The 57,671-nt window shown below is 29.5% G+C and carries 53 protein-coding genes (2 of these 53 cut by a window edge); 32 read left to right on the plus strand and 21 right to left on the minus strand.

What is annotated here, in order from left to right:
- The 4 genes in view from FHS04_RS04170 to FHS04_RS04185 are tightly spaced (at most 5 nt apart) and all read left to right on the plus strand, a layout consistent with a single transcriptional unit that may run on beyond the window.
- Window positions 1-391, plus strand: the 3' portion of a protein-coding gene (locus FHS04_RS04170; RefSeq protein ID WP_106680423.1) for a hypothetical protein. It extends 236 nt beyond the left edge of the window; the window shows 391 of its 627 coding nt (coding positions 237-627); the start codon falls outside the window, past its left edge; its stop codon occupies window positions 389-391.
- A 5-nt stretch (window positions 392-396) separates the two neighbouring features.
- The gene (locus tag FHS04_RS04175; protein WP_146131312.1) at window positions 397-831 is read left to right on the plus strand and encodes a hypothetical protein; all 435 of its coding nucleotides are present in this window, start codon (window positions 397-399) and stop codon (window positions 829-831) included.
- On the plus strand, window positions 828-1,352 hold the full coding sequence (locus tag FHS04_RS04180) for a peroxiredoxin family protein (protein ID WP_106680419.1): 525 nt from the start codon (window positions 828-830) through the stop codon (window positions 1,350-1,352). Before FHS04_RS04175 ends, FHS04_RS04180 begins: the two co-directional genes overlap by 4 nt.
- On the plus strand, window positions 1,345-3,525 hold the full coding sequence (locus FHS04_RS04185) for a peptidase domain-containing ABC transporter (protein WP_106680417.1): 2,181 nt from the start codon (window positions 1,345-1,347) through the stop codon (window positions 3,523-3,525). The genes FHS04_RS04180 and FHS04_RS04185 overlap by 8 nt, the downstream gene beginning before the upstream one ends.
- Window positions 3,526-3,845: 320 nt before the next feature.
- Here the strand turns inward: FHS04_RS04185 and FHS04_RS04190 are convergent, their stop codons facing one another.
- From FHS04_RS04190 to FHS04_RS04200, 3 genes are read right to left on the minus strand one after another with little or no spacing between them, the layout of a single operon-like run.
- The gene (locus FHS04_RS04190) at window positions 3,846-4,655 is read right to left on the minus strand and encodes an ImmA/IrrE family metallo-endopeptidase (protein ID WP_106680415.1); all 810 of its coding nucleotides are present in this window, start codon (window positions 4,653-4,655) and stop codon (window positions 3,846-3,848) included.
- Complete coding sequence (locus FHS04_RS04195; RefSeq protein WP_106680413.1) at window positions 4,642-4,956, minus strand: hypothetical protein; 315 nt, start codon at window positions 4,954-4,956, stop codon at window positions 4,642-4,644. Before FHS04_RS04195 ends, FHS04_RS04190 begins: the two co-directional genes overlap by 14 nt.
- 1 nt (window position 4,957) lies before the next feature.
- The gene (locus tag FHS04_RS04200; protein ID WP_106680411.1) at window positions 4,958-5,602 is read right to left on the minus strand and encodes an RNA polymerase sigma factor; all 645 of its coding nucleotides are present in this window, start codon (window positions 5,600-5,602) and stop codon (window positions 4,958-4,960) included.
- A gap of 124 nt (window positions 5,603-5,726) precedes the next feature.
- Here FHS04_RS04200 and FHS04_RS04205 point away from each other — a divergent pair, with 124 nt between their 5' ends.
- The 20 genes from FHS04_RS04205 to FHS04_RS04300 all read left to right on the plus strand — a co-directional run bounded on the left by FHS04_RS04205 (window position 5,727) and on the right by FHS04_RS04300 (window position 26,469).
- A complete protein-coding gene (locus FHS04_RS04205; RefSeq protein ID WP_181256140.1) occupies window positions 5,727-5,903 on the plus strand; it encodes a hypothetical protein in 177 nt (58 codons plus the stop codon).
- A gap of 11 nt (window positions 5,904-5,914) precedes the next feature.
- Complete coding sequence (locus tag FHS04_RS04210) at window positions 5,915-6,340, plus strand: lecithin retinol acyltransferase family protein (RefSeq protein WP_106680409.1); 426 nt, start codon at window positions 5,915-5,917, stop codon at window positions 6,338-6,340.
- The gene (locus FHS04_RS04215) at window positions 6,327-6,812 is read left to right on the plus strand and encodes a Pycsar system effector family protein (RefSeq protein WP_106680407.1); all 486 of its coding nucleotides are present in this window, start codon (window positions 6,327-6,329) and stop codon (window positions 6,810-6,812) included. Before FHS04_RS04210 ends, FHS04_RS04215 begins: the two co-directional genes overlap by 14 nt.
- A gap of 10 nt (window positions 6,813-6,822) precedes the next feature.
- Window positions 6,823-7,809, plus strand: coding sequence for an adenylate/guanylate cyclase domain-containing protein (locus FHS04_RS04220; protein ID WP_106680405.1), 987 nt, complete (start codon window positions 6,823-6,825; stop codon window positions 7,807-7,809).
- On the plus strand, window positions 7,806-8,480 hold the full coding sequence (locus FHS04_RS04225) for an SEC-C domain-containing protein (protein ID WP_106680402.1): 675 nt from the start codon (window positions 7,806-7,808) through the stop codon (window positions 8,478-8,480). The genes FHS04_RS04220 and FHS04_RS04225 overlap by 4 nt, the downstream gene beginning before the upstream one ends.
- 622 nt (window positions 8,481-9,102) lie before the next feature.
- Window positions 9,103-9,498: a hypothetical protein gene (locus tag FHS04_RS04230; protein ID WP_106680400.1), complete on the plus strand. Its 396-nt coding sequence runs from the start codon at window positions 9,103-9,105 to the stop codon at window positions 9,496-9,498.
- Between the two features lie 908 nt (window positions 9,499-10,406).
- Window positions 10,407-12,419: an ATP-binding protein gene (locus tag FHS04_RS04235; protein ID WP_106680397.1), complete on the plus strand. Its 2,013-nt coding sequence runs from the start codon at window positions 10,407-10,409 to the stop codon at window positions 12,417-12,419.
- A gap of 135 nt (window positions 12,420-12,554) precedes the next feature.
- Entirely contained in the window at window positions 12,555-13,301 is a 747-nt protein-coding gene (locus FHS04_RS04240) for a LytR/AlgR family response regulator transcription factor (RefSeq protein ID WP_106680395.1), read from the plus strand.
- Between the two features lie 1,037 nt (window positions 13,302-14,338).
- The gene (locus tag FHS04_RS04245; protein WP_106680393.1) at window positions 14,339-14,644 is read left to right on the plus strand and encodes a GIY-YIG nuclease family protein; all 306 of its coding nucleotides are present in this window, start codon (window positions 14,339-14,341) and stop codon (window positions 14,642-14,644) included.
- Window positions 14,645-15,811: 1,167 nt separating this feature from the next.
- Window positions 15,812-16,666, plus strand: a complete 855-nt coding sequence (locus FHS04_RS04250) for a T9SS type A sorting domain-containing protein (protein WP_106680391.1) — start codon at window positions 15,812-15,814, stop codon at window positions 16,664-16,666.
- Window positions 16,667-16,807: 141 nt separating this feature from the next.
- Window positions 16,808-17,794 carry a hypothetical protein gene (locus FHS04_RS04255; protein WP_106680389.1) on the plus strand — a complete coding sequence of 329 codons (987 nt, stop codon included), beginning with the start codon at window positions 16,808-16,810 and terminating at the stop codon, window positions 17,792-17,794.
- Window positions 17,795-17,888: 94 nt separating this feature from the next.
- Window positions 17,889-18,191: a transposase gene (locus tag FHS04_RS04260; protein WP_317044638.1), complete on the plus strand. Its 303-nt coding sequence runs from the start codon at window positions 17,889-17,891 to the stop codon at window positions 18,189-18,191.
- A gap of 178 nt (window positions 18,192-18,369) precedes the next feature.
- Window positions 18,370-18,924: an REP-associated tyrosine transposase gene (locus FHS04_RS04265; RefSeq protein ID WP_106680387.1), complete on the plus strand. Its 555-nt coding sequence runs from the start codon at window positions 18,370-18,372 to the stop codon at window positions 18,922-18,924.
- A complete protein-coding gene (locus tag FHS04_RS04270) occupies window positions 18,925-19,092 on the plus strand; it encodes a hypothetical protein (protein WP_181256139.1) in 168 nt (55 codons plus the stop codon).
- Window positions 19,093-19,161: 69 nt separating this feature from the next.
- A complete protein-coding gene (locus tag FHS04_RS04275; RefSeq protein ID WP_106680385.1) occupies window positions 19,162-21,177 on the plus strand; it encodes a tetratricopeptide repeat-containing sensor histidine kinase in 2,016 nt (671 codons plus the stop codon).
- 873 nt (window positions 21,178-22,050) lie between these two features.
- Entirely contained in the window at window positions 22,051-22,800 is a 750-nt protein-coding gene (locus tag FHS04_RS04280; RefSeq protein WP_146131311.1) for a tetratricopeptide repeat protein, read from the plus strand.
- Between the two features lie 151 nt (window positions 22,801-22,951).
- Entirely contained in the window at window positions 22,952-24,169 is a 1,218-nt protein-coding gene (locus FHS04_RS04285; RefSeq protein ID WP_106680381.1) for an OmpA family protein, read from the plus strand.
- 178 nt (window positions 24,170-24,347) lie between these two features.
- Complete coding sequence (locus tag FHS04_RS04290; RefSeq protein WP_146131310.1) at window positions 24,348-25,157, plus strand: hypothetical protein; 810 nt, start codon at window positions 24,348-24,350, stop codon at window positions 25,155-25,157.
- Window positions 25,141-25,911 carry a hypothetical protein gene (locus FHS04_RS04295; RefSeq protein WP_106680377.1) on the plus strand — a complete coding sequence of 257 codons (771 nt, stop codon included), beginning with the start codon at window positions 25,141-25,143 and terminating at the stop codon, window positions 25,909-25,911. Before FHS04_RS04290 ends, FHS04_RS04295 begins: the two co-directional genes overlap by 17 nt.
- A 48-nt stretch (window positions 25,912-25,959) precedes the next feature.
- A complete protein-coding gene (locus FHS04_RS04300; RefSeq protein ID WP_106680375.1) occupies window positions 25,960-26,469 on the plus strand; it encodes a hypothetical protein in 510 nt (169 codons plus the stop codon).
- Between the two features lie 2 nt (window positions 26,470-26,471).
- On the opposite strand, the gene FHS04_RS04305 is transcribed toward FHS04_RS04300, so the two are convergent.
- The 9 genes from FHS04_RS04305 to FHS04_RS04345 form a co-directional block, all read right to left on the minus strand.
- Window positions 26,472-26,969, minus strand: coding sequence for a CAP domain-containing protein (locus tag FHS04_RS04305; RefSeq protein ID WP_106680373.1), 498 nt, complete (start codon window positions 26,967-26,969; stop codon window positions 26,472-26,474).
- Between the two features lie 860 nt (window positions 26,970-27,829).
- Window positions 27,830-28,681: a tetratricopeptide repeat protein gene (locus tag FHS04_RS04310; RefSeq protein WP_106680371.1), complete on the minus strand. Its 852-nt coding sequence runs from the start codon at window positions 28,679-28,681 to the stop codon at window positions 27,830-27,832.
- A complete protein-coding gene (locus tag FHS04_RS04315) occupies window positions 28,672-29,829 on the minus strand; it encodes a hypothetical protein (RefSeq protein WP_146131309.1) in 1,158 nt (385 codons plus the stop codon). The genes FHS04_RS04310 and FHS04_RS04315 overlap by 10 nt, the downstream gene beginning before the upstream one ends.
- Complete coding sequence (locus FHS04_RS04320; RefSeq protein WP_106680368.1) at window positions 29,830-31,122, minus strand: HlyD family secretion protein; 1,293 nt, start codon at window positions 31,120-31,122, stop codon at window positions 29,830-29,832.
- Between the two features lie 2 nt (window positions 31,123-31,124).
- Complete coding sequence (locus tag FHS04_RS04325; protein ID WP_106680366.1) at window positions 31,125-33,317, minus strand: peptidase domain-containing ABC transporter; 2,193 nt, start codon at window positions 33,315-33,317, stop codon at window positions 31,125-31,127.
- Between the two features lie 16 nt (window positions 33,318-33,333).
- Window positions 33,334-34,614, minus strand: coding sequence for an amidohydrolase family protein (locus tag FHS04_RS04330; protein ID WP_106680364.1), 1,281 nt, complete (start codon window positions 34,612-34,614; stop codon window positions 33,334-33,336).
- A 70-nt stretch (window positions 34,615-34,684) separates the two neighbouring features.
- Window positions 34,685-35,809: a hypothetical protein gene (locus tag FHS04_RS04335; protein ID WP_106680362.1), complete on the minus strand. Its 1,125-nt coding sequence runs from the start codon at window positions 35,807-35,809 to the stop codon at window positions 34,685-34,687.
- Window positions 35,802-36,557, minus strand: coding sequence for a CPBP family intramembrane glutamic endopeptidase (locus tag FHS04_RS04340; RefSeq protein WP_106680360.1), 756 nt, complete (start codon window positions 36,555-36,557; stop codon window positions 35,802-35,804). The genes FHS04_RS04335 and FHS04_RS04340 overlap by 8 nt, the downstream gene beginning before the upstream one ends.
- A 43-nt stretch (window positions 36,558-36,600) precedes the next feature.
- Complete coding sequence (locus FHS04_RS04345; RefSeq protein ID WP_183408364.1) at window positions 36,601-36,750, minus strand: hypothetical protein; 150 nt, start codon at window positions 36,748-36,750, stop codon at window positions 36,601-36,603.
- 302 nt (window positions 36,751-37,052) lie between these two features.
- On the opposite strand from FHS04_RS04345, the gene FHS04_RS14400 reads away from it, so the two are divergent.
- The 3 genes from FHS04_RS14400 (at window position 37,053) to FHS04_RS04360 (ending at window position 41,294) form a co-directional block, all read left to right on the plus strand.
- The gene (locus tag FHS04_RS14400; protein ID WP_106680356.1) at window positions 37,053-38,726 is read left to right on the plus strand and encodes a helix-turn-helix transcriptional regulator; all 1,674 of its coding nucleotides are present in this window, start codon (window positions 37,053-37,055) and stop codon (window positions 38,724-38,726) included.
- Between the two features lie 94 nt (window positions 38,727-38,820).
- A complete protein-coding gene (locus FHS04_RS04355; protein ID WP_106680354.1) occupies window positions 38,821-39,006 on the plus strand; it encodes a hypothetical protein in 186 nt (61 codons plus the stop codon).
- Window positions 39,007-39,089: 83 nt separating this feature from the next.
- Complete coding sequence (locus tag FHS04_RS04360) at window positions 39,090-41,294, plus strand: prolyl oligopeptidase family serine peptidase (RefSeq protein ID WP_106680352.1); 2,205 nt, start codon at window positions 39,090-39,092, stop codon at window positions 41,292-41,294.
- 218 nt (window positions 41,295-41,512) lie between these two features.
- On the opposite strand, the gene FHS04_RS04365 is transcribed toward FHS04_RS04360, so the two are convergent.
- Window positions 41,513-42,844 carry a vanadium-dependent haloperoxidase gene (locus FHS04_RS04365; protein ID WP_106680350.1) on the minus strand — a complete coding sequence of 444 codons (1,332 nt, stop codon included), beginning with the start codon at window positions 42,842-42,844 and terminating at the stop codon, window positions 41,513-41,515.
- Window positions 42,845-43,113: 269 nt separating this feature from the next.
- Entirely contained in the window at window positions 43,114-44,070 is a 957-nt protein-coding gene (locus FHS04_RS04370) for an NAD-dependent epimerase/dehydratase family protein (protein WP_106680348.1), read from the minus strand.
- 154 nt (window positions 44,071-44,224) lie between these two features.
- Between FHS04_RS04370 and FHS04_RS04375 the strand changes: the two genes are divergently transcribed.
- The 4 genes from FHS04_RS04375 (at window position 44,225) to FHS04_RS04390 (ending at window position 50,993) form a co-directional block, all read left to right on the plus strand.
- A complete protein-coding gene (locus FHS04_RS04375; protein WP_106680346.1) occupies window positions 44,225-44,746 on the plus strand; it encodes a hypothetical protein in 522 nt (173 codons plus the stop codon).
- Between the two features lie 35 nt (window positions 44,747-44,781).
- On the plus strand, window positions 44,782-45,255 hold the full coding sequence (locus FHS04_RS04380; protein WP_244906297.1) for a nuclear transport factor 2 family protein: 474 nt from the start codon (window positions 44,782-44,784) through the stop codon (window positions 45,253-45,255).
- 90 nt (window positions 45,256-45,345) lie between these two features.
- Window positions 45,346-48,786, plus strand: coding sequence for a T9SS type A sorting domain-containing protein (locus FHS04_RS04385; protein WP_106680342.1), 3,441 nt, complete (start codon window positions 45,346-45,348; stop codon window positions 48,784-48,786).
- Window positions 48,787-48,887: 101 nt separating this feature from the next.
- Window positions 48,888-50,993, plus strand: a complete 2,106-nt coding sequence (locus tag FHS04_RS04390) for a M13 family metallopeptidase (protein WP_106680340.1) — start codon at window positions 48,888-48,890, stop codon at window positions 50,991-50,993.
- Window positions 50,994-51,062: 69 nt separating this feature from the next.
- On the opposite strand, the gene FHS04_RS04395 is transcribed toward FHS04_RS04390, so the two are convergent.
- Together FHS04_RS04395 and FHS04_RS04400 are read right to left on the minus strand one after the other, a co-directional pair.
- On the minus strand, window positions 51,063-51,770 hold the full coding sequence (locus FHS04_RS04395; RefSeq protein WP_106680338.1) for a tetratricopeptide repeat protein: 708 nt from the start codon (window positions 51,768-51,770) through the stop codon (window positions 51,063-51,065).
- A gap of 78 nt (window positions 51,771-51,848) precedes the next feature.
- Window positions 51,849-54,152 (minus strand): M28 family peptidase, encoded by a 2,304-nt coding sequence (locus FHS04_RS04400; protein WP_106680336.1) that lies wholly within the window; start codon window positions 54,150-54,152, stop codon window positions 51,849-51,851.
- A 110-nt stretch (window positions 54,153-54,262) separates the two neighbouring features.
- On the opposite strand from FHS04_RS04400, the gene FHS04_RS04405 reads away from it, so the two are divergent.
- Window positions 54,263-54,730, plus strand: a complete 468-nt coding sequence (locus tag FHS04_RS04405; RefSeq protein ID WP_027879176.1) for a CBS domain-containing protein — start codon at window positions 54,263-54,265, stop codon at window positions 54,728-54,730.
- Here FHS04_RS04405 and FHS04_RS04410 read toward each other — a convergent pair.
- From FHS04_RS04410 to FHS04_RS04430, 5 genes are all read right to left on the minus strand, one after another.
- A complete protein-coding gene (locus FHS04_RS04410) occupies window positions 54,727-55,416 on the minus strand; it encodes a hypothetical protein (protein WP_106680334.1) in 690 nt (229 codons plus the stop codon). The two genes, FHS04_RS04405 and FHS04_RS04410, sit on opposite strands and share 4 nt — an antisense overlap.
- A gap of 62 nt (window positions 55,417-55,478) precedes the next feature.
- Window positions 55,479-56,576 carry a DUF2891 domain-containing protein gene (locus tag FHS04_RS04415; RefSeq protein WP_106680332.1) on the minus strand — a complete coding sequence of 366 codons (1,098 nt, stop codon included), beginning with the start codon at window positions 56,574-56,576 and terminating at the stop codon, window positions 55,479-55,481.
- Between the two features lies 1 nt (window position 56,577).
- Entirely contained in the window at window positions 56,578-56,925 is a 348-nt protein-coding gene (locus FHS04_RS04420; protein WP_027879173.1) for a hypothetical protein, read from the minus strand.
- On the minus strand, window positions 56,922-57,458 hold the full coding sequence (locus FHS04_RS04425) for a GNAT family N-acetyltransferase (protein WP_106680330.1): 537 nt from the start codon (window positions 57,456-57,458) through the stop codon (window positions 56,922-56,924). The genes FHS04_RS04420 and FHS04_RS04425 overlap by 4 nt, the downstream gene beginning before the upstream one ends.
- Before the next feature lie 40 nt (window positions 57,459-57,498).
- Window positions 57,499-57,671, minus strand: partial view of a fused MFS/spermidine synthase gene (locus FHS04_RS04430; RefSeq protein WP_106680328.1) — the 3' portion only. 478 nt of this gene lie beyond the right edge of the window; 173 of the gene's 651 nt are visible here — the last part of the coding sequence; its start codon lies off the right edge, out of view; its stop codon occupies window positions 57,499-57,501.

The following is a 57,671-nucleotide window of genomic DNA, read 5'->3' on the forward strand; positions in this document are numbered from 1 at the left end:
AGGCTGTTTCTTTTTCGGCAAAGAAATTAAATACAAAAAACTATTTAATATAGTGGTTAAGGCAGAGTTTGTCTTTTTATTAGTTATAGTTTTTAAAACTGCTTGGTTTTATTTTTTTCAAACCAGCTATACTTTAGAAGATTTACAATACTTCTATCCATTATCAGCCTTAAACATTATAGGCTATAAGGGTTTACAACCTTGGTTTATCTATCCGTTTCAAGTACTCAATTTATTTGAGCTGGCGTATTGGTTTATACTAGCTTACTTAATTGGTAAAGAGTTAAACGAAAATACAGATAAAGGTTTGTCTATTGTAGCAAGTAGTTATGGTGTTGGTCTTTTAATTTGGGTAGTTGGTGTTATGTTTTTTACTTTAAATATGAGTTAATGTATATGAAAGATTTAATAACACCAAACTTTACGATATACCATAAGAGACAGCAAAAAAGACTTAACTTATTGCAAGGTATTGTGTGGCTTTTACTTGGTGTCATTGGTTTATTTGTAAACAAAGAGCATTATTTTTTTTATGGCTATATAGCTCTAGGCTTTTTTCATCTGTGGGCATTTTTTCAAGATAAATATAAGGGTTACATAAGTGTTTTTAATGGTATACTTAAAACACACTACAACCCTTTTTTTAATAAGCAAATTAATCTAAACGAAGTTAACAAGGTTATAAAATTAAGTGATACTCGTCTACTAAAAACAAATAGTGAGGAAATAAAGATACACACATCATTAATTTCTGAAGAATCAATGCAAAAGCTAAATGAAGTAATAGATGTTATTAACGAAAGAGTTAAAACCCAAAATTTAACCCAATGAAAAGTGTTTTTAAAAAAGCGGTTGCTATTCTATTATTAGTATTGTTGGCTTATTTGGTTTACAGCGTAGTTATTGGCATACAAGAAAAAAATCAAATAGCCAAACAGTTGCAAACCATCCCAGAGTTTGAGTTTTTAACTTTAGAGCAACAGCCATTTACCAAAGCAGACCTAAAACCAGAGAAAAATACCATTTTCATTTACTTTAACACCGAGTGCGATTTTTGCCAACACGAGGCACAAAGCATAAGTGATAATTTAGAAAGCTTTAAAGAGGTACAATTCATGTTTGTATCCACAGAACCTATTAACACTATTAGGCAATTTTCAGAACAGTATAATTTAAACAATAAACAAAACATTACATTTTTATATGATAACCTTAATACTTTTTCTAGTCGATTTGGTGCTGCATCTATTCCTTTTATCCTAATCTACGATAACGAGCAAAAGCTAATTAAAAAGCACAAAGGGCAACTTAATGCCAAAGGCATTTTAAGAGCATTACAATACAATGAGTAAAGCTATCAAACTGTCGCAAAAGCACTTACAACAAACCTTTACACAACAGCACGACCAAAGCGATTGTGGTGTAGCTTGTTTGTTATCACTTATTCAATTTTACGGTGGTACAAACAATTTAGAAAAGCTACGTGAGTTAAGCGGTACAACCAAGCAAGGCACTACACTTTTGGGCTTATACCAAGCGGCAAACAAGTTAGGGTTTATTGCACAAGGTAACGAGGCAGATTTACAAGCTGTAATAGACCACAATGAACCTCTAATACTTCATGTAGTTATTGAAGAACGCTTGCAGCATTACGTTATTTGTTATGGTTACAAAGATGGTGAATTTATCATTGGTGATCCTGCAAAAGGCATTATAAGCTACACCAAAGAAGAGTTAGAAGCCATTTGGAAATCTAAAACCTGCTTAACACTTGCACCAAACGAAAATTTTGTAAAAACAGAAACCCAAAACCAAAACAAAAAACAATGGTTTTTAAAACTGCTTAAAGAAGATTACCGTTTAATTTCTTTTAGTGTATTGTTGGGTATGGGTATTGCTATTCTCGGTATGGCAATGGCAATTTTCTCTCAAAAGTTAATAGATGATATTTTGCCTTCAAAAGACTTTAATAAACTCGTTACAGGTATAGCTTTAGTAGCTTTTTTGTTATTAATTAGAGTGTTGTTCACAGCGTTAAGAGATTATTTCTTAATTCGCCAAACCAAAGACTTTAACAACCGTATAGTCGATAGTTTTTATATGTCTTTACTTAATTTGCCAAAACCCTTTTTCGATACTCGTAAAATTGGCGAGCTTGTTGCAAGATTAAATGATACACAAAGAGTTCAGCGTGTAATTAGCCAGATTGTAAGCAATGTCGTTATCAATGCTTTAGTTACCATCGTATCTATAGGCCTTTTGTTTTACTATTCATGGCAAACAGGTTTAATAGCTTTTGTAAGCCTGCCTTTCTATTTTATGCTTATTTATAGTTTTAATAAAAGGATTATCAATGCACAAAAAGAAGTGATGCAAGGTTATGCCTTTAGTGAGAGTAACTACATAACTTCAATGCAAGGTATAGCCACAATCAAAAACAATAACAGGCAAACCATATTTCAAAAAATCAATCAACTAGTCTATGGTAACTATCAAGAGAAAGTCTTTACTCTTGGTAAAATTAATGTGCGTTTATCTATTTTTTCTGGTGTTTTTAGCGTGTTGTTTTTAATGGGTATTTTAGTTTATACATCTATACAGGTTTATAACGAAACAATGCTGTTAGGTGAGTTAATGGCTGTTTTGGGTGTTGCTGGGAGTTTATTGCCTTCTGTTGCAAGTTTGGCTTTAATAACTATTCCTATTAACGAAGCCAAAGTAGCTTTTAACAGAATGTACGAGTTTGCATCAATGGATAAAGAACAAAAAGGAACGGTTGAAATTTCAGATTTTATTTCATTAGAAATTAAAAACCTTTCTTTTCGCTTTGCTGGTAGAAGTCAATTATTAAAAGACATAAATATTAACGTCACTAAAAATGAGTGTATTGCCATAGTAGGTGAAAGCGGAAGTGGTAAAAGCACATTGGGTCAGATTCTGCAAAAATTTTATACACTAGAAAATGGTTTAATACTGATTAATAATAATTACAATCTTGCTGACATAGAAACTAATTGTTGGCGAACTATTTTAGGCGTTGTACCACAAGAGGTTACAATTTTTGGTGGTAATGTCATTACAAACGTACTTTTAGGACAAGAAGATTCACTCGAAAATATAGTTAAATTTTGTCAAGATTATGGCTTTGAAGATTTCATCAATTCATTACCACAAGGCTATGCCACAATACTTGGTGAAGAAGGTATCAATCTTTCAGGCGGTCAAAAACAAGTTATTGCATTAATGCGAGCCTTATACAAGAAGCCAAAAGTTTTACTATTGGATGAGTTTACTTCTGGGATGGATAGAAAAACAGAACAGTTTGTTTTAGAGTTATTAAAAAAACTAAAGTCTGAATTAACTATAGTTTTCATTTCTCACAGATTACATTCCTTACCAAAAATTGCTGACCGAATTTATGTTTTAGAAAACGGAAATATATCTGACTTTGGAAACCACGAAAGACTTATGGAATCACAGAATTTTTATAGTGATTTTTGGAGAGATTTAGCAATCATTAGTTAGCAGGATTCCATTAAGCAGGATGAAGATCCACTTCCCTTTTGGAGTGCATTAGTCGGTTCGGTTTCAACTGCTGATGGAGAAATTTTACGCTTCATTTTAGAAAATAAAATACCTTTAAATAAGTTCATTAGATACGAACTGGTACTTCGAGGGTTGATAAAAATCATCGTTGGTGTGGTTTTGATAGAGCCAGAGAGATTTGGCTCGAATAATAATTAAAAAATAAAACGCCATTTTATAATGGCGTTTTTCATTTTGCAATAAACGAACGATTCGAAAAGCATTTTTAAGCTAATTAAAAAGAGTTTTTCTAATAAAGACTATGCTTCCCAAATAATACTTAGTGTATGTTTTCCATTTATCAAACAGTGCTCATAAAATGGTTTTTCAGCTTGTGTATCCTTCCAAATATTAAACCAATCCATAGCAAAGACTTGTTGAGTATTATTAAACTTTCTGCCTAAACAGAAATATTCACCTGCTACTGTATCTTCAGGTAACTTGTCCTTACCGTGTTTTAAATATTTAAATGGAAAATCATCTGACGACCAATACCATTTGATTTTGTTATCAAATGCATAAACAACCATGATAGGGTGAGAGCCAATTGAGCAAAATCTTAAAGCAGTAGCAGAAATACTTGTACCAAATTTTTTAGCTAGTTCTTGAATTATTCTGAATTCAAACTTTTTTCTAAAACAGTAGCCACGAAATCTTGTTTCTGGCATTAACAAGCATGAGGCAAAAAAATCAGCCTGTCTTTCAGCTCTATTTTTACTTTTGAAACCTGTAACGGAGCAGTGACTTGGGGAAAGCCCAGAAATTAATGCATTGCGATGATCATCAATGAAGTAGTGACCTAATTCATGCCCAAAAGTAAATCTAGCTCTTTCAGAGTAAGCATGCTCTAATTTGTCAATATTAATGTAAATGTGAAACTTATTATTCTCGCATTCTAATAATCCATCAAATGCATCTAAATAATTACCAAAACTATAAGTGATTTGTTTTTTTTTAGCTATGATTATAGGGTCGATTTGACTGTCTGGGAAATAAAAATCTGAAATATCACTGGCTAAATCATTTAAATTAACTACATCATATTTAGAGAGAAAATCACTTTTGTACATCCTTTTTATCCTTATTCATTCTTTTTCTTATTTCCCCCGTTATCTCTTTTCCTTCTCTTGCAGCCATAGATAATGGTTTAACAGAGCCATTTTCTAAATGATTATCATTCAGGGAGATAATCTTATTTTGATTGATGTTGTCTTTTTCAATGATATTATCAATGGATGACCACTCACTTGGCAACTCATAATTTTTATTAAACTTATTTTCAAAAGCTATGACTTCTTCTTCCGATAATGGCATAGCATATCCATATTTCTTTAATAACTCACCTATATCTTTATTGCTATTTGTTTGCATTTTATTGAATTTTAGTTGTCTTTTTTGTTACTTCTTTAATTTGCTTTTTGACACGAGAAATTATTTGTCGAATATTATCCCAAGTTGTGTTAAACATAGACTCCATTAACTTTATATTCTCACTTCTCATTTTTTTTCCTTCCTCATAAAACTGAAAATAAACCCTTACAATGTCTTGTTTTTTTGGTTCCAGATTAGCTAAAATACCATCCAGAACATTATTCTTTTTTTTCAATTCATTTTCTAAAATTTCATATTCATTAACCTCTAATTTGAATAGCCAATCGTTGTTAATGTCATCAACTTTTGGTGTCTCATTATTTAAATATGATTCATTAGCTTTTAAATACTCCAATGTTTTGTAGTATGCAATTGTAGATAAGTATGCTTTAAAACCGGAGTCAGGTGATTTATGCTTTTTGGGATTGAATTCCCATGCTAAAGGATTGTTCCAAAGATGGAAAAATACTTCATTAAGTATTGTTTTAGCAAATTCTTCTTTATGCGACTTATAATAGATATTTTTTATTATCACATTATACAGAAACTTTCTAAAATGCTCATAAATAATAGAAAAAGAAGTTCTAGCTTCTTTTAAATGTGCCTCCTTTTCGGAAATAATAAGTAAATGAAATTCTATATCCATAATCACTATAATGATATGTGTTTTCTGTGACAAATATTTTTTGTCACACTTTGTTCATATAAATATAACGCCCCAAAAAAGATTGAGGCATTAATAATTTTAAAATATACAAAATTTTATTAAGATGGCAACAAATGGAAAAAGAGGTGATAACCGAAGACATGGAGCAGTTAAAGGACGCTCACAAGTAAAAAATCCAAAAACTAATGTTTGGGTAAAACGTGATACAGAAACAGGACGGTTTATGGATGGTAAAACCTCCAGTAAAACTCCTTTTAAGGGTGTAAGAAAAGAAAAATAAATACTGATAACATGACGAATTATTTACAATTAATAAACAGCTTAAGGCCTATAGATGTGATTGTGGCTAAAAAGAGGAGCGGTATAGGACGCATTTTAGATCACTATGTAGTTCATCTGGGGAACGGGTTTTTTGTTGGTAATCTTAAAGGCTCTGTGAAACAAATTTCTCATTTTGAGTTATTGGAACTTCTTAAGGAATATGAGCCGATTAGAGTAAGACGATTTAATGGTGATCAATTACAAATACAACAAGCTATTATAAGAGCAAGACAGAAACTTGGACATAAATACAGCTTTCTGGGTTTTAACTGTGAACATTTTGCCAACTGGGTGCAATATGGAAAAGAATCCAGTAGTCAAGTTTCTAATGGTTTTTTAATCATTGCGGGATTAGCAACACTAAAATTTATTGCAAGTAACAATGGAGAGAGATAGGTTAAAGTATACCATAGGCAGGTTTGACCATTATTTTGACAGTGTAAACAATAAATCAGCGGTTTACATAGCCATAAATACCTTCATTACAGGAGGAATCATAGTGTTATTAACACAGACCACATTGGTTTGTGAAATGTCAGGGTTTGGAAAATTCTGTATTGGTCTTTTATTACTTATAGGAATTATTAGTTTAATTATTTTATCGCTAGCTAGTATTCCATTTTTTTCAAAAAAGCCAGATTCCCTCTATTATTTTGGTTCAGTTTCACAAATGAAAGAATCTGAATTTAATAAAACATCAGAAGAATACTCCAAAAAAGATGAGTTAAAAGATTTAAGATCACAAACTTATATCCTTTCAAAAGGATTGACTAAGAAGTTCACAAGGTTAAAATTAGCCGGAATACTTCTTGTTGCTCAATTTGCCTTGTTGCTCATTATACTTTTAACAATTTTAATTAATTCATAACACAAATATCATGAACATTTTTGACCCTTATTTAGACGTTATAAAAAAAGCTGTAGATAAAGATCCTAAATACAGTAATAGGTTTTTTAGTGACTCACCAGATGAAGATTATGACTTGGGATATATTCAAGATCTTAGAAGTGAACTTCCTGGTTTAGAGAATCTTAATGAATCCGTACAACTAGTTAAAGGACATGGAACTCCTACCATAACCAACCTACCTAAACTAGGACACCATCCTGACTTTGGTCATTTAAGAGGTACTACTAATACTGAAAAGCATTGGATAATATCAGGATTTATTGATGTGCAAAAAAGTACCCAATTACATAACCGATTTACATTGGCTACAGTTGCTTTAATTACAGAAGGTATAGTAAAAGCATCTATATTCGCTGTTAACCTTTGTGGCGGTTATGTGCATAGAATTCAAGGTGACGGCCTTATGGTTTACTTTGGTGGGAAAAATATCGAAAAAAGTCAAGCCACAAGGGATGCTTTAAAAGCCTTTTCAATGATATCATATTTTGTTAAGAATGACCTTAAAGATTATTTTGAATCTAACGGCGTTAAAGATATTTACACAAGGACTGGAATTGATTTAGGTCATGATAATCAAGTATTATGGATGTATTCTGGGTTAGGTGAATCCGGTGAAGTAACAACCTGTAGTTTACATACTAGTTTAGCCCCTAAAATGCAAGCGACAGCTTTAAGTAATGGTATTGTTGTGGGACAACACATTTTTAATCAACTATCATCTACTGAAAAATATTTTAAACAAAAACCTAAACCAATTTGGGATCATGAAGATGGCAGATTTTATAACCACTATGATTTTAATTGGGAGAGATATTTAGTTGATAATGATTTTGCAAAGCAAAATATAGATGGTGATTTAATTTTAAATATTGGGGATTCAATAAAACCAACACTTAACCCAACATATTTAAGTCCTATTGCTAAAACAAGCAAACCATACTTTAAAACTCAATGAAAAATCAACTAATTAAAGATTTAAATAACTTTTTAGATACGTATTATAATTTTAGTGTCAACATAGATAAAACGGATGATAGCTTTCTAGTTTTAGATGGAGTTATCGATGTAATAGACACTAATGGAGATTTTTGGAATGATTATGATGTAAGAATAGTTATTCCAAAATTAGGATATCCTCATGTTGTTCCTGAGGTCTATGAATATAGTACTAAAATTGAACGTGATGATGATTTTCATATTTCCAAAAAAGGACAATGTTGTTTAGATATACATCATAAATTAATGCTTGAAAAAAGAAGAGGAATTACTTTAATAGGTTTTTATAAAAAATATATATACCCATTTTTTGCAAATCATCAATATAAAATTAAAACTGAATCCTATGCAGGTGAAGAATATAAGCATGATGTTGATGGAGTAATACAGTTTTATGAGGAGGAATTTAATTTAACCGATTTCGAGTTAATTATAAAGTATTTAGAATGTTCTTTAGGCATTCTTAAAACGGAAAGGAACAAACAATGTCCGATTTGTGGCAGTCCGAAATATAAAAAATGCTGTCGCATAATTGTAGAAAAATTAAAACTTTTTGGAAAAGAAATACTTAAAATAGATTTAGAAATTTTTAAAAGTAGGATTTTAAATTCTTCTGAAATCGAACATTAAATTCTTTAATTTTATCTTATTTGTTTTAAAATACGAATTACTAATTCAAAGGAGTAATTTTGATCATTTATAAAGCTTAAGAAATTTGACTCGAAGATTTATAACTTAATAAATATATCTAATACAAACTTTGTTTTATAGATACACTATAATTGAATAATAATAAAAAGAAAAGCACATTTTAATAATGTGCTTTTAAAATTTTTGAAAAAAATATTTTATTCATAGAATTTAGAATAATTACTATCGTTCTAAAAAAGGTATGTTTTTGTAATAATAATTTTGGGTTTGTCTAATTATAGAGATGTATTAGCTGATTTGAAATTTTGTTTACCAATTATCACATTTATTAACCGCTTATTACTTGAGGTATTAGAATTAAGAGTTTGTCTCATAAATTTGAATAGGAATATTTACATTTCAAATTTACACACACATTAGTTGAAGAGAACATTTCTTCACAAAGTTAATAGCACACACATTTACAAAATGTTTTAATCAACTAGTAAAAGAGCACCCAAAAGTGCTCTTTTTTTAATTATTATATTTTCTAGTATTTAAAATTTTTACCGCTTATTACTTAGTTTTTTATTGAAATTAAAGTGCAGTATATCTTTAATTTATGAATAAAATATTTATTGAAGTTGATAATTGGGAATTTTTTTTGTTTTCAATTATTTCATTTTCATTTTTAACTTTAGGAATAACAAATATTGATTCTGATTGGTCATCTACGAATATTTTCATAGGAATTTTGATACCAATAATCATGTTAAGTAAAATATATTGGTTTAAAAACTATGTTTTAGTTATGAAGAGGTTTCTTTATGTAAGAATATCTTACTCTAAAGGAAATCTTATTAAAATTAGTAATATAAAAAAGATTAGTTTTCAATTAAATAAGTTAATTATAACAACTAAAGATAAAAGGGTTTACATTTTTAATGTAGAACAGATAAGTAAAAATGAATTATCAAATCTTAAAATATTTTTTAATCAAAAATTAAATTTTGATTAAATGGTATAACAAGATAATTAAAATAATTATTGCTAAAGTCACCTCGGTAATGCTCATACTAATTCTCCAACAATGCCTGTGTTTGATTCTTTTTATTTTCATACTAATAACTGTTTTAAAGTTGGATTCTTAAACAATTATAAAAAGACAAAAACTTAAAATTAAAAATGAAGTAATAAGTGGGATAAACAGTTTATGTAATTATTTACTGGTAAAACTGATTATCTTTACATATGTTTTTGAAATTTGGTAGTTTTGAATCTTGTTAGATAATATTTTTCTACTTTACCTTTTTTAAAAAGGAGATACAAACAATTCTTTTTGGTTAATATTCTTTTTGGATACAAGTAATACATCCAAACATTACAATGAATGTCATTATAAGAAATGCCAAGTTTTTGAGTAAGCTCATTTTTTGTTAACCCAATTAATTCATTAAAATTACTGATTGGCAAATTGATAGAGTTAAAATCATTTTTTTTTGAATGAAATAGATTAAAAAACATAGTCTAGTTGTTTTTTTAAAAAAAATCAAAAAACCTTTCTTCTCAATATATGAGTTAATAAGTGGTTTTATTTTACAATAAATGTTATTTTAAAAGATGTTTTTTATTTAGTAAACCATAGTTATTATTTATCTAATTAAAACGGAATAGATGTTACTTATTTTAACCACTTATTACTTTAAGTATTAGATTTAAAAAATCAGTTTTTAAATTTGATTATGCCATATATAGTAGGTTATATTCATGGTAGATTTGGGGCAAAAAAGCGAGTTTTATAACTCGCTTTTTTCATTTTAAAACTACAATTACTACGATTATTTTAATAATAAGCACACTTATTACTTCATATAATCATTTATACATATTAAAATATAGATTTGAAAGTGGTATTATAATTCACCTATGTGTTCTAATTTTAATTATTATTACATTTTATTGTTTTGGACTTGTTTTAGTTATGCTCAAAATAACTTAACATATAAAGATTTTAATCAGATAGATTTAGAAGACCTTAATACAGAAGGTCCTGTTGGTGAATTAATGATGAAAGCTCATTTACACACCAATTTAGATTCCACATTATATTTTATTAGCAAAGCTGAGTTACTAGCTTTCGAGTCTAAGGACACACTATTACTTCCCTACATAAATTATCATTATGGCTTTGCTTATTTCAATAAACAAGACTATTTACTTTCTGAAGAATACTTAAACAAATGTATAGAATATGGTTATAACTATAACCTAAATGGTATGCTGTATGAAAGTTATAATTTACTAGCCCTTATAAATAAATACCAAACCTATTACAATACGGCATTAGATTATTTTAAACAATCCCTGGTTTATGCACCTGCTATCCAAGACAGTTTACATCTTAAAATTAATATTGCAGGCATTTATTTAGACACAGATAATAAAGAAATGGCAAAACTCTATTTAGATGAAGTAATAGAGTTTAATGCCAATTATGCTAAGCAGTTAGATTCCTATTGGCTGATATACGCCTATTTAAATTATTCTAAACTACTAATACCCTATACCAATCAATTAAATTATTTGTTAAAAGCTAAGACAACTGCAAAACGTTTAGATGACAAACACTTAATATTACAAACTAATATACAACTTGCGCAATTTTACTTAGAAAACAAGGAATATGCATTAGCACTCAAGGAGAACAAACAAAATATTAAAACAGCTAAAGCATATAAATTTACCGATGTCTTATTAAGAGCACAATTAATAATGGCACAAATTAATAGTGAATTAAATAATTATGATAAAACATTAAAGCACCTCGATACATTAATGCAGTATGAGTATCCAGATTGGATGCAATTTGAAATTAATAAATTAAGATACACCAACTTATATAATTTAAACCATAAAGACCAAGCCTTTAATATTGCAATACAGCAAATTAGCTATCTGGATTCCCTACTAAAGGTTAGTGATAATAAAGCTTATGCTGAATACGCCAAAAAATACCAAACAGAAAAAAAGATTAAAGAAAATGAACTGTTAAAAAAAGACAACCAAATACAAGCACTAACCATATCTAGAGAAAGAACAAAAAGTTATTTGTATGGCTCATTAGCTTTTATTGTCCTAATTTTTAGCTTAGTTCTACTACACAGATATATAAATAAACAAAAAGTAGCACGTATACTTAGTGTCAAGAATAATGTAATTACAAAGCAAAATCAAGCTTTAGAAATTGCCAATAAAACCAAACAAAAGTTTTTTTCTATTATTGCTCATGATCTTATAAATCCATTTAATGCAATTCTTGGTTACACCAACATTTTGCAAAACGATTTTGAAATTCTTAGTAACACAGAAAAACTTCAGATTATTACAATAATCAACAATTCCTCTAACCAAAATTACACTCTAGTTAAGAATCTTCTAGATTGGGCGAGAACACAACAAGATGCTATTGTATTAAATAAAACTGATTTTTCTCTAAAAAAAACTATAATTCATATTGTAGAAAATTATAACATTCTTTCTAGAAATAAAGAGATAAATACAATTATTAAAATAGATGAAAACATTAAAGTATATGCAGATAAAGATGGTTTTAAAACAATAGTATCTAACATATACAGTAATGCAATAAAATACTCAAATAAAAATTCCAGTATTGTTATTTTAGCAAATTGTAATCAGTATGCAACTAAAATTACCATAAAAGATGAAGGTGTAGGTATGTCTCAAGCGCAAATTAATAACCTCTTTTCCATAGCCACAACACATTCAACCAAAGGTACAAGTAATGAAAAAGGAACAGGTCTTGGCCTATTAATTTGTAAAGAGCTTATAGAATTACACTGTGGTAATTTAATTATAAATAGCAAACATGGTAAAGGCACAACACTAACAGTTTCATTTCCAAATAAGCCTCATTAAAACACTTATTTCTTTATTAAGCCATTTATTACGTAAAAACTTCAATTATAGAATATAATTGTTTACATTAACATCTAAAAACTTTGTTTTTAGGTAAGTTTAAGTAGCCTAAGCTTTTTAATAGATATAGTATTTATGCAAAATTATACAGCCTTAATAGTAGATGATGAAATAGAGAACTGCGACTTGTTAAAGTTATACATAAAAAAGTATTGCAAATCTGTAGAAACCCTGTACATAGCTCAAGATATTGAGAGTGCAATAGAACAATACTTAGAGCATTACCCAGATATTTTAATACTTGATATAGAATTAGAAAATAATACTAACAGTTTTCAAATATTAGAACAAATACCCAACACTAATGTAGAAATAATATTTGTAACCTCACATAAAGACTATGCCATACAAGCTATTAATTCTGTAAAAACAGCTGCCTATTTAATAAAACCCATTAAACCAACAGAGCTAATTATTGCTATAGATAAGACCATAAAAAATATAGAAGCAAAACAAAATGCTGATGCCATAAAATCTACAAAGCAAGAACAATATTCAGAGTTTGTGGCAATTCCCTCTTCCAATAAAATAGACATTATTCACCCAGAAGATATTGTGTATATAGAAGCAGATGGCAGGTACACCATTTTTCATTTAACAAGTGGTAGTCACAAAATAGCCAGTCGTAATCTTGGAGAATATGAAAAACTGTTAGACCCACAACTGTTTTTTAGAATACACCATGGTTATATTGTTAATCTTAATATGGTAATAAACATTAATAAATCTGCTGGTAATTATTGTGAGTTATTAAATGGTAAAGCTTTACCAATAGCAAAGCGTAGACAAGAAAAATTACATAGGTTTTTAAGGATAAAATAACGCAAACTTAGATGAATTTTTATAGTTCAATTAACTAGACAGTTTTGTCATTCTGAGCATAGCCGAGGAATCTCAAAACATGCACTAAACTATATAGATGCTTCGTTTCTCTTAGTATGACAACCAAACATAATGATTTGTCATTCTGAACGCTAGTGAAGAAACTAAATAAAAAAATAAAACATGAGATACTTCGGTTCCCTCAGTATGACAACAACACTTTGTCCTTGTGAACACACTTTGTCATTCCGAGCATAGCCGAGGAATCTCAAAACAAGTATAACACCAGAGATACTTCGCTGCACTCAGTATGACAATAATCTTTCGTCTCAATAATCATAACTTGTCTTTCCGAACACTCTTTGTCATTCTGAACACCCTTTGTCATTCTGAGCATCGCGAAGAATCTCAAAACTTGCACTAAACTATATAGATGCTTCGTTTCTCTCAGCAAGACAACCAAACAAAATGATTTGTCATTCTGAACGCTAGTGAAGAAACTAAATAAAAAAATAAAACATGAGATACTTCGGTTCCCTCAGTATGACAACAACACTTTGTCCTTGTGAACATACTTTGTCATTCTGAGCATTACGAAGAATCTCAAAACAAGTATAACACCAGAGATACTTCGCTGCACTCAGTATGACAATAATCTTTCGTCTCAATAATCATAACTTGTCTTTCCGAACACCCTTTGTCATTCTGAGCAACGCGAAGAATCTAATATAAAGGAAAAAATAGATGTTTCGTTTCTCTCAGCATGACAACCAAACAAAATGATTTGTCATTCTGAACGTCAGTGAAGAATCTAATATAAAGGAAGGTGGATACTTCGGTTCCCTCAGTATGACAACAACACTTTGTCCTTGTGAACATACTTTGTCATTCTGAGCATTACGAAGAATCTCAAAACAAGTATAACACCAGAGATACTTCGCTGCACTCAGTATGACAATAATCTTTCGTCTCAATAATCATAGCTTGCCATTCTGAACGCTAGTGAAGAATCTAAAAATATAAATTAACTATCAATTATGAAAACCTTAGGTAATCACAATTACTATGTATATATACTTACTAATAAAAACAAAACAGTATTGTATACAGGAGTAACCAATAATCTACAAGAGCGGTTACATTATCATAATAATCCGTTACCGTTTTCAAAATCTTTCACTTCAAAGTATAAATGCTTTTACCTTGTATATTATGAGCATTTTAATAATGTTGAAATTGCCATCACTAGAGAAAAACAAATAAAAGGTTGGTTAAGAGTTAAAAAAGAAAATTTGATTAATAGTTTTAATCCAAATTGGGAATTTTTGAATAATGATATATAGATGCCTCGTTTCTCTCAGTATGACAACCAAACAAAATGATTTGTCATTCTGAACGCTAGTGAAGAAATTAAATAAAAAAATAAAACATGAGATACTTCGGTTCCCTCAGTATGACAGCAACACTTTGTCATTCTGAACACTCTTTGTCATTCTGAGCATTGCGAAGAATCTCAAAACAAGTATAACACCAGAGATACTTCGCTGCACTCAGTATGACAATAATCTTTCGTCTCAATAATCATAACTTGTCTTTCCGAACACCCTTTGTCATTTTGAGCAACGCGAAGAATCTAATATAAAGGAAGGTGGATACTTCGGTTCCCTCAGTATGACAACAACACTTTGTCCTTGTGAACACACTTTGTCATTCCGAGCATAGCCGAGGAATCTCAAAATAAGCATTAAACTATAAAGATACTTCGCTGCACTCAGTATGACAATAATCTTTCGTCTCAATAATCATAACTTGTCATTCTGAACACTCTTTGTCATTCTGAGCAACGCGAAGAATCTAATATAAAGGAAAAAATAGATACTTCGGTTCCCTCAGTATGACAACAACACTTTGTCCTTGTGAACACACTTTGTCATTCCGAGCATAGCCGAGGAATCTCAAAATAAGCATTAAACTATAAAGATACTTCGGTTCCCTCAGTATGACAACAATACTTTTTCTTATTAAGCAAAACTTGTCATTCTAAACGCTAGTGAAAAAATCTCAAATCCAACAAAACCTAATCATAACACCCTTCATATCAAACCCACTTATACATTTATAACAACACTTATTACTTTACAAGATTGTTAAGTGTCTTATTGTTGTAATCTTGCACAAAGACCAACTAGATAAAAACAATACATGTTTTTAGATAACAATAAAGGTTAATAGCAATTACTTTAATAAAAATGAATGCTAATCAGCATTCATTTTTTGTTATAACAATAAATCCTTTCAGGCTACAAGCAAAAGCTAGTTTATAAAGTTCTTGTAAAATAACTAATGTACAGTAGTGTAAACTACAATTATACAACACTTATTATCTATAGCGCCCACTTGTTACACAGCTACTAAAACATCAAAAAAATACAAACAAATTTGCCTAAACTATACATGTGCCAAAACAGCACAAGTACAGTTAAAGTAAATGTTTAACCTAAATTTTTTTTATGAAAAAAAATGACTTTAAAAATCCACTTCGTGGTGCTTTGTTGTTATTGCTTTCTATGTCTGTGGGTGTTGCTACTGCTCAAGATTCAGATATATATGTAAGTAATGGTGCAACTTTGCATTATGAAGCAGGTAATTTTGCATCCGGAGTTATAGATAATAACAACGGAGGTACATTTTCTGTAGCGTCAGATTTTGTACACAGTGCAGACAATTATGTAGAAGGTCCTGTTACATTTTTAGCAGCCAATACATTTGATGTCTCTTTAGAAACTGCTTCGCCAGACAGAAGTCCAAACTTCTCATCTACTGGTTTAGCAACTATGAGTTACGATGCTACAGCAGTGCCAACAGGAACACCACCTGCAGGTTATGTGTTAGCAAGTGCAGAGGTATATACCTTTACAGGTGATGTGTCTGCAGGTACTGCAACACCACTAGCTAGTACTACATTTGGTGCAGCAACAGGACCTTTAGCCATTGTATTTGCAGACGCAAATGGTGGTACTTGGTCTACAACTGTAACACCAGGTACAACAACTGTAATGTCTTTTGCAAAAGAAGATGTAACACTTGGTTTAGACGAGTTAAATGCAAGTACGTTTGCATTTTACCCAAACCCAGTTACAGCAACAACAACACGTATTAACTTTAACTTACCACAAAGCGTACAACAGTTAGATGTAACAATGTACGATATTACAGGTAAAGTAATAAAGCAATACAATAACGTTGCAGTACAAACAGGTGCTAATAGTATAGACAAGCCACAAGTAGCAAATGGCATGTATTTATTACAGTTTTCGTTTAATAACGGAGCGCAACAAATAACAAAACGATTACTAGTAAAATAATCTTGTCATTCTGAACGCTAGTGAAGAATCTAATAAAAAAAAGGTACTTCGGTTCCCTCAGTATGACAACAACAAACAATTTTAAAAATAACAAAAATGAAATCGAAGATTAACGAATTCATTAAATTAAATAACAAAATCATGAGAAAAAAAATATTTTTAACCGCTGCCCTAATAGCAGCAAGTTTTACAACCTTTGCCCAAGTGGGTGTAGGCACAACAGACCCAAAAGCAGGGTTAGATATTACAAGCGATAAAGGAATGCTATTACCACGTATAGCAGACCACACTTCTTTAACACCAGTAGATGGTACTTTAGATGCCAACGAAGCAGGTTTACAAGTGTACGACACTACAACAAACAAAGTAATGTTATGGGATGGTACTGCTTGGGTGGCTAGCGCAACTGGTACTGCAAAATTTGTAGATGGTACAACACCTGCAGATGCAGTTTTTACAGATGGTAAAGTTGGAATTGGAATTGAAGCACCTTCAGAACAATTTCATATTTATAATGAATCAGGAGCATTTTCATTATTAGAATCAAACACTAGTGTAGCTGGTTTATATATCAGAACAAATAATACAAATTCTACTACACTAATGCAGTTGAACCAAGGAACAGATTACTGGAGAACAAGATTTTATTCTTCATTAGGGCCAAGTGGTAATAGTTATGGTATTGGATTTAACCAGATATTACCTAGCATGTTTTTAATTCAAAGTGATGGAAATATTGCAATTGGACAATCTTCTGCTACCCAAAAACTTGAAATTGCTGGTAATGCGAAATTGGAAGAGCTTTATTATGGGGGTGTTATAAGGGACCATAGATTCTCTAATAAATTAATTTTATTTTCTTCTTCATTAGCTACAGAGCTTCATTCAGCTGGATCAACTGGGATTCTTTTTAAAGACAATGCGAATAATGAATTAGCTAGAATATCTAATGAAGGAAACTTTGGAATCGGTACAACATCGCCAGTAGCAAAACTAGATGTAAATGGAGCCATTAAAGTAGGAGATGCTGTTGCAACACCAGTTGCAGGTATGATTGCTTATGGAGATAAAGGTTCTGGTATTGGTTTTTATGGGTACACAGGTGGTGCTTGGGTAAAGTTACATTAATACCCCGCTACCGCACGATTGTATCGTGTGGGTATATAGCAAATAAAACTAAAAACCGTAGTATTAATTTACTACGGTTTTTTTATATTGTACTATGAGCAGAAAATACAAGTTTTATAACAAACAAGGCTTATATTTTGTATCCTTCGCCACGGTAAATTGGATAGATGTTTTTACAAGGCAGATTTACTTTGATGTATTGGCAGAAAGCATAAACTATTGTAGACAAGAAAAAGGCATGGAGTTGTATGCATATTGCTTTATGCCAAGTCATGTACATTTTATTTTTAGGTCGGCTAAAGACCAACCAATGGAGTTATTGCGAGATTTTAAAAAGTATACAGCAAAAAAAGTGATAGAAGCTATAGAAAACAATCCCGATAGCGCGGACTTGTAGTCCGTGCCAATAATAAAATAGTAAAACCGCAACATTAGTTTGTTGCAGTTTTTGTATAAGGCACAGTACAGTATAAGTATTTTAGTTCACTGAAGCTGACGACCGTAATAACGGTGTTTCAAGAACTTAAGGAGTTTCAATAAAAACGCTATTTTTACTATGCTACAAACAAGTTAAAATGTCAACAAAATACAAAGCTACAGAGCAAGATGCAGTTTACTTTATTACCATAACTGTAGTAGGTTGGGTAGATGTTTTTACAAGGTTAAGACAAAAGGACATAATTATTAATGCACTTCAGTATTGTCAAAAACACAAGGGCTTAGAGGTATATGCATACTGCTTAATGAGTAGCCATATACATTTATTGTGTAAAGTTGAAGACGAAAGTATGCTTTCTGATGTTATTAGAGATTTTAAAACCTATACATCAAAAAAGATTATACAAACTATTAAAGAATATCCTGAGAGCAGAAGAGAATGGATGTTAGATTACTTTAAAAATGCCTGTACACATTTAAAAAGAAAACAAACCTATAAAGTTTGGCAAAATGGATATCATGCAGAAAAGGTGTATTCAAATAAGTTTATAAAACAAAAAACAGACTATATTCATAACAATCCTGTTGCAGAAAAAATAGTAGCTATCCCTGAGGATTATGTTTTTAGTTCTGCACGAAATTATGCAGAATTAGATAGTGAGTTGGAAATAATACCATTAATAATATTTTGATTGCTGTTACGCACGGTTCAAATAGGAGGCAGTAAACTCATAAAAGAGACCAACAATACCCAAAACGAGCTTAGAGACCTAAAAGACTATGCAGGCATGATACGCTATAATGCCACCACTGGTAAAATAGAAGGCTTTAATGGCACTAAATGGGTGCAGTTTCATTAACTAAAATATTTTTCGCTTTTTATAAGAATTTTTTTAACTTTAAGTTTATTAGAACTGTAATAAAAAGAAATGAAAATTGCATTTTTGTATTGTGTTGCTATAATGTTTTTTTTGGTTAGTTTTTGTGTAAATGCACAAAATGAGCCCTTAAAAAAAACAGCTTCATTTTACTTAAATAAAGCTAAAAAATTATCTCAAAACCAAAGAGATTCTGTTTTTTATTATCTAGATAAAAGTTATGCACTAGCAGTACAAAACAATAACGATTCTTTAAAGCTTTTAGCTCTACATAACAAAGTACAAATATATTACCAATATAAAATGTTTAAAGAAGCCTGTAAGTTTAATGGCAGGTTAGATTCTATAGCAAAAAAACTTAATGATACCCTTGCTATGTACAATGCAGAGATTAATTACGGCAGATTAGAAAATGCATTAGACAATAGCCATACATCTACAGAGTATTATAAAAAGGCATTAGCTTTAGCATTGGAAATAAAAAACAATAAAAAAGTATTAATTGCCTACGGCAATATTGGTAATAATTACATGTACGAAGCGCAATATAAACTGGCAGAGACTTTTTTTTTAGATTGCATGAGTATTATTGAAAGTTTAAATAAAAAAGAAACTAATGATAATATTCTAAATGTAGCAATGGTACACGTAAATTTAGTGTTTATATATACAGAGCTTAATAATAAAGAAAAAGCGCTAGAGTATTTAGATAAAACGGACCAAGTATATAATGGTAGGTACTTTAAAGGTAGGTTTGAAATTAACGAACTAAAAGGCTTAACCTATGCTCATTTTAAAGATTACAATAAAGCCATTTACTATTTTAAAAAACAACTAGAAATTAGCAAGGGCAGAAAAGATAAAACAGCTATAGAACATAGTCTTTTAAATTTAGCAGAATTACACGTAAGTGTAGAAGAATACGAAAAAGCTTGTAGTTATTTTAATGCCTATGAAGCATCTCACTCAGCTAATAATAGCGAAGATGAAATTTTAAGCGATAACGCACAAATATATCAAATAGCATTAAATAGTTATAAAGGAGCTAATCAGTATCAGAAAGCATTAAAATATGCAGAGCTATTGAACAAAACCCTAGATACATTACATAAAATAGAAGTAACCAATACATTTGCCGAATATGGTAAAAAGTACCAAACCGAAAAAAAAATACAAGAAAATGAGCTATTAAAAAAAGAAAATGAAATTAAAGTATTAGAGGTACAACAACAAAAAAAAGCACGTAACTATTTAATACTGCTCTCTATTTTAGGTTTAGTTGCGTTAGGTGCAACGTACAGTAGATTTAAAGCCAAGAAAAAAACCGCCAACTTATTGGCAGAGCAAAATACGATTATAAACCAACAAAAAGAAGAGCTAGAAAAAAGCAACGCCAACAAACAAAAATTGTTTGGCATTATTGCCCACGATCTAGTAAACCCGTTTAATGCCATTTTGGGCTATACCAATCTATTAGACGAAGATTACAATAATTTTACAGATACAGAACGAAAAGAGTTTATAAGCACCATAAATAAATATGCTAATAATAATTACAACTTAACTAGAACCTTGCTGGATTGGGCTAAGGTACAGCAAGATAAATTGGTGGTAAATAAAACCCAAGTAAATTGCAAGGATATTGTTGAGAACGCCTTACGACCTTATCTAGTAATGGCCGATAAAAAAGAGATAAAAATTGTTACTAATGTGCCTAATGATATTACTATAAATGCAGACCAAAACATGATGCAAACTGTAATAGGTAACCTGTTTGTAAATGCCATAAAGTTTACACCAGAAGGTGGCACTATTACCTTTAATTTAGAAAAACTAAGCGATGGTACCATAAGCCTAGAGATAGAAGATAATGGCATAGGTATGACCCAAGAGCAACTCAACAATATTTTTGATATTACCAAAGTAGCATCCATAAAAGGCACTAACCAAGAAAAAGGTCACGGCTTAGGGCTAATTTTATGCAAAGAGCTTATGGAACTACAAAAAGGTACTTTGCAAATATTTAGCCAACTTAATAAGGGCTCTAAGGCTGTAGTAACTATTTAATAAAAGTAGATTTTTAATTAACTGCATGCTTGTCATTCCGAGCATTACTGAAACCAAAATATATTTTGGTTGAGAGTACATTGCGTAGCAAGAGGAATCTGATTCTGTCATTCTGAGCAACGCGAAGAATCTCATAGTCACTTCAAGCATTTTGTCATTCTGAACGCTAGTGAAGAATCTCAATAATAGAACAAAGTATGAGATACTTCGGTACCCTCAGTATGACAACAACACTTTGTTCTTTGTTATTTTCTGTAAATCCGAGCACAGCCAAGAAACCTTTAGGTTCAGCGAAGCTAAATTTCTTTGTCATTCTGAATGTCCATTGTCATTCCGAGCACAGCAGAGGAATCTCATTCTGTCATTCTGAATGCTAGTGAAGAATCACTTTGTCATCTCGAGCTTGCCGAGAGATCTATATCTGAAAAAAAAAGATTTCTCGATTACGCTTCACTTCACTCGAAATTGGACCAAACGTTTAAAATCAATCCAGTGGATTGATTTAGTGAAGGTGCCAGATTGCCGCGCAGGAAAACAATTGTCATTCCAATCATTCTGTCATTCTGAGCAACGCGAAGAATCTCATAGTCACTTCAAGCATTTTGTCATTCTGAACGATAGTGAAGAATCTCAAACACAAGCGCAAAAAAAAAGAGATACTTCGTTGCACTCAGTATGACAACAAGACTTTGTTTATTCCTAATTATCTGTCATTCCGAGCATCCATTGTCATTCTGAACGCTAGTGAAGAATCTCAACAACAAGCATGAGCCCATTTATTACCCTATACAACCACTTATTAACCATTTGTTTTAACCCTTTTAAATTTCACTGTTATTTGTGAAAATAATATAACACAAAAAAGAATTTGTAATGAAACACTTAGCCTTAATAATTGCCCTATTGATTTCCCATGGCATGTTTAGTCAAAAACTTACACAAGAAGATTTAACAACTATTGAGTTGTCAAAACATAAAAAAATTGTAAAACAAGCACTCACATACAATGATGCCCAAACGGCTATTAACAGTATGCATAGCATCGTTGCATTAGAAGGTGAAAAAAGCACTTATAAAGATAGTTTGGCAATTACTTATTATAACATAGGTAATTATGTAAGTAGTCATTTATTAGCAAAAGAACTATTAAAAGAGAAAAGTGAGAACATCCAGCTTTTAGAAATTAACGCAGTAAGCTTACAAAATTTAGGAGCTACTAAAGATGCTATAGAGGCTTATGAAATATTGTTTTCTAAAACAAAAAATATGGCTCATGGCTATCAATTGGCTATGCTACAATATGGTATTAAGCGCTTAACTGAAGCACAAAATACTGTTTTACAAGCTTTACAGTGTGATGACATAGAAAATGCCTACATACAGTTTGCTATAGACAAGACTAAAAATCAAAATGTACCACTAAAGGCAGCTGCTTATAATTTACAAGGGTTAATAGCTTTTGAGCTAAAGGATAACACAACAGCAAAACAAGCTTTTGATGAAGCCTTAAAAATTATGCCAGAATTTGCATTAGCTACTCAAAACACTAATGCCGTAACCATAACCATGCAAAACGAAGCACAGTTAAGTAGATCTGCTAATAAATCAGATACAGATAACTAAAATATTAATGTGATAATAATGATTGATAAACGGAAAAACGCTTTTAAGGTTTTCCCGCTTATACTTTATTACAGCCATTTATTACTTCTTTTTTTAATCCAAATATAAGATATAGTCATATTAGCAATTATAAAATGTAATTTAAAACCTCATGAAACAATTTTATTATTTAATAGCATTTTGTGTTTTAGTAAATCTACAAAATGGTTATTCGCAAAGTGAATTAAGCCGTTGGTCTTTTGAGGCAGGAGTTAATTATGTAAACGTATATTCTGTTGGAGAAGATACACCACAGGGTGAGTTTTTTGATGAGTATTTTAATATCAATGATCATTGGAATTTGGGAACTTATTTTGCAGGAACAAGAAGTTTTTCTGATAGACTTTCTCTCACTGCAAAAGTATCATTCAATGAAATCTCTAAATGGGGCGAAGATGGTAACGACGTTAGTGTTTTTGTAGATCATTTAGAGTACTATGGTTTAGATGGTATGGTTAATTTTAAAATACTTACCAAATCAAAATTAAAGCCATATGTAGCAATTGGTGGTGGTTATACCTGGATAGAAGAAGGACCTTACAATACATACTCAACGAAAGAGTCTGATGATGATTTTGTTGGTGCAGGTACAGTAAATGGAGCACTTGGTCTTACGTATGATATTACAGACCGTTTTGGTGTTAACTTACAGTTTGCATATAAACATTCTTTTAAAGAGTATTTAACAAAGCATTTTCAAAATAGCGTAGGTGTTTATTACAACTTAGGTAAATCTACTTCTAAGGAAGAAACAAAGGAAGTTTTAGATACAGATAACGATGGGATAGAAGATGCTTATGATTTGTGTCCAGAAGTAGCAGGTAAAAAGGAGTTTGCAGGTTGCCCTGATACAGATAACGATGGTATACCTGATAGTTTAGATAAATGTCCGAATGAAAAAAATATAGATGGTGGTTGCCCATCATCTAAAAGCAGTATTCAGGAAACACCTTCAAATACTAATAATATTGAAAAAAGCCCTGTAGTAATAGATACTCAAAAAACAGTTTATTTTGAGTATAATAGCGCATCTTTAGATAATAACGCTAAAGGTATATTAGATGCTATTATAGAAATGTCTAAAAATGCAGATACTATAACACTTAAAATTGATGGACATACTGATAATACAGGTGAAGAAACCTTTAATAAGTCTTTGTCAATTAATAGAGCTAATAACGTGAAAGATTACTTGGTAACTCATGGTATTAAGTCTGAAAATATTACTACAAATAGCTTTGGAGAAAGCCAACCAAGTGCAGACAATTCTACAGAAAAAGGAAGAGCTTTAAATAGAAGAGCTAAACTTACAATAAAGATTTTTCACTGATTAATTTAATTACTGTGTTATCAATGAAAAGGGTATTATTAAATTATTGCCCTTTTTTTATATCAAGATTTACCATTTGTTTCTAATCTTTTACGTTTATTACCCAGTGATTTGAATGTTTAAAGGGTTTATAGATTTTAGTTGTAATAAGCATATTCCCTTAAACAATTTAATTAAAATGTCTAAAACTTTTAATCTAAGAAAAACAAATAGTGTTAATAGTAATATTGTTCTTAATCATTTAGAACTATTTTATTTAAGATTGTATACCCATGGTTTAAACAATAAAGAGATAAGTGAGTTCTTAGATTTAGATTTAAGTAAAATTTATAAAATAAGAAAATCTATTTCTGAATTATACAATACAAGTGATTGGATTAAAATTATTTCATCAGCTTTTGAAGATAAAGTACTTTATAAAGTAGACTACATCGATCAGTTAGTTAAAGATGTTGCCTTACAACATACACAGATCCTTTTTAATAAATATGTATCCCCTATTTATTTGAGTTTAACTATAGAAGAGTTAAGACATAGAATAATTGAATTTTATTACGAATGTGAAATAAAGTTAACAGACAATTATTATAATGAAATTGATTATAAGAAACTGAATACAAAGGAACTGCAATATTTGAACTTGAAATATGAAAATATAAACTCAAAGGTAATTTTTGAAAAACTTAAGCTTAGAAAATCTGAAGAAAAATTAAGAGAATTAAAGTTTTTAGTATTTAATAAACTAAGAGTTAATAACTGGTTTAATGCCTTTAAAATTGGACTAAAACTTAATTTATTAGATGTCCCAAAAAACCACTTAGAAAATGTAGAAAAAGAAGTCATAAACTGTACTAATAAAATAATAAGAATTAGAACAATTAAGCGATTATCGTTTACAGAAAAAAAACTATCAATCTACAATGAATTATTGGAGTTATACACAAATATAGAATTTTCGAAATTTATAAACCATGCAAACAGTTTATGATGACTTTAAAGAAAGTCTAAGAGGAATAAGGTTATTAAACACTAAAGAGATTTACTTTATAAGGTTAGTATTACATGGTTACAAAACTTATGATATTGTCAAATATTTAGAGATTGAAATTGAACAATATTATAAAATCATTAATAGTATAAAACTTAAGTTAAATTGTACATCTTGGTATAAGGTAGTAATTAAAAGTTTTGAATTAGAAATAATTAAATTAGAAGACTTTTTAGATAATCTTGTTAAAGAAGAAGCTTTACTTTTTGAAGAAGAAATTATGTCTAAATTAATTAAAGAAAAGGTTTCAAATAAAGAAATTAGGTATTTAGTAAGTGATTTTTACAATAGTTGTACTTCTAAGTTAGAAAACTTATGTACTGACGTCTTCTCGGAAGAAGAAAAGTTTTTTTTAAGACTAAAATTTGAAGGTAATAATGATGAATCTATTGAACGAAAGTTAAAATTAGAACCAGAGGAAGTAAATACTTACCAAGAGAAACTATTTATAAAGTTGCAAGTTAATGATTGGTTTAACGCATTAAAAAAGGCGATTCAGTTTGGGGTATTAAAAATAAAAGATGAATTACATGTAGATTTTGAAATTCATGTTTATGAAGTTTCTGTAAATATGATATCTATTAATTCATTTAAAAATTATTCTTATAAAGAAAAAAAATTATCAATCTATCTTCAATTATTAAGGTTCTATTCTAAGTTAGAATTAGATTATTTGTCCAAAGCTTCAATGTAAATTGATATTGAAAAGTTTTCCATTACTTAAATCAGATTACTCCTAAAATTGAAAATAAAAAACAACCACTCTAAATGGAGTGTCATAATTAAAAAATTAGACTATTCTTCAATAGATTTTTATAACGAATTTATTGAAGCACTTCAACACCATGGATATAAAGATTTGAGTGTTAGTTTAACTTCTTTTAGTAAAAGTAAGATAATGTCTTCTAAACGTTTTTATTTAAAAGTAACTTGGAGAAACTATGATTATTATTTATATGCATCATCTAGGCTTGATGGTTTTTATGTTTCATGGCACTTAGTATTAAAGCATTCTTTTTATCAATTACTTTTATATAAAATTCCAATAACTGGTTACAAATTAGGTAAAAAAGTATTTCCAAAAACTAACAATAAGATTAAAATGGCGCTCATATTCATGAATTGTGCGCATGGTTCTATTTTAAAAATTATTGATACTATTATTTGTAAACAAAGGTTAAACAATTTAACAGAAAAAGATAGAGTCCCTATTGTAGATAAAGTATATAGAAAATTAGATTATGTTTATTAGATTTATTTGTAGTAAATAGTTGTGAAATAGTATTTATTATTTAACTCAGATTTAATAACTCCAAAGCCAATATTAGTAAAATCTCCTTCTATTATTTCTTTATGTTCTTGACTATTTAACCAAGCATTTACAACAGATTGCGCAGAAGTATAGCCATAAGCTACATTTTCACTTACTTTAATAGCTCCTCTGTTTTTTAAACCATTACTTCTTACAAAAAAATTATTATGATTAACAGATTGTGTTTCAATCATATATTTGCTATGACTAACAGCATAAGCAGTTGCATAAGAACTATCTTTAATTAATAGATTTAAATCGTTTTGCAGTCTATAATCATTAATATAATTTAAAATATTATTAGACATTATCCAGTTGTTTTCATTGACTAAAGATAAATCGATGTCAGAACTGTTATTAATTTCATCTGTTGAACACGATACTAACAAGATAAAAACCATTAAAAATAAATTACTGATTTTTTTGTTTATGACTAACATAATTATTGATTTACAATAAATATCAAGTGATAAACTTTAATTTCTAAATGTGGAGTAATAAGTGGGTGTTAGTATTGTAAATAAACGTTAAAAATTGTTTTAACTCTATGAGTAAAATAAAAATACATTTCAAGACCTTTAAAAAATGGTGGGATAAAGATTATCAAATTAAAAATGGTATTACATTCGATAAATTATTTAAATACTTTTTATTCACAATTTGATGTAGATTACTTTATTTATTTTAACTCATTAGATTTCTTTAAAATATTTTATGAGAAAAACAAGATAATGATTACTATTATAGTCTGGCTTTGTATATTATTTATCATCAACCTTTTTTCTTTTAAGAAAAAAAAAGGTAAGTTAAAATGGAATAGTATATTTTTGATAGTGAGCTTAGTTGAATCTATATTGCTATTTTTTATATTATTTTTTTTCAACATAGATTTTAAAATTCTAATTTGTCTTTTCTTTTTAGCATTGTTAGTAAATTACTTAGGTTTTTGTTAATTTAAAACATTTGATTTTTTAATTTTCATCTATTTATGTCTTTTTCTTTTATTTACATTTATTTTTGCTAAAGATGATGCTAAACGAGTTAAAAATCGTAAGTATAGCTTGACATTATACTTAACGATAATAGTTATCTTTTAAGAGAAAAGCAAAGTAATTTTAAAGGTTTTTATATAGGAAATACGATAGATTATTTTTTTATTTATGATAACACTATAAAAAAAATTAGGGCTCTAGAGAAAAGTGAAGTAAAGGAAATAAGATTTAAATCTAATAAAATAAATTACTAACTAAAGAATAGTTAGTAATTTTAGGCTTCTTCACAGAAAAATATCAAAAAAGAATTAAAGATTATTAGTGTTTTTTAATTCTTTTTTAATCATATAAAGAAAAACTTCATCAAAGCGTTCTACATAAGGTTCATTCATTTTATAGTCAATGTATTGCTCTGCCAATTTAAAATTCTCTATAGCTTTCTTTTTATCGCCAAGTGATTTGTATACCAGCCCTAGTTGATAATATGCTTCAGGAAACTTGTCAACCGAAGCAATAGATTTTTTAAAATACTCAATCGCTTTATTATATTTTTTCATTTTGAAATAACATCTGCCTATATAGAAGAAAATCATGTAATTATCATTAATGTTAAAGCCCAGTTTATCTTCTTCAATATTTACAAGGTTAAAAGTTTTTATTGCATCATCAAATTTACCAAGTTTATATAAAGCTTGTCCTTTTTGAAAATCACAAGGTTCTCCCCAACATGTATTGTAAACATTCCCTGTTATTTTTTTTATTAAATCAACATCTCTAACAACACCGTCATAATCCCTGTAATAATAAAGAAGTGTCCAAGCTCTATATTCTAAAACATCTACTTTTCCATTTGCAGTATCAATTTCAACAGCTTTATTCAAAACCTTCATGGCTTTAATATGCTCTCCAACTTTTTTGTATGAATATGAAAGTCTTTGCCTATAATCAACATTGTTTGGTTCAACTAATAGAGCAGAGTCTTTATATTGCCTGTAGAGTTCTGAAGGCTGTAAAAAGTAGTTTGATGATTCATTATAATGCTTAGCTAAAGCTTCACGTTCTTTTGCATCTAAATTGGAAATATCTTTGTTTTGTAAATTAGTACATGATGAAAATATCAACAAGATTAATGTATAAGAGTTTACTTTTTTTAAGGACATAGATCTATAATTTTTCCATTATGAAGTTTAAACATTAGAAAAGCATGAACGTCCTTATAATACAGCCATTCCATTTGAGAGTTTGAAGAAGGAAAATCGTTAAGTGTTCTTACTTTGTTAAGTAAATGTTTTATTAGTGTATTTGAGAAAGCTGTTTTTTTAAACTCTTTATCCATTTGTATTAAACCAAAACGTCCAACATTTCCTTTACAATTAATATTAAAATGAATAATAATATAACCTGATTTAGCATCACTAATAGGAGCATCTTTAGAAAGATAATCCATTAAATATTCATTTCCTTTATTAAAGGTTACATCTTCACCATAATAATACTCTCCTTGATAACCATCAAAGCAGTTTGAATAATATGTAGATTCGTTTATTAATTGATTATAGTCTTCACTGTTTACTTGTGTTTTATTAAAAGAGATGTCTTTAACTTCCCTAGAAGAATAGTCTCTTAAGGTTATAACACTAGAATTATAGTTAACAATTTGATATATAGTTTGGGGGTTGTTGACTTCTTTTTGATAGGATAAGAAATAAACATCATCAATTTTGAAAATATTATATTCTTTTATTTCGCTTTCAGATATGGTTTTGATTCCTTGATAATAATAGTTTGTTAGGATATTTACATTACTATCATTAAATTTAATAGTTTGTTTTAGTTCTAAATCCTTATTAGGATTGCTGTTTTCATCTTCAACAACTTTGTATTCCCAAACAGAATTTTTAAAATCATTTTGAAATGTCCCAATATCTATATTAGATTGAACTTGTATAAATTTAGCACTGTTTTTATGATTTGGAAGACCATTTTTAAATGGTCTAAAATTTAACGAATCCAACAAGTCAAAAGCGTAAAAACTATCATTTTTTTTATTTAGAATTTTGAAATGTTTTTCTTTAAATTCAACGGTTTTATGTTTTTTAATTTTGCTGCTAATAATTTTGTCAACTATAAGACCTTTATGATTATATAAAAATATTGAGTCTTGATTTTGTTTTATGATATAAGGGTATGGAATCAATTGATCTATTATCCTGTAAGACCCAATATAAATTGTTGTTGTATTATTATATTTATTAGTACAACTTGATAGTAAAACGAAAAGAAAAATGGACTTAAGTATTGATTTCATTTATTGTTTGAAAATTTCTTTGAATTTGTAAAATATCCTTTCAATAAGCCTTAAATCTTCGGTGATAATTTCAGCTACTCCTTGCATTTCTTGCTTAAAATCTATCTTTTTACCATGAGTAGTAATTAATTTTTTAGGTAACTCAACATCTATGAGATATAATCCCTCATTATTAGGCACTAATGAAATGTCTTTTATAGAGCCTTTAAGTACTCCAAATTCATTATCAGGATAACTACTTAGTTTAATATTTACAGACTGTCCAACTTTTACTTTTCCTGAATTAAGAACAGGTGCTCGAACCTTACATATATATGACAAATAGTTTTTTGGTATAATTGTAAAAACAAAATCTCCATTATTTATGGTTTGATTCTTATTCCATATTTTCATAAATGACACTTCCCCTTTTATATTTGATTTAAATAAATATCTTAACTCCCATTCTTTAATTGCTCTTTTCAATTGGTCTAAAGATTGAATAACACTTTTAAGTAAATTTACTTCTTGTCTTTTATTGTCTATTAAATTTTGTTTTTTTACGTTTTTAGTATTACTTATATTTTCTTTAATTTGTGAAATTGACACACTCATATTCTTGTAATTTCTTTCTGCTTGAATATATTCGAGTTTCTTGTTCTCTATCTCTTGTGCAGAAATAACCCCTTTTTCAAATAACTTTTCATTTCTTTCTAAATCTTTTTTCTTGAAAATTAGTTCTTCCTTGTTTAAATCTCTTTGATTATATAAGGTGCTAAGTCTATGATTTAGTTGCGATAATGTGTATTTGTTTGCTAAATCACTACTTAAAAAGGATTGAGATTCTTTATTTAATTCATATTGAATATAATTATTCTCAAATAAAGTAAACTCATCTTCTAAATCACCCAAAAAGAGCATTGGTAATTCTTCTAGTGGAAAGTAAAAAGATGATTGGTCTACTTCTAAAGTATCTAAAATTGATTTTAAATAAACAATATCTTTATAATTAGCAGTGTTCTCTATTAAAGCTAGTGGTGTTTCTTTTTTTACTTCTTGAAAATTTTCAACAAAGATAGAATCAATCTTACCTGTAACTCTAGCATATTCTTTTTGAGGAGGTATTTCTGTTGTTAATAATGCTTGAGCTGAAACGGTATCAGGGTATTTTATTAACCATGAAAGAAAGAGTATGATACAAATAAAACCAAATAGCATAGTATTACCCCATCTAAATATAATTTTAGGAGGCTTAGAAAGTACATCTTTAACTTCTTCGCTGTAAATATTTAACTCTTCATTTAACTCTTTCATACTTATTTACCTAACTCTAATTGATTTTTAACTAATTCATAATATTTTCCTTTTTTGGCTGTAAGCTTTTCATGGTTACCTTGTTCAACAATTTCACCGTTTTCAAGAACAATTATATTGTCAGCATTTTTAACTGTACTTAATCGATGTGCAACAATTACTGAAGTTCTGTTTTTGATAAAATCATTTAGTTTCTCCATTATCACCCGTTCGTTATTTGCGTCTAGTGAACTTGTCGCTTCATCAAAAAACACAAAGGACGGGTTTTTGTATACAGCTCTTGCAATCATCAAACGTTGCTCTTGCCCTCCACTTAATCTGATTCCTGAAGTACCTAATTCTGTATTATATTTATTGGGTAATCTGTCAATGAATTCTTCAATATTAGAAATATATGAAGCTCTTTTTAATTTGTCTCTATCAATTATTTCATTTTGTTCAGATTCTGAAATATTTCCGGCAATAGTATCATTAAAAATAAAAGTGTCTTGCATCACTGCTCCACAATTCATACGCCAAAAATCATTATGAATATTGTTTAAATTATCACTTCCAATATGAATGTTTCCTTCTGTTGGTTTATGAAACTTTAATAGTAATTTAAGAAGAGTTGTTTTACCACTTCCACTAGCTCCAACTATAGCTGTTGTTTTTCCTTCGTGTAATGTGCAATTAATATTTTTAAGTACGAATGGAGTAGATTTTCCTCCATAGCGAAAAGATAAATCTTTAATAACAATACTTCTATTACTAGGGAGATCTTTCACTTTGTTATCTTTTAATTCATCTTCGTCTTTTTTTGTGTGAACTTGCATCAATCTTTCTAAACTTATTTTAGCATCTTGCCAAACTTGAATAAATCCAATAAAGCTACTTAATGGAGAATTTAATTGTCCAACAATATATTGAATGGATAACATCATACCAAGTGTTATGTCTCCATTCACTACAGCAGTTGCTGATAGAAAGGTTATTACAATATTTTTTAATTCATTAATAAATCCAGAGCCAATTGATTGATATTGAGCAAGAGCAAGGGAGCTAATAGAAGTCTTGAATAAGCTAATTTGAATCTGTTCCCATTTCCATCTGTTTTTTCTTTGCGAGTTATTTATTTTAATTTCTTTAACTCCATTAATTATTTGTACTAAGGATGTCTGACTTTGTGAGTTTTCATCAAAACGTTTAAAATCTAATTCAGCTCTTTTTTTTAAGAAGAAAAATGTCCAGGCAACATACAAAATGGCACCTATGAAAAAAACTAAAAATATTTTTGAATTATAATAAGCAAGTACAAAACTAAATACTATAAATAACAAAATAGAGTACACCATTCCAAATGTAGAAGATGAAACAAAGTTCTGTATTCTTGCATGATCTTGTATTCTTTGTAGATGTTCTCCAGTATTCCTTGTTTCAAAAAAAGTGATAGGAAGCTTTAACATTTTAAATAAAAAATCCGAAATCATTTTTATGTGTACTCTATTGGTTATATGTATTAATAACCACTCCCTAAAAACTCTAACTAATGTTTGAGAAATAAATAACACTAACTGCGCGATAAGTATTAAATAAATGAATGGAATATTTTGAGTGTTAACTCCAGTATCGACAATTGATTGCATCAAAAAAGGAGTAATAAATTGAATTACTATTCCTACGAGAAGTCCTAAAAAAAGTTGTGAAATTAATTTTTTATAGGGTTTGATGTAAGGTATCAAAAACGAGAAGCCTTTCTTTTTTGACTTGTCTTCTTCTAAATTGTAAAAGTTAGTATTTGGTTCTAATAGCAATGCAAACCCATTTCCATCTGAACTATTAGTCCAAGCTTCATGAAAGTCTTTATGTGTATACTCAACCAAACCATGAGCAGGATCAGCAACAAAGATTTTTGTTTTACTAGTTTTATATACTACAACAAAGTGTTTTTGTCTCCACGAAACTATAAATGGAGTAGGAGCTTCCGATACTAAACTGTCAAGTGAAATTCGTATTCCTAAAGTACGCATTTCTATAATCTCTGCTGCATCAGCAATTCCAGCCATTGTAACACCTTGCCTAGTTATACTTGCTTTGTCTCTTAAAAATTCTCTCGAAAAGCTCTTTCCATGGAATTTTGCAATCATCCTTAAGCATGTAGGACCACAATCACGGTAATCCAGTTGTCTATAAAATGGAAACTTTTTTTTTGACATAAGACTGTATTTATATCTATTTAGGTTGTATTGATTTAGATAAATTGTCTAATTGGACTTTATCTAAATAGTTTGTGTTAAAAAAAAGTCCCTCAATAGATTTTAAGGTGTTAAGGTTGTTTAATGGATTGTCGTTTAAAATTATAAAATCAGCATCTTTACCTTCTTCTATTATTCCATAATCTTCATTAAAGAAATCTGCAAAATTAACTGTAGCAATTCTTAATATGTCATAGTTGCTTAAATTAGCGTTTTTTAATAATTCCATTTCACCAACAAGACCAAAACCAGTAACCATATATTTAGATGAACTATCAGGGCTTAAAAGCATTTTTACGCCTAGTTTATTAAGTTGTTTTATAATTTGATATTTATTCTCCAACTTTTTTAATTCGTTAGCAACTTCTTCTTTATAAGCTTCATTTCCTAACTTTTCTCTGTATTGCTTTGTTTTTTCAATCCATTCATTAATGGTTTCTTTAGAAATATATTGTATGCCTGGTTGATTTCGTAATTCTTCATAGCTGTATCTACCAGAGCCTACACTATACCAACTTAATGTAGGACAAATAAAAATGTTATTCTTTTTAATCTCTCGAATCCTACCTTCTACAGATTCTGATAGTTTAGATAATTTTCCTAAATGTTCAAATGATGTGTAATTTGATTGGAATAAAATGTCATCCGATATGTTACTAGGAAAATGACCTCCTATTGAAATATCATTAATCTTACATAAACTGTCTAATGACTTAAAAAGTGTTTCATCTTTGATACTTAAAACCTTAATAAAGTCAAATTTTTTTGCTTTTTTAATGAAACTCTGTAGTTGTTCTATAGTAAAATCATATTTCCTAGATATTGGTGGAGCAGATAAATAGAGTTTAGGATAAATGGAGGTTTCTGTATTGTATTCCTCACGCCATTTTAAATGATTCCAATCACCTCGCATTGATCGTAATTTAGTTACACCATTAATCAGGTTTAACGTTAAGAACTTTTCTAAATCATTTTTGTCTACAGGTAAATGTATATGAGCATCAGATAAAGAAGGCATAATATATTTACCATCTAAATCTATCCTATGTTTAGCTTTAATTAGGTTTGGATTTTTATTGGATACTTCAACTATTTTTCCATCATTTATTAAAATATTCTTGTCTACTAATACCTCATTATCATTCATAGTAATTACAGAAGCATTCATAAATAAGTAATCAACATCATAAGGCTTTTGTGCACAAGATAGTTGGGTTGAGAATACAATGAAAAGTATTAGTATTATAAATTGTTTCATTAGTTTGTTTCTTTATGAGTCAGCATAGAATTTTAAAATAAACATATTTGATTTTTCTCAACCTTTTGCATCAAAAGTTAAATTGTCCATCTTTATCTTTTTTCAAAAATTCTTCAAAAGGGTTCAACTTACAAAAATCCTCATATCTGAAATCTAAATCTCTATTACTTAAATCAAATTCATCTTTTAGTTTTCGATATTTCTGTAAAATGAATTCACATTTAGTGTCTAATTCATTATAAAATTCGATTCCTTTTTTTGTGTAAACCTGATCGAAGTCCAATAACTCTAATCCTGTTCTAAATCGTGAAAATTGATCTGTTAACCTTCCTAATAATTCATGTTTTTCTCTACCAGAAAATACATTTTGGACTAATAGTTTATCAAAAAACTCTACACGCTGTGTAACTGTAAATAAACCATGAAATGCTCCATAAATTGTTCTATAATCCCATTGCTGTTTTGTAAAGTCTCGCATGACTAGATTGTCAACATCTACCTTAAAGTAGTCTTTTCTATTATGTATAATATAGTATAAGTAGTTATGGGAACCTTGATGTAACAGTTCTTCTATAAAATATATGAGATTATTATTACCAATAACATAAAAGTAAAGCATTCCTAAAGTTTCTATAGTGGTAAAATTTAATATTTTAGGATTATCATGAAGATATATTTTTTTATTAGCAAATGTTAATTGCTTATAAAATTTTGGAAGGTGTTTTTCTATAATATCGATAGCTTTAAATAGATCTTCATAGTGCTCTTCCCAAACAGAATTGTGGTCTGGGTTTTGATTCAAAATATGTCCTTTGTAAAACTCTACAAAGTATTTCTCTTGTGTAGAGTGGATTTCTTTTACTATTTCAAAATCTCCTTTTTTTAAAATAGACTCATAAATTTCTTCAATTCCTTTTTTGAAATAACCAATTTTTGGTATGTAGGCTATTTGATTTTTATTAAAAAAGTTTTCTATTAATAAATTTTGCTTTTTTATAATATATCCCTGAAGAATTTCAAAGATAGATTCCTTATTTATTTTAGTATTATTAAAGAATGAAAATAATATAGGTTCTAAAAAAATTTCATCGTTATTAAAATCAATTTTTTCTAATATAGTAGGGTTGTGTTCATATATTAAAAGTTTAATAGTATTAATAATTGAGGTTTTATTCTTTGAAAGCGAATTATTCATTTGGCTTAACTTTTAGTATGTAATTTTTTAATATGAAAATACCACCTATTATCAAGGTTAAGTAAATAAGGCATATTAGGAAATGATTTTCCGTTGTATAATTGATTTTAAAAAATAAGGTAAGTGTATTCATGAAAATATGAAGTAAAATACATTCTAATAAATTTTTATTCTTTTCATATAAAACACCTAAAATAAGCCCACCAATGAATGTAACAAAGAATTGCTCTGATCCTGGATGACTTAAACCAAACAAAAGGCTTGATATAATAATAGAAGTCTTTCCTGAAGCATTTAGTCTTATTTTAGAGTAAAGTATACCTCTATAAAAAAGTTCTTCTAATATAGGAGATATTAAAACTAACCTAGTTATGTAATAATATTGATTAATTGGAATTTGTTCGTGAGTTTCAAAATGAAATATTTCGGGTTCCATAATGCCTATTTTAAAATCTGAAATAGAGGTAATTAAATTAGGTAGATTAATGACCGGGTAAAGTAACAACAATATCATTGATAGAATAGAAATTTGAATAGATCTTATAAATGATACTTTCTTTATTTTTTCTATTATATCTATTTTCCATTTTTTGATCAGGATAAAAATAAAAATCAGAAATGTGATTTCCATGTTAATGTAAAACGCCCCATCATAATTAAGACTTTTGAAAAAAAATCCAATACCAATGGAAGTGATTACAAATAGGAAAAAAACAAATATTACTAATATTATTTCTCGTGCTTTCATATGTGAAAGTTAAAATAGGGGCATTAAATGATGCCCCCAATGATTAATGAAATAAGATATGCCACCAGCCATAAGTTCCAGTTTGCCAACTTCCTTGAGTCGTTACTACAGTCTCTTGACATTCCTCACAAGCTGTACTTTCTTCTGGTTCGTCATGACAAGAATTTTCTGTTCCTCCAGAAATTGAATTCAATAATTCCTCTGATGCAACTACATTTGCTCTCTCTTTAAGAGCATCTAATGATAATTTACTCATAAATATATAATTTAAAATTTATACTTACTCTATTTAGACTTTTCAGTTTCCGCCTACAATGCAATGTTTTAATTAAAAACCTATTAGCTAGCATAATAGATTAAAAAAATGATTAAATGCGTTGATTTTTCGAGGTAAACTAAATCAATACTTTTGGTAAGAAAAAACGTATTTTGTCGTTATTTATAAAATTCGAGTCTTAATTCGTAAATTTCGATTTTAAATAATATCTAATAATTGTGATAAAGAATATATTAATACTTGCGACTATTTTTTCTTTTTTTATTTGTGAAGGATACAGTCAAAATAACAAAAAAGCTTCAGTACAAGATTTAAGTTATAAAGAGCTTAAGTCGGGTTTTTTTAAAGAATTTGAAAATGATTCTATAGCAAATATTTACTCAAATCAATTTTTAAATAAAGCAAAAAATGAGTTAGATACAATTAAAATGGCAGAAGGGTATCTGTTTAAATCTTATAAAAGTGATTTTGAAGAAGCAATAATGTATTCTGATAGTATAATAAACTTGACAATTGACCAGAGGAATTACTATTACCCTGCTTTAGGGTTTATGATTAAGGGGTTTTATTTATACAACGAAGGTTATGATAAAAAGGCATTAGATCAATATTTAGAGGCAGACAAGCACGCAGTTTTTAATGATAATTTTAAACAACAAATAGAAATAAAACAATTTATAGGTGGTTTAAAATATAATTTTGGTGATTATAGAGAGGCGTTAAAAATTTTCAAAAGTCAGTTAAATTTTATTAAAAATCAGAAAGATTATAAACAAGTCTATATTGAAGACTATTTAATAGCCTTAGATGACCTCTCTAAAAGTTACCTAAGAGGCAAACAAGTAGATTCAGCATTAATTTATACAAAAGAAGGTTTATTAGAAAGTAAAAGGGTTGAGGATTTAACAAGATATAATCGATTTCTATTAACAAGTGGTATATGTTTTTTCTATAAAAACAATCATAAAAAAGCTTTAGATAGTTTAAATAAATTAGAACCCAGAATTAAAGATTTAAATAGACTAGCAATGTGTTATTATTATATGGCTAAAGTCTATCAAGAAATTGATTTTGATAAATCAATTTTAAATTTTAAAAAAGTAGATTCTTTATATCAGATTACCAAAAATCCATTTATAGAGTTAAGAGATGTATATAAATCACTTTATAATTATTACTCTATTAATGATGAGGAGAAGTCCCAATTAATTAATCTTAAAAAGTTAATAACGATAGATAGTATACTTGATTTAAATCACAATTATACAGAAACAGAGATTATTAAAAATTATGATATTCCTAAGCTTAAAGAGGAAAAACTTAAATTAGAATTAACTATCAAAAACAATAAGACTAAAAGAAATTTCATCTATTCTATTTTGGTTTTATTCATTCTTTTAGCGGTTATTTTAGTTGTCAAGTTTTATAAAGATCAAAAAAAATATAAAATAAGGTTCGAAGCCATAATGAAGGAAAATATGGTCTCTGAAAGTCACAATGAGGATGAAAAAGCAAATATTTATGATTTAAATATTTCAGATGATATAATTACTGAGGTTTTGGAAGGGTTAGAATTGTTTGAAAAAAATAAAAGATTTATTGAAAATGGATTGACATTAAATAAAGTTTCTAAGTCTCTAAATACAAATACTTCTTACTTATCAAAAATTATTAATACATATAAAGGTGTTTCTTTTTCAAGTTATTTGAATAGATTAAGAATCAGTTATGCTATTAATGAGCTAAAAGGCAATCCTAAATTTAGAAATTATACTATACAGGCAATTGCCAGAGAAGTTGGTTTTAATACGGCAGAGTCATTTTCCAAAGCTTTTTATAAGGAAAAAGGTATTTACCCATCTTATTTTGTTAAAGAGTTAAATAAGTCGTAATTTATAAATTACGACTTAAACATCTTATTATGTTTTTTATTAAATTAAAGTTTGATATAGATTTACTCAAATATTAACACAAAACAATTTAACAATGGAAAAAAGAATCGAAAAAAAGAACATAGATCAATTTAGAAACTATTCTTTTAAAAATTTAAATTTAATATTTGGGGGAACAACTGATGGTAACGGTAACGGTGATGGCGATGATGATGATATCGAAAAGAAAGGTTTAAAAGTACCTACACAAGGAGGTCATGTAGAAGGTGATGGAAATTAAAATAATATTTCTACACTTTATAAAACTTTTACATTTTAAACAATCTGTTTAATCTGTAAAAGTTTTTTTAATAGCTTTATAAAATGAAAAAAGCGCTACTATTTTTATTGCTTTCGCAAGCATTTTTTGGATGTAAAAAAACAGAGAAGCAAGTAATAATTTACAATCCACCATCAATACAAGGAGTTACAGCTAAAAATAATTATTTTGGTAAAATTGTTGTGGATCCATACAGAAATCTTGAAACCGTTAAGGATTCTACAATTACTAATTGGTATAAATCTCAAACGAAATATAGTCAAAGCTTTTTAAATAGAATTAAAGGAAGAGATTCTTTTATCAAAAAAACTTATGAGCTTGATAATAGAAAATCATTCTTAATAAGAAGACACCATTTAACAGAAAATAACAACAGATACTATTTAAAAAAAAATATAGACAAAGATTTCTACAGACTGTTTTTTAAAAGAGAAAATGACCCTGAGGAAACATTACTATTTGATCCTAGAACATATAAAGAATCAACAAATAATGAATATGAGATTAATTATATTAAACCAAGTTGGGATGAAAAATATATAGTGGTTTCATTATCCTATTCAGGTAAAGAGCTGTCTGAATTAATAATTATTGATATTAATACTAAAAAACAACTTCCTGTTGTGTTAGAAAATGCATGGCCATCTTCTTACTTAGGGATTAATTGGTTACCAGATAGCAGTGGTTTTACCTATTTATATTTCCCAAATTCAGATTCAAATAGCATAGATTTTAAAAAGAATAATCAATCTGTTCTATATACTTTAGGACAAGACGCTAAAAAATTGAATTATATATTTGGAAATAGAACACACCCAGAATTAAATATCTTAGCTACTGAGCATCCTACAACTAGTATTAACTCTTCAAATGACAAATATCTTATAGGGTATCTTTCTGGTGTAGATAATTTTTGGGACGCTTATTATGCAAAAATAAATGATATTAAGAGCGGTAAATTAAATTGGAAGCCTTTATACAAAAAAGAAGACAAGGTTAAAACAAGCAGAGGTCTTTTTGTAGAAGGAGATTTTATTTTTATGTCTGGTAATAAAGCTGATAATTTTAAATTAGCTTCAGTAAATGTTAATGATTTAAATTTTGATAATCCTAAGGTTTTATTTGAAGAAAAGGATAATGAAGTTATTGAGACTTTTAGGGTTAATAAAAATGCTATTTATCTAGCAACTAGTAAATATGGGATCGAGTCTTTTTTATATGAGATTTCAAGTGATAATACTAAAAAAATTGAATTACCTAAGAAAGCTGGAAGCATCAGTTTGTCTCATAAATCTATTAATTATGATGACTTATGGGTAACAATAAGTGGATGGACTAGCTCTTACGAACGTTATAAATATGATTCAAACACAAATACATTTAAAGAGGATTATTTAACAGATAAAATTGAATATCCAGAATTTAAAAATATTATTGTAGAAGAAATTAGTGTGCCTTCATATGATGGAGTACTAGTTCCTCTATCTATTATTTACGATAAGAACATTAATAAAAACGGAAAAAATCCTTTACTTCTCTTTGGTTATGGAGCATATGGAGATGGAATTAGTCCTTTTTTCTCTCCAATTTTCTTACAGTTCATAAATGAAGGAGGTATTTTATGTGTGCCGCATGTTAGAGGCGGAGGAGAAAAAGGTGAGGAATGGCGTAAAGGAGGATTTAAAACAACCAAATCAAATACATGGAAAGATTTAATTGCATGTACAGAATATTTGATAAATAATAACTTCACTTCTAAAGAAAAGACAGCTATTTATAGTGGAAGTGCAGGTGGTATTATGGTTGGAAGAGCAATGACAGAACGACCAGATTTGTTTTCTGTGGTTATATCTGAAGCAGGAGTGCTTAATCCCATAAGAATGGAGGTACAACCAAACGCTGGTGGATCAAATATTAGGGAATTTGGAAATGTTAAAGATTCAGTTGAATGTAAGGCATTAATCGAAATGGATGCTTATCTACATATTGAAGACAGTGTTGATTATCCTGCAACCTACCTAACAGTAGGAATGAACGACCCAAGAGTTGTTCCTTGGGAAAGTGGTAAATTCGCTGCTAGACTTCAAAACAGTAATAAGCTTAAAAAACCTGTTTTATTATATGCAGATTTTAATACTGGTCACTCTGGTAGTTCAGACAAAAAGATGTATGAAGAATGGGGTAATGTTTTCTCTTTCTTATTTTGGCAAACAGGACATCCGGATTATCAATTAATTCCTATTAAATAAGTTTTGCTCCCTCCCAAGAAATCAAAGCGAGTAGAAAAACAAAAAACGGTTTGGTTCGATGTTCAAGAAAGGTTTAAAACACATGTAACTCACTGATAATCAAACTATATTGGTTCGATAATAAGTCCTTAAGGGGAGCAAAAATTAACCCGATACATTGTAGTATCGGGTTTTTTTGTTGTCAATTTTTAATATTTTCTTGTTTAAAGTTGAGTTTCTTAAAGTCCAAGTTTATTGGCTACAAAATGACCAACAGATTTACCTTGATCTAAACCATTATCAATAGCAGCTCTATAATGAATACCGCCATAAAGTCTACTTAAAGCTGCTTCTGCTGATGCATCATAAAAAGATTTAAAATTTCTTGGCGGTAAACCGTAAGGAATTTCTGAAGTATCGTTAAAAGCAAAGTTATCACCAAATAGTTTGGTTAAAACAACCGATGCGGATCCAGAAACTACTGAATGGCCACTAACATACTCCGGAAAAGGTGGTGTTTGTAAAATAGGTAACCAATCTGGATCAATGTGTTGGTTTATTACTGTTTCTGGACGAATAAGGTTACTTCTATATTTTTCGTCCCAACAACTAATAAAAGCATCTGCTATTGCGATAGATGTTTTTGTATATGTGTTTACTGTCTCCTCAAAACTAGACTTTGTTTTTTTAGAGGCAATTTGAGAAATTAAAATCCAATGTGCGCCTGGAGATATTTTTTTTGTAGCAAACATAAAATGACCTCTAGTTACAGATACGAAAGGATTACAGTCCCAAAACTGAGCAATTTCAATTTCTTCAGTATTATCTCCTTTTTTTGTTATTTCTTGACTTACATTATAAACTTCTAATACTTCTTGATAAAATTTTGAATCTTTTTTAAGTGAAAACTCTGGTGGAGGAATAGGTTTAAATTGTGATGCAGAGTCTAATATAAAAGGTCTTATTTTGTTCCAATGTGGTTCTACTCCATCCATATAACTAGGTGGTGTTGGTTGCCATCTTGATGGGTCTTCCATATCTACAGTAAACTTTGGCATAGTCCTAGTTTCCTTGTAATTATCTTTATTCATCCACTCAGTGATATGACCAATTACTTTATCAGAATAGTTTTTTGTAATAGTAAATTCTTCTTTGTTAATTTTTTTCCACTCTGTGTACAAGCTATCTTTATAATGATCTAATTTATCTTCAGAAAAAATTAGTTTTTTACTAATTTCAAGATGAGCTATTAGTGCTGCTAATTTTAAGTTTACACCTTCTGTAGTGTTAACCTTTGGTATTGTTGTAAATTGATTAAGCTTTTTATCTAAAGTTAAAAGTTTAGGGTTGTCTTGTGCTAAAATTTCATATGCAGCAATATTTGGATACACAAAAACTCTACTTGCTACAGGAGGAGAAAAGATATCATGTATCATAATATCTATTATTTTATTTACAGAAGCATGGTATTGTTCTGGTGCAATAATTATCTGTTTGTTGCTTTTTGTTTTACAGCTACATAAGAATAAAGTTAAGCTAACTGTTATTAAAATTTTCAGAGAATATTTCATTAAAATGGCTATTTAATTTTTAGCGTTAAGCAAAATAAATGAAATATATGTTTCTTACAATTTTTATTAAAAAAATTGTTTTATTGTTGTTTTTTGTGTTAGTATTTATTTTTAATTAAATATGTTAACATTTTTATTGTGATTATGTAATTAGTTAGGAATTTTGATTATTATAATAAAATAAAAAAGCTCCTTGAATTAACTCAAGAAGCTTTTTGTTGTCTTTAAAAATACTATAAAGTATTAAAGAGTTTTATTACTTTAATTGATTAACTAGTCTTATTTTTTTCTTTAAGATTAGTTAGCATCTCTTTTGTAATAGCATCTAGATCAAACTTATGTTTCCAATTCCAGTCTTGTTGTGCTTCAGTGTCGTCTATACTACTTGGCCAAGTATCTGCAATTGATTGCCTAAAATCAGGTTGGTAAGATATCTTGAAATTTGGAATTTCCTTTCTTATAGAATTAGCAATTTCATCTGGAGTAAAACTAATTCCGGCTAGGTTATAAGAGGATCTGATTTTTACATCTTCTTCTTTAGCAGTCATTAATTTAACCGTTGCATCAATAGCATCATCCATATACATCATTGGTAGTGCTGTTTTTTCACTTAAAAAACATTCATAAGATTCTTTTTTTAATGCTTCATGATAGATTTCTACAGCATAATCTGTTGTGCCGCCTCCAGGTAAGGTCTTCCAACTTATCAAACCTGGATATCTTATACTTCTTACATCTACATTATACTTTTCGTGATAATATTCGCACCAACGTTCTCCTACTTGTTTTGTAATACCATAAACAGTTGTTGGTTCCATTACGGTTCTTTGTGGAGTGTTATTTTTAGGAGTAGTAGGTCCAAAAACGGCAATACTTGAAGGCCAAAAGATTTTTTTTATGGCTTTGCCTTTTGCAAGATTTAAAACATGAAAAAGAGATTGCATATTCAAATCCCAAGCTTTCATAGGGTATTTTTCTCCTGTTGCACTTAAAATTGCAGCCATTAAGTAAACGGTATCTATGTTGTGTTTTTCGCAACAAATTTTAAGTGATGCATAATCCATAGCATCAATAATTTCAAAAGTACCAGAATTAACTAAGTCTACGTTATTGTAATTAATATCACTAGCAATAACGTTTTTATTGCCATAAATTTCTCTCAGTTTATAAGTTAGCTCAGATCCTATTTGGCCACAAGCCCCGATAATTAATATTTTTTCGCTCATTTATTAAAGGATTATGCAAATTTCAGCTCAAAAGTAAGAACAATTTTAAAGATATTTCAATAAATAAATGCTAAAAGTTAGAATAAAAGATTAGTTAAAAATTAAGGTTTAAAACTAGTATCTTATATATTTGTTTTTAGATATATTTTAAGTTATGAAACATCTATTTATCATCTTGCTTTTGTGTGCTTTATCTGTTAGTTGTAAAGATAAAACAGATCAATCTTTAGTCGCAGAACAAAGTCAACAATCTGACTCTTTAAATATAAAAAAAGAGGATATTAATAAAATAAATTATGTAGATATTGGGTTGGACGCCAAAACAAATTCAATAATGCCTACATGGCAAGCTTATCAAACTTTATCGGATGCTGTTCAAAGTTTAAAGCAAGCAGATTATTCTTTTTTTAATACAGATATTGAAGTTTTTTCAACAGCCATAAAAGATTTAGAACAAACTATTCCACCAAGTATTAAAACACAGTCTATAGAAGCAAGAGTTTTAGCTTTTAAAACAAAATTGTTAAATCTAAAAGATGTAAATAGCCTTGATTTTATAGATAAAAAGGATATTCTTTTTGCAACAAAAGAAGTTTTTGTTGCTTTTTCTAACCTTAACTTACAGATTAATAAAAAGCTAGAAAAAGATAGTCAAAATATAGAAAGACCTTATTAGTTATGAAACATTATGCTCTAATATTTTTGATGTTAATGTCATGCACATTACTAAGCCAAAACGATACTAAAACAAAAAAATCAATTTATAAAACAATAGATGCTTGGCATGAAGCAGCTGCAAATGCAGACTTTGATTCTTATTTTAAATTAATGACAGAAGATGCTGTATTTATTGGTACAGACGCTACTGAAAATTGGCATTTAGAAGAATTTAAAGAGTTTTCTAAACCTTATTTTGATAAAGGAAAGGCTTGGAGCTTTACTTCTTTAGAACGTAACATTTATTTAGATAGTAACAAAAATCTAGCTTGGTTTGACGAAATTTTAGATACGCAAATGGGACTATGCAGAGGATCTGGTGTTGTTGTATTAACTGAAAATGGATGGAAAATAAAGCATTATGTTTTATCTATTACAATTCCAAACCCAAAAGTTAAAAATGTCGTAAATATCAAAAAAAACACAGATAGTTTGTTAAAGCAAAAGCTTAAACTAAAAACCGAATAAAAAATCGTTTTTTGGATTTTAGCTTATTTTTTTATCTGTTTGTCAGGTTTTTAAATAAAATCTTATATTTTTGTTTTAAAAATAAGTTAAATGAAAAGAGTATTACTTTTTGTATTTACATTATTACTTTCAGTTTCTATCCAAGCACAATTTAACGAAAGCGCTCCTTGGATGAAAATGTTAAATACATCCAACAGGTCAAGTGACAATCCTTTAAAATTTCAACAAATTGTAGATGCTTTCAATAATTATTGGTTAACACACGATAAAAATCAAAAGGGAAGTGGATATAAACCATTTAAAAGATGGGAAGCGTATTGGTCTAACTTTGTAAAAGAAGACGGGACTTTACCTACTTCGGAAGAATTATGGAATACCTATCAATTAGTACAAAATCAATCTCAAAACTTACGTAGTAGTAATATTCTAATAGATGAAAGTAATTGGATGCCAATAGGTCCATTTACACACACCAATACCGGTTCTTGGTCTTCTGGTCAAGGACGAGTTAATGTTATCGTTAAAGATCCAAATAATCCATCAACATTTTATGTAGGAGCACCTGCTGGAGGTATATGGAAATCTACAGATGCTGGTTTAACATGGAATACAACAACCGATAATTTACCTCAAATAGGTGTTTCAGGAATTGCGGTAGATGTCAATAATTCTAATATTATTTACATAGCAACAGGAGATGATGATGCAGGAGATTCTTATAGTGTTGGTGTTATGAAGTCTACAGATGGTGGTCAAACATGGAATACTACAGGTTTAAATCCTGCTAACTCACCAAGCTCTATGAATGACATATACATGCATCCATCTAACTCTAATATCTTATGGGTAGCAACTAATAGTGGTGTTTTTAAAACTACAGATGCTGGTGTGACTTGGTCTAATCAAAACTCTTTAGGAGGAAGTAATGGTACAGCTGGATTAAATATTAAAGACATAAAAATACATCCAACAAACCCAGACATTATTTATGCAGCTTCTAGTAGCAGAATTTATAAATCAACTAATGGCGGAGAAAGCTTTAGTTTAGTTTCAAGTGGCTTACCTAATAACGGCGTTTCTAGATATGTAATAGATGTAACTCCTGCTAATCCAAATGTTGTCTATGCGTTAGCAGCAGATAATTCGTATAACTTTTTAGGGTTATATAAATCATCAGATTCTGCTAATTCTTTCACAAACGTAGCTTCATCTCTTACTGTCGGAGATATATTTGAATCTCCACAAGCTTGGTATGATATGGCAATGACTGTATCAGATACTAATGAAAACGAAGTGTATACTGGAGTACTTAATATCTGGAAAACTACAGATAGTGGAGCAACTTTTACTAAAATAAATAATTGGAGTTCTCCTTTTTCTAGTTCTTATACACATGCAGATATTCATTTTTTAAGATTTTTTGACGGAGAATTGTTTGCAGGAACAGATGGAGGTTTTTATAAATCAAGTAACGGAGGTACAAGTTTTACAGACCTTACTGCAGGTATGCAAATAAGTCAGTTTTACCGTATATCTGTATCAAAACAATCTTCAAGTAAAATGGTTGGAGGTTTACAAGATAACGGTGGACACGCTTTTTCTAATGGACAATGGCAAAACTATTATGGTGCAGATGGTATGGATACTGCAATAGACCCTAATAACTCTAACTTATATTATGGTTTTACACAAAATGGAGGAGGATTGTATTATTCTACAAACGCAGGTGCTTCACTAACAGGTAATGTAAGTGCTCCTGCAGGAGAAAGTGGTAACTGGATAACTCCTTTAACAATGAGTGCTAATGGCGAATTATTTTCAGGTTATAATAGCCTTTACAAATTACAAGGTGGAAGTTGGGTAACAGTTTCACCTTCTTTTGGAACTAATATAGATGTTTTAGAAATAGACGAAATTAATCCTAATAATATTTACGTAGGTACTAATTCTTCATTATATAAAAGTACAGATAATGGTGTAACATTTAATTTTACTTATTCGTTTTCTTCAAATATTACTTCTATAGAAGTTAATAATACAGATAACAATATTATTTATGTTACAACATCTGGTGTTGCAGGTCAAGTTTATAAATCTGTAGATGGAGGGATTAATTTTACAAGTATCTCAACAGGCTTACCAAATGTGACAAAAAACAGCATTAAACATCAGGCATTACATACTAAAAACCCTTTGTTTTTAGGAACTAGTTTAGGTGTATACAGGTATGATGATGATACTTTAATGTGGGAATTATTTAATAATAATTTACCAAACGTATCTGTAAGAGATATAGAAATTAATCTAATAGATAATAACATTACAGCAGCAACATATGGAAGAGGTATTTGGCAATCAAGTATTCCTTATGAGTTACCTCAGGATGACGTTAAATTAGTTTCGGTTTCTGGAATAGGACAAACAATTGAATGTAACGCAAATTTAGCACCACAAGTAGAGCTTTTTAATAACGGACAAAATACGATTACATCTATCGACTTAACTTATAATATAGATGGCACACCTAATATGTTTACTTGGACCGGTACATTAGCATCAGAAACTTCTGTAACAGTAACTTTACCTTCATTTACATTGTCAAAAGGAACACATTCATTTAACGTGTCATCTACAATAAATAATGATGCTTTTGCTGAAAATAATAACTCAGAAACTTCATACATAAAAGCAAACGCGTCTGGAGCAACACTTGTAGTTAATACTTTTGAAACACCTGAAGAAGTATTATTAGTTTATGACGAAGGTACTACAAATCAATACTGGCAAAGAGGTTTGGCAAATGGCACAACCTTAAATAGCTCTGTAAACAGTACAAATGTATATGGTACTAATTTAAATGGTGATTATGCAGACAATACAAAAAGTTATTTAGTATCAGAATGTTTTGATTTAACAACAGTGTCATCACCAACGTTAGAATTTGATATGGCTTTTGAATTAGAACAAGATTGGGATATTGTTTATGTAGAATACTCTTTAGATCAAGGTGCAACGTGGAGTTTGCTTGGATCAAGTACAGATGTAAACTGGTATAATAATGGACTAACATCAGGAGAAAATGGAACTTGTTATAATTGTCCAGGAGGACAATGGACTGGTGAAAATACAACTATGACACACTATACTTATAATTTATCTGCGTTTGGTACGGAGACTAACTTTATGTACAGATTCGTATTTCATTCAGATCAAGTTGTTAACGAAGAAGGCGTGATCATAGATAATCCAATTATATCTGGTATATCTTTAAGTACAGAAACTTTTAATAGTGAAACATTTAAAGTATATCCAAACCCTTCTACAGGTATATTTAATTTAAAGACTGATAGCGTTCAGCAATTAAGCATATCAGTAATAGATATAACAGGTAAAGAAATATTTAATCAACAAAACGTAAATATTCAAGACAATAATTACAAAATAGATTTAAGTGATTATTCTTCAGGTGTTTATGTTTTAAGTATTAAAACTTCAACAACAACAACAATTAAAAAGTTAATCGTTAAATAAAAGTTAATATAAACTTAAAAAAAGCGCCTTTCAAACTTATGTCAGGCGCTTTTTTTATATCTTGAGTCGCGTAATAACTAACATAGTCAATACTTATAACAATGAAATTCAACTTTAAAAATTTAGCATTATTGAGTGCTTTAGGCGGTGTTTTTCTTCTTGGTTGTAAAGAAGAAAAAAAAGCTGAAGAGATGGAAACAGCTCAAGTAGAAGTTTTGCCTGGTATAAATACAGAGTATATGGATACTTCTGTAAAGCCTAGCGAAGACTTTTTTAGATTCGTAAACGGAAAGTGGTTAGACACTAACGAGATTCCTGCAGATAGAACAGTATGGGGTAGTTTTAACGAGTTAAGAAAAAAAACAGACGAAGATGCTTTAGCAATCTTAAAAGAGGCTATGTCTAATGATAAGGACTTAAAAGGTATCCAAGTTGTACCAGGTTCAGATCAAGAAAAAGCAGTGTTTTACTACCAAACTATTATGGATACTGTAGGTCGTAATAAAGCAGGTTTAGAGCCAGTAAAACCATATTTAGCTAAAGTAGAAGCAATAAATAACATTGAAGACTTACAAAACTATATGATAGAGATGGAGCCAGCTGGTGGCGGTGGTTTATATGGTGTAGGTGTTGGTGCAGATCCTAAAGATAGTGACCGTAATGTAGCTTATTTAGGTGGTGGTAGTACAGGTTTACCAGACAGAGATTATTATGTAAAAGATGATGCAGATTCTAAAGAAAAAAGAGAAAAGTATGTAGCACACATTACTAGAATGTTACAGTTTTTAGGAGACTCAGAAGAAGAAGCAAAAGAACAAGCAGAACAAATATTAGCTTTTGAGACGCGTCTTGAAGAAGCTAAAATGGATAAAGTAGATAGACGTGATGCTCGTAAACGTTACAATCCAAGATCTATAGAGCAAGTACAAGAAATGGTTCCAGAAGTAGACTGGAAAAAATTCTTTGCTGGTGTAGGCTTAAAAGATTTAGATACCGTAATTGTTGGCGATTTAGGTTATTTTAAAAGATTACACGAAGTATTAGCAGATAATAATGTAGATAACTGGAAAGCCTACTTAAAATGGAATACATTTAGAAGTGCTGCAGGCTACTTAAGTACAGATATCGAAACTGCTAATTGGGAGTTTTACGGAAAAGAACTTAACGGTGCAAAAGCACAGCGACCAAGAGAAGAGCGTGCTTTAGCAGCTTTAAACGGAACTTTAGGAGAAGCTTTAGGTAAATTATATGTAGATAAAAAGTTTCCGCCAGAAGCTAAAGAAAAAGCAGAGAAAATGATTAAAAACGTGATTCTTGCTTTTGAAAAACGTATAGAAAAGCTTGACTGGATGAGTCCAGAAACAAAACAAAAAGCTATCGAAAAACTAAAAGCGACTAAAGTTAAAATTGCGTATCCAGACAAATGGAAAGATTATTCTGATTTAGAAGTTAAAAGTGTAGAAGAAGGCGGATCTTACTTACAAAACTCTTTAAACGCTAGAGTTTGGAACTTTAATGAAGATATTAATAAGTTAGACAAACCAGTTGATAAGTCAGAGTGGTACATGGCACCTCAAATTGTAAATGCATATTTCAATCCATCTTATAACGAGATTGTTTTTCCAGCAGCTATTTTACAACCACCTTTCTATAATTTTAATGCAGACGATGCTGTAAATTACGGTGGAATAGGAGCAGTAATTGGTCATGAAATCTCTCATAGTTTTGACGATTCTGGTGCGCGTTACGATAAAGACGGAAATCTTAACAATTGGTGGACAGACGAAGATTTAAAACAATTTGAAGCTTTAGGTGAAGACCTTGCAAATCAATATTCAGAAATTGAAGTGTTACCTGATACAAAAATCAATGGTAAGTTTACTTTAGGTGAAAACATTGGTGATTTAGGAGGTGTTTTAGCGGCTTACGATGCTTTACAATTAAGCTACGAACAAAACGGTAGACCAGAAGAAACTATAGATGGATTTACACCAGAACAACGTTTCTTTATGAGTTGGGCAACAGTATGGCGTACAAAAATGCGTGACGATGCTTTAAAAACAAGAATTAAAACAGATCCACACTCTCCAGGAATGACAAGAGCTGTACAACCTTTACTTAATGTAGATGCTTTTTACAAAGCTTTTGATATTAAGGAAGGAGACAAAATGTACATTGCTCCAGAAGACCGAGTTAGAATTTGGTAATCGATAAAGATTTATAAATAAAAAAGCCTTCAGTTACCTGAAGGCTTTTTTTATAATTTCAACTTAAAACTACTCTTTAGTTTCGGTAGCTGTTTTTGGTGTTTTTTGTTGTGTTAAAGCATTTTTAGCTAAACTAGCCATATTAAAATTAGGTGCTAAAGCTAAAGCTTCGTCTAATTTTTTAATAGCTAAATCTATATTTGCTGCTTTATCTTGGTTGTATTTAACTAATGCGTCTAAATAGGTAAAAGCTGCTTTTAAAGGTACTGTGTAAGGTTGTTGCGTTTCGTAGTAGGTTTTTCCTTGTTTTTCTTTTATACCAGGCATACCTAAATTAATATAGGCTTTAGCTTGTGTTAGATTATTAATATTAAGGTTAAGTTCTGCAATTTCATAAGCCACTAAAGCATTTTTTGTTTTATTGTAAATTTTAGTGTAAAAAGGAATTGCTCTTTCAAATTCACCTAAGTTTTTTAGTGCTACCGCTTTTACTTCTATTGCAATATCAGAATCAGAATCTTTATTATCAATTCCAATAGTATTTAAAGCTTGCGAAAATTTATTGTTTTGAAGATAGATGTAAGCTAAAGTATCTTTTCTTGCTTCAGATGGTTTTAAAACGTTTAAATGCGTCATTGCATTAATAATACCTTGTACGTCACCTTGCATTTGCATTTGTTGGTAATACGCTTCGTAATGCTTTATTAAAGCGTCATTATTTTGAGCAGTAAGACTAAGGCTAAAGCAAAAAATAGATAAATAAATTATGTGTTTCATTTTGTTAAAAATTTTTGTGGCTCAAAACTAAAAAAATATTTTGCTTAGTGGTCTTAAAATAAGTGAAATAAGCGTTAATTATTCTAAGCTAATTGTCTTTTTAATAATAATAGCGTCATTAAGCACAAAAGGTTTTGGGATCATATCTTTTGATCTTTTAGGAATACTAAATAATTCATTTTCTAATAAATCATTTGATGCTTCATAAAGTTCTATGTTAGTCTCTTGATTTTTTGGTACAGAAATTTCTAACTCTAAAGGCTCGTCATTTGTTACATAATAACAGAATAATCTATTACTTTTTCTATTGTTAAACACAGCAGAGTCTTCTTCAGATTTATTTTCAATCTTAACACCATTTACTTTAAAATTTTTAAACACATTTGTGGTGTCAGAAAACAACTCAATACGTTGAACATGTCTTTGTGGAATAATGCAAATATTATATGATCGTAAATTACCAATTATAGTGTCGTTGGAAATTTCAATTTTTGGTTGAGATATATTTTTTATCGGTGCAGATTTAGAATAACTAAAACCTGTACCGTATTTACTTCCAAACGTATTATTGCCAAAAGCTTTAGCTTTGTCAGGAGTTTCACCTAAAAAATTAGTGGTATACGTATCTAAGGTGTTATCGTAGGTTGCCCAAACAGCAGTATTTTTATCTGCATCTAACGCGTAAACTAAACTATTTGGTTTTGGTGAATCCTCTGTAAATTGCGAGTTGAAATGCGCCACAAAAAAGCTAATAATAGCTAAAGTAAAAAAGCCATAACTCCATCTTTTTTTATGTTTTAAAAAGCCTAAAACTGGTAGACAAAGTCCAAATATTAGAACCAATAATATAGCAGTGACAAATAATATTTTTAGCCCTAATCCAACAGGAAACATTTTTATTAATGGAGACATGATAAATAACACAGGTATGCATAAAAATGCCAACACAATAAGGCTAGGCTTTTGTTGTCTTATTAAGACAAAAAGCGCTATTAACCCAAAATATACTGGGATAATAAAATAACTAGCACCTTTTAGACCAAAAGCTGTCAAAGCACAAATTAGCAACCAAAAAAATAATGGTGCAACAAGTAAACTACTTACATTATTCGTCTTATAAACTTTACCGTAAACGTAAAAACTAATGGCTAATGTTAGTAATACAAAAAACCAGATATAGGTATGACCATTATAGGTAAAACCGTGTAAAATTTCGTTATATTCTGGGTAGATGGTTAAGATTAATTTCCATCCAAAAAATCCAACAAGTCCTGAAATTAGTAGGCTTAATAAAAAGGCAATAAATCCTTTACCAATCTCTTTACCTTTTAATTGTCGTTGTTTAAATCCATAAATTAATAATGCAATAAAAGCTACAAAAGCAATAACTAACATTGGTATAATCCAACTAAATGGATAAGTAACTGTCTTAAAAAATGGGACATTAAAATAAATATAATCTTCTGTGCTTTTTAAGTTTGTTAGATTAGCTTGACTAAAATGCTTTAATAAAGGCATTAAATACGTGCCTTGATGCTCTAATGTATTTCGGTCTAAACGCTGGTAATTGTCATTAGCTGTATGGTAATCAAAATGATCATCGATAAAAGCAAAATTAAAACCTTCAATATTACCATCACGTCTAAAAACGGTTAAATCGGTATCGTTTGGCAGCATTTTGTAAATACTATATGCTAAACTATTGGCTACTGGATATTCTGGATTTGCAGCCACAAATTCTTTCATTAAATTAGCATTTCCGCCATTAGTTTCAATAAGCATATAACTTGGTCCGCCGCTTCCTCTAGCTTCAAAGTTTAAAACTAAACCAACATCTTTTGCCCAAGGATGTTTATTTACAAATAATTCGGCACCATTTAAACCTAGTTCTTCAGCATCTGTAATACAAACAATAATATCGTTTTTAGGTGTGTTTCCTTCAGCTAAATACGCACGCAAACCTTCTAAAATAGTAACCACACCAGAACCAGCATCACTTGCACCAATGGACGAATGCGGGTTACTATCATAATGCGTTAACAGCATTAAAGCTTTGCTGTTACTTTCGCCTTTAATCCGTGCTAAAATATTGACAGGTTTTGTAAAGTTATTCCATTGACTATTGGTAAAACCTTCTTGAGTTTCGGTAATTAAACCTAGTTTTTCAAGTTCAGAAATAATATAATGCCTAACACGCGCATTCTCTTTATTTCCTGTGTAATGAGGTGCTTTAGAAATTTCTGCTAAATGTACCAAAGCTCTATCTGTAGAGAATTGTGATAAAGGTGTATCTAAATTTGAAATCTTATTAGGAAGAAGTGCATCAAAGCTTAAATATACAGCCAAGCACAATACAAGAATAGCAATTAGTTTTTTAAACATTTTGAAGGTTTTAGTTTGCAGTATAAAAGTAAGAAATAATTGCGTGTATAAATATTTTAGGATAAGTGATTGAAAATAAGTAACTTTAGTTAAACCGAAAATTAAAAATTATGGGAATTAAAAGTTTTGAAGGTTCTAGAAAAGGACAACAGCAAGTAGATGATACCTCTTTACAGGTTAAAGATTACATGACTAAAGATTTAATTACTTTTAAACCTACACAAAGTGTTGAAGAAGTTGTAGAAATTTTAATTAAACACAAAATTTCAGGTGGACCAGTGGTGAATGAAAACAATGAATTAATTGGTATTATCTCTGAAGGTGATTGCATTAAACAAATTAGTGAAAGTAGATACTACAACTCACCAACCCAAGATAGTCATGTAGAAAACCATATGGTAAAAAATGTTGAAACCATTGACGGTAACCTAAATATTTTTGATGCCGCCAACAAGTTTTTAAGTGCTAAACGCAGACGTTTTCCTATTATTGAAGATGGTAAATTAATTGGACAAATAAGCCAAAAAGATATTTTAAAAGCGGCTATGCAATTAAAAGGACATAACTGGAAACCTTAACGATCGTGTTTTGGTTTTAAAGCTTCTGTAGCATCTGTGATTAAAATCTTGTTTTTGTCTTTAGCCACTAATGTCGCTACACGAGAATAGTTATAATCTGAAACAGGCTGTTCTAATTCAATCCATTTTACGTAACCAGCAACAGTAATACGCTCGCCAACTTCTATAATAGATTCGCGGTAACGTAATTGTTTGTTGAACCCAAAAAGTCCTGTCGATTCTATGCCGTAATTATCTAAAAGTGACTGAAAATCTGGTGTTGGATCATTAAATGTTCCGGAATTTGCTTTTTTATCGGAAACCAAATAGGCGTAATAATTTTTAGGATTTTGCTTTGGGAAAATTAATAATCTTTCGCCAGTTTGTTCCACAAAAAAATCTTGAATTTTCTCCTCGTCAACAATAGTTTTCCAATGTGAGTTTTTTCCGTTATTAACTTTCTTTTCAATAACAATTTGATAAAACACACATTCGCGTTGACTTAAAGGAGCAATTAAAGGTTGGTTAACGTTAAGAGCACTGCCTTCAACTTTAGAATAATGATGATTTTGTAAACTACCTATTTTACTAAAACGTAATTTTTTAAGCCGACGTAAAATAATGGTCTTTGGATTAAAATAGTAGATTAAAAAAATAATTATAGCAACAACAGAAACAATTATGATGATTATGATAGATTTTTCCATTATGATAATTAAAAGCGTTTAACTGTACTGTATAAGTAGCGTTTTATAGATGTTAGTTACAGTTATTTGCCAGCTTTTAAAGCATGCAATGCAAAAGAAGCTAACCAATGTGCACCAGCATATTCGCCAGTATCCATTTTTGAATAACTATCATTAAAATGCGTATTAGCTAACGTAATCATTTTATTGTTATCTAGTGCTTTTCCTATTTGGTATAAACACCACGTTCTACTAAAGTTTAAACCATCTAAATGAGCCATTTTACCATCAGTTTTATCAACAACTTCAACAGGAGATATGTATTGCGATGGTTGCTCTCTAAAACCAGGTAAAAATTGATCTAACCATGTTAAGTAGTCTTCTTTAGGTAATACTTTTAACATCAAAGTAGCTTCTTCTAGGCATGGTGATAAAAAATCAAATCCGCCAGGTTCCCAATTTATGGGACAACCTTTATCATTTTGATAGAATGCTTTAGCTCTTTCTTTAATAACTTTAGCTAATTCTGGACTGTAATTTTCAGCATAATCTAAAGCAAAGCTCATTCCAAAAGCAGTGTTTGGATGTTCTCCTACACGGATTGGATAATTTAATTTCTTAAAAAATTCAATACACTTACTTTCGATTAATTGGGTTAATGGTTCTAAATTTTTATCTAATGCTTTTAATTCTGGAATATTAGATTCTTTTAAGCTTTTTGCTAATTTTAATAGCCAAGCCCAACCGTAAGTACGCTCAAAAGTTTTGTTATGTACATCATCAAAATATTCAATTTCTTTTAAAATATTTTCTTTAGAAATGGTTGCTTGTAGTTTTTTTATAATTTCATCTTTTTCTTTAAAATCTGGGTACGTGTTAAGTATGTTAACTAGTGTCCAATGTCCATGTACAGCACTATGCCAGTCAAAACAACCATAAAAAGTAGGATGTAATTCTTTAGGTGTTTTTAAATACGTACTGTCTCCTAAAACTTGACCTAATTTGTTTGGATACTCTTGATCAATACAGGTGTAAGCAAACGTATATAAGTAATCTGCTTTTTTAGCATCAATGGTAATAGGTTTTACTATTTGAACAGTTTCAGTTTCAGTATCAGTTTGTTGACTTTTGTTATTACAGCTAAGTAATATTAACGCTAAAAAAAGTAGTGTGTATTTCATGTTATTGTCGTTTTACAAGTGCGTAAAAATCATTATCTAAAGGTAAATAACCTTGATCGTACACAAAATAATAGATTGTTCCTGCTTTGGTGGTATAAATGCTAGTAAAGTAGTTAAAATCAAATCCTTTTTCTATTAATTTGGTACGTGTAGTTTTTGTTTTTTGATCAGGGTTTAAAGCCTCTAATATGCGCCAATTTTTACGTAAACGGTTATTTATATTTCTAATTAAATTTTTTCCGTCTTTGTTTAATTTGTTGTTATAAGCATTACGACAACCATCAGAACAGAATTTTTTATCAATTCTTCCAACTATTTTGTCGCCACATTCTGGACAGGTTTTACTCATAGTTTTGGATTATTAATTTTATACCAACGTAAAGTCATTTTTTCTTGCGGAAAATAAAAATCGTTTAAATAATGTAAACCAATTTTTAATAATGCATTGTGTGACGCTTGATTATCTATGTGCGTTGTAGCATAAAGACGTTTTAAATTTAAAACTTCAAACGCATATTTAGCAGCAGCTTTACCAGATTCGGTAGCGTAACCTTTTCCCCAATAGTCTTCAATTAAACGGTAGCCAATGTCATAATATGTTGTGAAGCCATTCATATTATATTCGGTGTTGAGTCGTAAACCAGACCAACCCACAAAATTACCCGTAGTTTTTTCTACGACTGTAAATCTGCCAATGCCACGTTCTTTATATTGTTGCTTTACACTGTCTATAACCTTTTGCGCTTCAGCTTTTGTCTTTATTGGTCTATTACCTAAATATTTATGTACGTTTGGATTACTGTCTAAAGTAAATAAGCCATCAAGATCTTCGTCACGCATTTCGCGAAGTAGTAAACGCTCGGTTTCTATATTAAAGGTCATAATTGAAATTTAAAGACAGTAAATTACAAAAATTATTCGTTTACAAATGATTACGTTTTGCAATTAATATCGTATTGGTACCATTTACTCTATTTAAAGTTTCAGTTTTGTACTTGTTTTGATTTAAAATTGAAATAATGCTAGCTAACTTCTGGTCGTTATTTTCATGTAAAGCAGCATTAAAAATGATTTGGTTTTTAGCCGAAGCTGTTT

This window comes from Mesoflavibacter zeaxanthinifaciens subsp. sabulilitoris (assembly GCF_014191595.1).
Classification (GTDB): Bacteria; Bacteroidota; Bacteroidia; order Flavobacteriales; family Flavobacteriaceae; genus Mesoflavibacter; species Mesoflavibacter zeaxanthinifaciens.

Coding starts and splice junctions, on each gene's coding strand:
- FHS04_RS04175 (WP_146131312.1), top strand. CDS start 397: ATGAAAGATTTAATAACACCAAACTTTACGATATACCATAAGAGACAG.
- FHS04_RS04180 (WP_106680419.1), top strand. CDS start 828: ATGAAAAGTGTTTTTAAAAAAGCGGTTGCTATTCTATTATTAGTATTG.
- FHS04_RS04185 (WP_106680417.1), top strand. CDS start 1,345: ATGAGTAAAGCTATCAAACTGTCGCAAAAGCACTTACAACAAACCTTT.
- FHS04_RS04190 (WP_106680415.1), bottom strand. CDS start 4,655: ATGTACAAAAGTGATTTTCTCTCTAAATATGATGTAGTTAATTTAAAT.
- FHS04_RS04195 (WP_106680413.1), bottom strand. CDS start 4,956: ATGCAAACAAATAGCAATAAAGATATAGGTGAGTTATTAAAGAAATAT.
- FHS04_RS04200 (WP_106680411.1), bottom strand. CDS start 5,602: ATGGATATAGAATTTCATTTACTTATTATTTCCGAAAAGGAGGCACAT.
- FHS04_RS04205 (WP_181256140.1), top strand. CDS start 5,727: ATGGCAACAAATGGAAAAAGAGGTGATAACCGAAGACATGGAGCAGTT.
- FHS04_RS04210 (WP_106680409.1), top strand. CDS start 5,915: ATGACGAATTATTTACAATTAATAAACAGCTTAAGGCCTATAGATGTG.
- FHS04_RS04215 (WP_106680407.1), top strand. CDS start 6,327: ATGGAGAGAGATAGGTTAAAGTATACCATAGGCAGGTTTGACCATTAT.
- FHS04_RS04220 (WP_106680405.1), top strand. CDS start 6,823: ATGAACATTTTTGACCCTTATTTAGACGTTATAAAAAAAGCTGTAGAT.
- FHS04_RS04225 (WP_106680402.1), top strand. CDS start 7,806: ATGAAAAATCAACTAATTAAAGATTTAAATAACTTTTTAGATACGTAT.
- FHS04_RS04230 (WP_106680400.1), top strand. CDS start 9,103: ATGAATAAAATATTTATTGAAGTTGATAATTGGGAATTTTTTTTGTTT.
- FHS04_RS04235 (WP_106680397.1), top strand. CDS start 10,407: ATGTGTTCTAATTTTAATTATTATTACATTTTATTGTTTTGGACTTGT.
- FHS04_RS04240 (WP_106680395.1), top strand. CDS start 12,555: ATGCAAAATTATACAGCCTTAATAGTAGATGATGAAATAGAGAACTGC.
- FHS04_RS04245 (WP_106680393.1), top strand. CDS start 14,339: ATGAAAACCTTAGGTAATCACAATTACTATGTATATATACTTACTAAT.
- FHS04_RS04250 (WP_106680391.1), top strand. CDS start 15,812: ATGAAAAAAAATGACTTTAAAAATCCACTTCGTGGTGCTTTGTTGTTA.
- FHS04_RS04255 (WP_106680389.1), top strand. CDS start 16,808: ATGAGAAAAAAAATATTTTTAACCGCTGCCCTAATAGCAGCAAGTTTT.
- FHS04_RS04260 (WP_317044638.1), top strand. CDS start 17,889: ATGAGCAGAAAATACAAGTTTTATAACAAACAAGGCTTATATTTTGTA.
- FHS04_RS04265 (WP_106680387.1), top strand. CDS start 18,370: ATGTCAACAAAATACAAAGCTACAGAGCAAGATGCAGTTTACTTTATT.
- FHS04_RS04275 (WP_106680385.1), top strand. CDS start 19,162: ATGAAAATTGCATTTTTGTATTGTGTTGCTATAATGTTTTTTTTGGTT.
- FHS04_RS04280 (WP_146131311.1), top strand. CDS start 22,051: ATGAAACACTTAGCCTTAATAATTGCCCTATTGATTTCCCATGGCATG.
- FHS04_RS04285 (WP_106680381.1), top strand. CDS start 22,952: ATGAAACAATTTTATTATTTAATAGCATTTTGTGTTTTAGTAAATCTA.
- FHS04_RS04290 (WP_146131310.1), top strand. CDS start 24,348: ATGTCTAAAACTTTTAATCTAAGAAAAACAAATAGTGTTAATAGTAAT.
- FHS04_RS04295 (WP_106680377.1), top strand. CDS start 25,141: ATGCAAACAGTTTATGATGACTTTAAAGAAAGTCTAAGAGGAATAAGG.
- FHS04_RS04305 (WP_106680373.1), bottom strand. CDS start 26,969: ATGTTAGTCATAAACAAAAAAATCAGTAATTTATTTTTAATGGTTTTT.
- FHS04_RS04310 (WP_106680371.1), bottom strand. CDS start 28,681: ATGTCCTTAAAAAAAGTAAACTCTTATACATTAATCTTGTTGATATTT.
- FHS04_RS04315 (WP_146131309.1), bottom strand. CDS start 29,829: ATGAAATCAATACTTAAGTCCATTTTTCTTTTCGTTTTACTATCAAGT.
- FHS04_RS04320 (WP_106680368.1), bottom strand. CDS start 31,122: ATGAAAGAGTTAAATGAAGAGTTAAATATTTACAGCGAAGAAGTTAAA.
- FHS04_RS04325 (WP_106680366.1), bottom strand. CDS start 33,317: ATGTCAAAAAAAAAGTTTCCATTTTATAGACAACTGGATTACCGTGAT.
- FHS04_RS04330 (WP_106680364.1), bottom strand. CDS start 34,614: ATGAAACAATTTATAATACTAATACTTTTCATTGTATTCTCAACCCAA.
- FHS04_RS04335 (WP_106680362.1), bottom strand. CDS start 35,809: ATGAATAATTCGCTTTCAAAGAATAAAACCTCAATTATTAATACTATT.
- FHS04_RS04340 (WP_106680360.1), bottom strand. CDS start 36,557: ATGAAAGCACGAGAAATAATATTAGTAATATTTGTTTTTTTCCTATTT.
- FHS04_RS04355 (WP_106680354.1), top strand. CDS start 38,821: ATGGAAAAAAGAATCGAAAAAAAGAACATAGATCAATTTAGAAACTAT.
- FHS04_RS04360 (WP_106680352.1), top strand. CDS start 39,090: ATGAAAAAAGCGCTACTATTTTTATTGCTTTCGCAAGCATTTTTTGGA.
- FHS04_RS04365 (WP_106680350.1), bottom strand. CDS start 42,844: ATGAAATATTCTCTGAAAATTTTAATAACAGTTAGCTTAACTTTATTC.
- FHS04_RS04370 (WP_106680348.1), bottom strand. CDS start 44,070: ATGAGCGAAAAAATATTAATTATCGGGGCTTGTGGCCAAATAGGATCT.
- FHS04_RS04375 (WP_106680346.1), top strand. CDS start 44,225: ATGAAACATCTATTTATCATCTTGCTTTTGTGTGCTTTATCTGTTAGT.
- FHS04_RS04380 (WP_244906297.1), top strand. CDS start 44,782: ATGTCATGCACATTACTAAGCCAAAACGATACTAAAACAAAAAAATCA.
- FHS04_RS04385 (WP_106680342.1), top strand. CDS start 45,346: ATGAAAAGAGTATTACTTTTTGTATTTACATTATTACTTTCAGTTTCT.
- FHS04_RS04390 (WP_106680340.1), top strand. CDS start 48,888: ATGAAATTCAACTTTAAAAATTTAGCATTATTGAGTGCTTTAGGCGGT.
- FHS04_RS04395 (WP_106680338.1), bottom strand. CDS start 51,770: ATGAAACACATAATTTATTTATCTATTTTTTGCTTTAGCCTTAGTCTT.
- FHS04_RS04400 (WP_106680336.1), bottom strand. CDS start 54,152: ATGTTTAAAAAACTAATTGCTATTCTTGTATTGTGCTTGGCTGTATAT.
- FHS04_RS04405 (WP_027879176.1), top strand. CDS start 54,263: ATGGGAATTAAAAGTTTTGAAGGTTCTAGAAAAGGACAACAGCAAGTA.
- FHS04_RS04410 (WP_106680334.1), bottom strand. CDS start 55,416: ATGGAAAAATCTATCATAATCATCATAATTGTTTCTGTTGTTGCTATA.
- FHS04_RS04415 (WP_106680332.1), bottom strand. CDS start 56,576: ATGAAATACACACTACTTTTTTTAGCGTTAATATTACTTAGCTGTAAT.
- FHS04_RS04420 (WP_027879173.1), bottom strand. CDS start 56,925: ATGAGTAAAACCTGTCCAGAATGTGGCGACAAAATAGTTGGAAGAATT.
- FHS04_RS04425 (WP_106680330.1), bottom strand. CDS start 57,458: ATGACCTTTAATATAGAAACCGAGCGTTTACTACTTCGCGAAATGCGT.